Annotated in this window: 44 protein-coding genes (2 of these 44 running past the window's edge); 10 read left to right on the top strand and 34 right to left on the bottom strand. The window is 68.6% G+C overall.

The annotated features are described in order from the left end of the window. From GVN21_RS04250 to GVN21_RS04240, 3 genes are all read left to right on the top strand, one after another. Nucleotide 1, top strand: partial view of a cytochrome b N-terminal domain-containing protein gene (locus tag GVN21_RS04250; RefSeq protein ID WP_166573475.1) — a 1-nt sliver only. Its footprint begins 1,319 nt before the window's first position; only 1 of the gene's 1,320 nt is visible here; its start codon lies beyond the left edge, outside the window; its stop codon straddles the left edge of the window (only 1 of its three bases is visible, at nucleotide 1). Nucleotides 2-7: 6 nt separating this feature from the next. After that, nucleotides 8-853 carry a cytochrome c1 gene (locus tag GVN21_RS04245; protein WP_166573474.1) on the top strand — a complete coding sequence of 282 codons (846 nt, stop codon included), beginning with the start codon at nucleotides 8-10 and terminating at the stop codon, nucleotides 851-853. 143 nt (nucleotides 854-996) lie between these two features. Next, nucleotides 997-2,652 (top strand): ShlB/FhaC/HecB family hemolysin secretion/activation protein, encoded by a 1,656-nt coding sequence (locus GVN21_RS04240; RefSeq protein WP_166573473.1) that lies wholly within the window; start codon nucleotides 997-999, stop codon nucleotides 2,650-2,652. On the opposite strand, the gene GVN21_RS04235 is transcribed toward GVN21_RS04240, so the two are convergent. From GVN21_RS04235 to GVN21_RS04210, 6 genes are all read right to left on the bottom strand, one after another. Then, nucleotides 2,620-4,902, bottom strand: a complete 2,283-nt coding sequence (locus GVN21_RS04235; RefSeq protein ID WP_166573472.1) for a glycosyl transferase family protein — start codon at nucleotides 4,900-4,902, stop codon at nucleotides 2,620-2,622. The two genes, GVN21_RS04240 and GVN21_RS04235, sit on opposite strands and share 33 nt — an antisense overlap. 29 nt (nucleotides 4,903-4,931) lie before the next feature. After that, on the bottom strand, nucleotides 4,932-6,062 hold the full coding sequence (wecB, locus tag GVN21_RS04230) for a UDP-N-acetylglucosamine 2-epimerase (non-hydrolyzing) (RefSeq protein ID WP_166573471.1): 1,131 nt from the start codon (nucleotides 6,060-6,062) through the stop codon (nucleotides 4,932-4,934). Nucleotides 6,063-6,454: 392 nt separating this feature from the next. Next, the gene (locus GVN21_RS04225; protein WP_166573470.1) at nucleotides 6,455-7,384 is read right to left on the bottom strand and encodes an isopenicillin N synthase family oxygenase; all 930 of its coding nucleotides are present in this window, start codon (nucleotides 7,382-7,384) and stop codon (nucleotides 6,455-6,457) included. Between the two features lie 9 nt (nucleotides 7,385-7,393). Continuing rightward, entirely contained in the window at nucleotides 7,394-8,248 is an 855-nt protein-coding gene (locus GVN21_RS04220) for a ribokinase (RefSeq protein ID WP_166573469.1), read from the bottom strand. Continuing rightward, on the bottom strand, nucleotides 8,245-9,171 hold the full coding sequence (locus tag GVN21_RS04215) for a nucleoside hydrolase (protein WP_166573468.1): 927 nt from the start codon (nucleotides 9,169-9,171) through the stop codon (nucleotides 8,245-8,247). Before GVN21_RS04215 ends, GVN21_RS04220 begins: the two co-directional genes overlap by 4 nt. Nucleotides 9,172-9,212: 41 nt before the next feature. Further along, nucleotides 9,213-9,698, bottom strand: a complete 486-nt coding sequence (locus tag GVN21_RS04210) for a hypothetical protein (protein ID WP_166573467.1) — start codon at nucleotides 9,696-9,698, stop codon at nucleotides 9,213-9,215. A 171-nt stretch (nucleotides 9,699-9,869) separates the two neighbouring features. Here GVN21_RS04210 and GVN21_RS04205 point away from each other — a divergent pair, with 171 nt between their 5' ends. Both GVN21_RS04205 and GVN21_RS04200 read left to right on the top strand, forming a co-directional pair. After that, nucleotides 9,870-12,296: a prolyl oligopeptidase family serine peptidase gene (locus GVN21_RS04205; protein WP_166573466.1), complete on the top strand. Its 2,427-nt coding sequence runs from the start codon at nucleotides 9,870-9,872 to the stop codon at nucleotides 12,294-12,296. 151 nt (nucleotides 12,297-12,447) lie between these two features. Then, nucleotides 12,448-13,713, top strand: a complete 1,266-nt coding sequence (locus tag GVN21_RS04200; protein ID WP_166573465.1) for a dicarboxylate/amino acid:cation symporter — start codon at nucleotides 12,448-12,450, stop codon at nucleotides 13,711-13,713. Here the strand turns inward: GVN21_RS04200 and GVN21_RS04195 are convergent. The 5 genes from GVN21_RS04195 to GVN21_RS04175 all read right to left on the bottom strand — a co-directional run bounded on the left by GVN21_RS04195 (nucleotide 13,705) and on the right by GVN21_RS04175 (nucleotide 20,631). Continuing rightward, a complete protein-coding gene (locus GVN21_RS04195; RefSeq protein ID WP_166573464.1) occupies nucleotides 13,705-15,522 on the bottom strand; it encodes a DNA/RNA non-specific endonuclease in 1,818 nt (605 codons plus the stop codon). The two genes, GVN21_RS04200 and GVN21_RS04195, sit on opposite strands and share 9 nt — an antisense overlap. A gap of 135 nt (nucleotides 15,523-15,657) precedes the next feature. Then, on the bottom strand, nucleotides 15,658-16,452 hold the full coding sequence (locus GVN21_RS04190; protein WP_166573463.1) for a glutathione S-transferase family protein: 795 nt from the start codon (nucleotides 16,450-16,452) through the stop codon (nucleotides 15,658-15,660). A 52-nt stretch (nucleotides 16,453-16,504) separates the two neighbouring features. After that, nucleotides 16,505-17,785: an FAD-dependent oxidoreductase gene (locus GVN21_RS04185; RefSeq protein ID WP_166573462.1), complete on the bottom strand. Its 1,281-nt coding sequence runs from the start codon at nucleotides 17,783-17,785 to the stop codon at nucleotides 16,505-16,507. Nucleotides 17,786-18,041: 256 nt separating this feature from the next. Next, nucleotides 18,042-18,914 (bottom strand): alpha/beta fold hydrolase, encoded by an 873-nt coding sequence (locus tag GVN21_RS04180; protein WP_205689916.1) that lies wholly within the window; start codon nucleotides 18,912-18,914, stop codon nucleotides 18,042-18,044. 25 nt (nucleotides 18,915-18,939) lie between these two features. Beyond that, nucleotides 18,940-20,631, bottom strand: coding sequence for an alpha/beta fold hydrolase (locus GVN21_RS04175; RefSeq protein WP_166573460.1), 1,692 nt, complete (start codon nucleotides 20,629-20,631; stop codon nucleotides 18,940-18,942). A gap of 90 nt (nucleotides 20,632-20,721) precedes the next feature. Here GVN21_RS04175 and GVN21_RS04170 point away from each other — a divergent pair, with 90 nt between their 5' ends. Further along, nucleotides 20,722-21,303, top strand: a complete 582-nt coding sequence (locus GVN21_RS04170) for a TetR/AcrR family transcriptional regulator (protein ID WP_166573459.1) — start codon at nucleotides 20,722-20,724, stop codon at nucleotides 21,301-21,303. Between the two features lie 221 nt (nucleotides 21,304-21,524). On the opposite strand, the gene GVN21_RS04165 is transcribed toward GVN21_RS04170, so the two are convergent. Next, the gene (locus tag GVN21_RS04165) at nucleotides 21,525-22,019 is read right to left on the bottom strand and encodes a phasin family protein (protein WP_166573458.1); all 495 of its coding nucleotides are present in this window, start codon (nucleotides 22,017-22,019) and stop codon (nucleotides 21,525-21,527) included. Between the two features lie 183 nt (nucleotides 22,020-22,202). On the opposite strand from GVN21_RS04165, the gene GVN21_RS04160 reads away from it, so the two are divergent. The 3 genes from GVN21_RS04160 (at nucleotide 22,203) to GVN21_RS04150 (ending at nucleotide 23,880) form a co-directional block, all read left to right on the top strand. Then, the gene (locus GVN21_RS04160; RefSeq protein WP_166573457.1) at nucleotides 22,203-22,967 is read left to right on the top strand and encodes a helix-turn-helix transcriptional regulator; all 765 of its coding nucleotides are present in this window, start codon (nucleotides 22,203-22,205) and stop codon (nucleotides 22,965-22,967) included. Between the two features lie 71 nt (nucleotides 22,968-23,038). Next, nucleotides 23,039-23,392, top strand: coding sequence for a hypothetical protein (locus GVN21_RS04155; RefSeq protein WP_166573456.1), 354 nt, complete (start codon nucleotides 23,039-23,041; stop codon nucleotides 23,390-23,392). Nucleotides 23,393-23,448: 56 nt separating this feature from the next. Further along, nucleotides 23,449-23,880 carry a hypothetical protein gene (locus GVN21_RS04150; protein WP_166573455.1) on the top strand — a complete coding sequence of 144 codons (432 nt, stop codon included), beginning with the start codon at nucleotides 23,449-23,451 and terminating at the stop codon, nucleotides 23,878-23,880. Here GVN21_RS04150 and GVN21_RS04145 read toward each other — a convergent pair. From GVN21_RS04145 to GVN21_RS04095, 11 genes are all read right to left on the bottom strand, one after another. Continuing rightward, complete coding sequence (locus tag GVN21_RS04145; protein ID WP_166573454.1) at nucleotides 23,862-24,749, bottom strand: dienelactone hydrolase family protein; 888 nt, start codon at nucleotides 24,747-24,749, stop codon at nucleotides 23,862-23,864. The genes GVN21_RS04150 and GVN21_RS04145 overlap by 19 nt on opposite strands. Before the next feature lie 172 nt (nucleotides 24,750-24,921). Beyond that, a complete protein-coding gene (locus tag GVN21_RS04140; protein WP_166573453.1) occupies nucleotides 24,922-25,626 on the bottom strand; it encodes a ribonuclease activity regulator RraA in 705 nt (234 codons plus the stop codon). A gap of 14 nt (nucleotides 25,627-25,640) precedes the next feature. Beyond that, a complete protein-coding gene (locus GVN21_RS04135; RefSeq protein WP_166573452.1) occupies nucleotides 25,641-26,426 on the bottom strand; it encodes an SDR family oxidoreductase in 786 nt (261 codons plus the stop codon). 258 nt (nucleotides 26,427-26,684) lie between these two features. Continuing rightward, nucleotides 26,685-27,608, bottom strand: coding sequence for a dihydrodipicolinate synthase family protein (locus GVN21_RS04130; protein WP_166573451.1), 924 nt, complete (start codon nucleotides 27,606-27,608; stop codon nucleotides 26,685-26,687). Next, nucleotides 27,605-29,356, bottom strand: coding sequence for a gamma-glutamyltransferase (gene ggt / locus GVN21_RS04125; protein WP_346764220.1), 1,752 nt, complete (start codon nucleotides 29,354-29,356; stop codon nucleotides 27,605-27,607). Before ggt (GVN21_RS04125) ends, GVN21_RS04130 begins: the two co-directional genes overlap by 4 nt. A gap of 14 nt (nucleotides 29,357-29,370) precedes the next feature. Further along, nucleotides 29,371-31,107: a gamma-glutamyltransferase gene (gene ggt, locus GVN21_RS04120; RefSeq protein WP_346764219.1), complete on the bottom strand. Its 1,737-nt coding sequence runs from the start codon at nucleotides 31,105-31,107 to the stop codon at nucleotides 29,371-29,373. A 4-nt stretch (nucleotides 31,108-31,111) separates the two neighbouring features. Next, nucleotides 31,112-32,419 (bottom strand): dicarboxylate/amino acid:cation symporter, encoded by a 1,308-nt coding sequence (locus tag GVN21_RS04115; protein ID WP_166573450.1) that lies wholly within the window; start codon nucleotides 32,417-32,419, stop codon nucleotides 31,112-31,114. Between the two features lie 160 nt (nucleotides 32,420-32,579). After that, on the bottom strand, nucleotides 32,580-35,687 hold the full coding sequence (locus GVN21_RS04110; protein ID WP_166573449.1) for a TonB-dependent receptor: 3,108 nt from the start codon (nucleotides 35,685-35,687) through the stop codon (nucleotides 32,580-32,582). Between the two features lie 144 nt (nucleotides 35,688-35,831). Beyond that, nucleotides 35,832-36,824, bottom strand: coding sequence for an N-acetyl-D-Glu racemase DgcA (dgcA, locus tag GVN21_RS04105; RefSeq protein ID WP_166573448.1), 993 nt, complete (start codon nucleotides 36,822-36,824; stop codon nucleotides 35,832-35,834). Next, complete coding sequence (gene dgcN / locus GVN21_RS04100; RefSeq protein ID WP_166573447.1) at nucleotides 36,782-37,819, bottom strand: N-acetyltransferase DgcN; 1,038 nt, start codon at nucleotides 37,817-37,819, stop codon at nucleotides 36,782-36,784. Before dgcN ends, dgcA begins: the two co-directional genes overlap by 43 nt. 96 nt (nucleotides 37,820-37,915) lie before the next feature. Then, nucleotides 37,916-38,812 (bottom strand): LysR family transcriptional regulator, encoded by an 897-nt coding sequence (locus GVN21_RS04095; protein WP_166573446.1) that lies wholly within the window; start codon nucleotides 38,810-38,812, stop codon nucleotides 37,916-37,918. Nucleotides 38,813-38,955: 143 nt separating this feature from the next. On the opposite strand from GVN21_RS04095, the gene GVN21_RS04090 reads away from it, so the two are divergent. Further along, a complete protein-coding gene (locus GVN21_RS04090; protein WP_166573445.1) occupies nucleotides 38,956-39,933 on the top strand; it encodes an alpha/beta hydrolase in 978 nt (325 codons plus the stop codon). Here the strand turns inward: GVN21_RS04090 and GVN21_RS04085 are convergent. The 11 genes from GVN21_RS04085 to GVN21_RS21125 all read right to left on the bottom strand — a co-directional run. Continuing rightward, nucleotides 39,845-42,064: an EAL domain-containing protein gene (locus GVN21_RS04085; protein WP_166573444.1), complete on the bottom strand. Its 2,220-nt coding sequence runs from the start codon at nucleotides 42,062-42,064 to the stop codon at nucleotides 39,845-39,847. The genes GVN21_RS04090 and GVN21_RS04085 overlap by 89 nt on opposite strands. Nucleotides 42,065-42,268: 204 nt before the next feature. Next, the gene (locus GVN21_RS04080) at nucleotides 42,269-43,270 is read right to left on the bottom strand and encodes a nitronate monooxygenase family protein (RefSeq protein ID WP_166573443.1); all 1,002 of its coding nucleotides are present in this window, start codon (nucleotides 43,268-43,270) and stop codon (nucleotides 42,269-42,271) included. Between the two features lie 42 nt (nucleotides 43,271-43,312). Continuing rightward, entirely contained in the window at nucleotides 43,313-43,786 is a 474-nt protein-coding gene (locus GVN21_RS04075) for a hypothetical protein (protein ID WP_166573442.1), read from the bottom strand. Nucleotides 43,787-43,789: 3 nt separating this feature from the next. Continuing rightward, nucleotides 43,790-44,311, bottom strand: coding sequence for a response regulator (locus GVN21_RS04070; protein ID WP_240902742.1), 522 nt, complete (start codon nucleotides 44,309-44,311; stop codon nucleotides 43,790-43,792). Between the two features lie 198 nt (nucleotides 44,312-44,509). Further along, the gene (locus GVN21_RS04065) at nucleotides 44,510-45,472 is read right to left on the bottom strand and encodes an acetyl-CoA carboxylase carboxyltransferase subunit alpha (protein WP_166573440.1); all 963 of its coding nucleotides are present in this window, start codon (nucleotides 45,470-45,472) and stop codon (nucleotides 44,510-44,512) included. Nucleotides 45,473-45,565: 93 nt separating this feature from the next. Then, entirely contained in the window at nucleotides 45,566-46,519 is a 954-nt protein-coding gene (egtD, locus tag GVN21_RS20735) for an L-histidine N(alpha)-methyltransferase (RefSeq protein ID WP_166573439.1), read from the bottom strand. Beyond that, complete coding sequence (gene egtB / locus GVN21_RS20730; protein WP_166573438.1) at nucleotides 46,516-47,769, bottom strand: ergothioneine biosynthesis protein EgtB; 1,254 nt, start codon at nucleotides 47,767-47,769, stop codon at nucleotides 46,516-46,518. Before egtB ends, egtD begins: the two co-directional genes overlap by 4 nt. A gap of 96 nt (nucleotides 47,770-47,865) precedes the next feature. Next, a complete protein-coding gene (gene paoC, locus GVN21_RS04050) occupies nucleotides 47,866-50,058 on the bottom strand; it encodes an aldehyde oxidoreductase molybdenum-binding subunit PaoC (RefSeq protein WP_166573437.1) in 2,193 nt (730 codons plus the stop codon). Nucleotides 50,059-50,061: 3 nt separating this feature from the next. Then, the gene (locus GVN21_RS04045; RefSeq protein WP_166573436.1) at nucleotides 50,062-51,012 is read right to left on the bottom strand and encodes a xanthine dehydrogenase family protein subunit M; all 951 of its coding nucleotides are present in this window, start codon (nucleotides 51,010-51,012) and stop codon (nucleotides 50,062-50,064) included. Further along, entirely contained in the window at nucleotides 51,009-51,653 is a 645-nt protein-coding gene (paoA, locus tag GVN21_RS04040; protein ID WP_166573435.1) for an aldehyde dehydrogenase iron-sulfur subunit PaoA, read from the bottom strand. The genes GVN21_RS04045 and paoA overlap by 4 nt, the downstream gene beginning before the upstream one ends. A 209-nt stretch (nucleotides 51,654-51,862) precedes the next feature. Next, nucleotides 51,863-57,671: the 3' portion of a hypothetical protein gene (locus GVN21_RS21125; protein ID WP_166573434.1), read on the bottom strand. It continues 3,674 nt past the right edge of the window; only the last 5,809 of its 9,483 coding nucleotides appear in the window; the start codon falls outside the window, past its right edge; its stop codon occupies nucleotides 51,863-51,865.

The raw sequence follows: 57,671 nt of genomic DNA, 5'->3' as shown, positions 1-57,671 counted from the left end.
AGCCTCCATGCTGCGCAAACTCACCCTGATCGCGGCGGCGCTCACCACGCTGGTCGCGGCCCCGGCCCTGGCCGCGGGCGGCGCCAAGAAGCCGCCGGAGATCGCCTACAGCTTCGAAGGTCCCTTCGGGAAGTTCGACCAGGCCCAGCTGCAACGCGGCTACAAGGTCTATCGCGAGGTCTGCTCGGCCTGCCACTCCATGAAGCTGCTCAGCTTCCGGAACCTCGGCGACAAGGGCGGCCCCTTCTATGACAAGAAGTACAAGAACCCGAACGACAACCCCTATGTGAAGGCGCTGGCCGCCGACATCCAGGTGCCGGACATCGACACCGAGACCGGCGACGAGATCACCCGCGCCGCCGTCCCGGCCGACCGGTTCCCCAAGCCCTACAAGAACGACTACGCTGCGCGTGCCGGCAACGGCGGCGCCCTGCCCCCGGACCTGTCGGTGATCGCCAAGGGCCGCTCTGGCGGGCCGGAATACCTGGCTGCCTTCCTGATGGGCTACGAGGCCCCGCCCAAGGGCCTGACCGTGCCGACCGGCCAGTACTATAACTCCTACTTCCCGGGCGACCTTTCGGCCGGCTGGACCGGTGACAAGCACCATGTCCCGCCCGGCGGCTTCGTGGCCATGCCGCCGCAGCTGGGCCCCGGCAAGGTGACCTTCGACGACGGCACCCCGTCGACGGCGGCCAACCAGGCTCGGGATGTCGCCGCCTTCCTGATGTGGGCCGCCGAGCCCAAGCTGGAAGAGCGCAACGCGACCGGCTTCGCGGTGCTGATCTACCTGCTGCTGTTCTCCGGCCTGCTGTACGCCAGCTACCGCCGGGTGTGGCGCAACGAGAGCCACTAAAGCCCTCGTCCACAGACGATCGAGGCCCGGGAGCGATCCCGGGCCTTTTTCGTTCAGCGGCGGTTCAAGGCGCGACCCTCAGCCTCGCTTGACCACGGCCGGACCGGCGTGATGTGGTTAACGTGGGGATCTCAGGGGGCGGAATGTCCAATCACTGTCTTTCCGGCCTGGCCGCGGCCGCGCCATTGGCCTTCGCCGCCGGCCTGGCCGTGGCCCAGACGCCGCCTCCGCCGCAGGCCGAGGTGTTGCGCTTCGAGGCGCCGCAGCGGTCGATCCCGCTGACCCTGCCAACGGCTGCGGAATGCCGAAACCTGTTGCCAGTTGCTGACACCGCGCCCGCGAAAGTTCCGGTCGAGATCACCGGGGCCGGCCTTTTTACCCAGGAAGAATTGCGCACCGGATGGGTGCATCTGGGCGACCCCGGCGCCGACGCCCAGACGGCCGGCAAGGTCGCGGCCTGGATCGACTGTACCTACGCCTCGCGCGGCTATGTCGGAGCCCGCAGCGAGATCGCCCGCGAAGGCAACATCTGGCGCATCAAGGTGCGCGAAGGCCGTATCGCCGGGCTGGAAGTGCAGGGGGCGGATGCGTCCCAGGAGGCCTTCATCCGCCGGGCCTACGCCGACGTCCGTCCGGGTGAGCTGCTGCAGGCGCGGACCCTGCGGCGGGGCGCGGACGCCGCCTCCCGTTACGGCTTCTGGGGCGTTGCGCCGTCGGTGCGGGCGCAGGGCGAGGAGGTCGTGCTGGTGCTGGCCGTGTCACCCGGCCCGCCGGGGATCTTCCTCAGCGCCCAGAACGCCTCGGCCGAGACGGTGGGGACGTGGAGCGGCGGGGCCAGCCTGATCTTCGGCAACCTCACCCCCCTGCATGAGCGGACCATCATCGGGGTCTTCCACGACCTGACCGGCGAGGGCCAGCGCGGCGCCCAGGTCTCAAGCCAAGTGCTGATGACCCGCTCGGGGCTGGAGCTGAAGGGCGACCTGGCCTGGTTCGAGCAGCAGCCGGACGAACGTGCGCCGACCCCCGACACCTACGGAACCACGCAGTTGGTGCGGTTCGAACTGCGCCATCCTCTGGGCCTGGCCAGCGGCCCGCGATCGGCGGTGCTGGTTGCCGGGCGCCTGGGCTTCGAGGGGATCAATCAGGACACCGACCTGACCACCGGCCCGCCGACGGTGCGTGATCACCTGCGGGTGGTCTATGCGGGGGTCCAGGCCGACTATCGCGGGGACGGCGGCTCGGCCTACGGCTACCTCAGCCTGCGCAAGGGGCTGGAGGGGCTGGGCGCCTCGCAGCAGGGCGATACGCTGCTCAGCCGCGTCCAGGCCAAGCCGGCGGCCTTCGTGGTGCGTTTCGAGGGCCAGGGCAGCTTCGTCACCGGCGGCTTCCTGCTGGAGCCGCGCCTGCGGGCCCAGGCCTCCGACAGCCCGCTGCTGCAGTACGAAGAGTTCACCTACGGCGGCCTGATCGGCGGCCGGGCGCTGGACCCCGGCGCCCTCTATGGCGACAGCGGCGTCTCCGGCTCGCTCGACATCTACGGCCCGGCGGCGAAGCTGGGCAATCGCCTCTCCATCCGTCCGGCCGCCTTCGTCGAGGGCGCCTGGGCCTGGAACGAGGACACCATCGGCCCCCAGGAGATGAGCGGGACCTTCGCCGGCGGCGGGGTGCGGCTCAGCCTCGACGGCCGCTGGAACCTGGATGTGCTATACGCCGCCCCGCTCGGTGACACGGTGGGGGTGCCGGCCCAGTTCGTCGGGCCGAAGGTGTCAGTAGGCGTATCGGGCGGGTTCAGCTTCTGAGGCCCTGGCTGCCAGTTCGGCCAGCCGCGACGCCACCCCGTCCTCGGACAGCTGGACCGCCAGGGCCGCGTCCCTCTGCCCGGGCGTGATCCGGCCGGCCGCCACCAGTTGCTCGCCCAGCCGATCGCCGCCCTCGGCCAGCGCCGCCTGCAGCGTGTCATGGCTGATGGCCCCCGCCCGCACCAGCAGGTCGCCCAGCCGCACGTAGGGCGCGCGGATCGCCCGCCAGGCGGCCGCCTCGTCCGAGGCGCTGATCCGCCCCTGTTCGCGAGCCCTGGCGATCAGCGCCCGACCCTTGGCGAACGGCGCCTCACGCCAGGCGAAGCGGATGGCGAAGGCCACGTCGCTGAGCGGGGCATAGAGGTAGCGCACCGTCTTCACGCCGCGCGCGCCGAGGATCTTCTCCAGCTCCGCCCGGCGAGCGGCGACCAACGGCTCGGCCAGGGCCACGTCCACCGTGCCGTTCTGGCGGCGCAGGGGCACGGCGGCGAACCGGGCCGCCTGTTCGGGGGTCAGCAGCCAGAGGACGCTGTCCTCGATCTGGAAGGGATCGAAGATGGAGGCATAGACCTCGCCCCGCTCGGCGAAGGCCTCGGCCAGGTGCTCGTCCTCGACCATGCCGAGATCCAGCAGCAGCAGGCCGATGGGCCGGTAGGAGACCTTCTGGGCGGCCAGGGCCGTCTCCAGGTCCTCCTCCGACAGATGGTTCCAGAACCTCAGAACATCGCCGACCCTGCCGCCGCGCTGCAGCTCGGTCAGTGAGGGATAGCTGTGCTGGGTCTTGTCCCAGGCGATGGTGCGGCCGGTGATCAGGTGGCTGATGTACTGGCGCAGGGAGCGGAAGAAGGCCCCAAAGCCGATCAGGTTAGAGACCACGATCCGCACCGGCGTCAGCGGCACATGCTTGAGGCCATGGTTGATGCCGGTGAACCAGGCCCGGTGCAGGATACGGTTGACCAGGAACAGGAAGTTCAGACCCACCAGCCACCAGACCCAGGCCTGGTCGATCAGCGGCGGCAGGGTGGCCGCCTGGGGCCAGATGGCCACGATCCCCCAGTAGCCCAGCACCTGCAGCACGATCAGATAGGCCAACGCCCCGACCGGCGAGGTGAACAGCGCCTTGCGGTCGCGGAACAGGTAGTAGCGGTTGGCCAGGTCGCCGAACCAGCCCAGCTGTTTCCAGCCCAGGTAGGAGATGCCCAGCATCCAGCGGGTCTTCTGGCGCACCGAGGTCTGGAAGCGGTCGGGGAAGAACTCCTTGGTCGCCACCAGTTCGCGCCTCATGACGCTGACCTCGCCCTTGCCGAACCAGCGCTTGCGCTGGCGGGGCACCCGGGCGTGGTAGCGGATGAATTCGGAGGGATAGCCCAGCGCGCTCAGCCGATGGGCGACATCGTAGTCCTCGGTCAGGCTGTCGGTGTTGAACGGCTGGCCGTCCTTCTCTCGCACTAGCGCCAGCATGGCCGACCGGGCGAAGGCTGTGGCCACCCCGGCCGACGGCGTCATCCGGGAGATGTCAGAGCGGACCGGCAAGTCCTTGGTATGGAACTCGGCGAACTCGTCCATGTAGTGGCAGGCAACCAGCTTGTGCCACTGCCGGTCCATGCTGAGCACCGGCATCTGGATCATCCCGTTGTCCTCGATGAACCAGTTCACGGTCTTCAGGCCGTAGGGGTGCACCACGTCCTCGGCGTCGTGCATCATGAAGACGTCGAACCGATCCCCCGTCCGCTGCTCGTGCAGCAGGATGTTCTGGACCAGCCAGTTGAGGCAGTCGGCCTTGCTGGTCGGCCCGTCGTGCGGGACCTCGGCGCGGTAGGTGTTGGGAAAACGCTGGCGGACCTTCTCCACCTCGCGGGCGGTGTCCGGATCGTTGGCGTAGACCCCGACAAAGATCTTGTAGCGGGCGTAGTCGAAGGTCTTGTTGGTGTTGGCCACCATGTTGGCGATGACATCGCTCTCCTGCCAGGCCGGCACCATGATGGCGATCATCTTCTCGGGGTGGGCGTCCAGCCGCGCCTGTTTCGGCGGCCGGCCCCAGAAGTCGAACAGGCGGACCCATTGGCGCCACCAGTAGAGGATGTCGATGATCAGGTCGTCGATCGAGCTGATGGTGATCAGCACGGCGGTGACCACGATGGCCACCTTCAGGACGCCCCAGTAGGCGACCAGCGCGCCATGGACGCCGGCGCCGGTGGTCCCCACCGACGACAGCCATCCGGACGCCTCGGCGAGCCAGGCCGCCAGCATGATCCCCCTCCCCCAACCCTCGCAAAAGGTTAACCGGCATTCAGCCGCGAGATCGGGTCGTCGGCAAGCCTTTGCGCGTAGTGGCGGGTGAGAACCTCGACGATCCGCTCGGCGGCGTAGCCGTCGCCGAAGGGGCTGAGGGCGCGGGCCATCGTCTGGCGCTCGGCCTCGTCGGTGAGCAGCAGGCAGGCCAGGCCCGCCACGCCGGCGCGGCTGACGCCCGCGAGCCGGGCGACGCCGGCGGTGACCGCCTCCATCCGCTCGGTGGACTCCCGCAGCACCAGCACCGGCACGCCGAACACCGGCGCCTCCTCCTGCACCCCGCCGCTGTCGGACATGACCATCACGCAGCTTTTCAGGAGGCGCAGGAAGTCGGTGTATTCCAGCGGCCCGATCACCCGCATCCGCGCCTGGCCCTCCAGCAGGGCGAACACCCGCTGGCGCAGGGCCGGGTTGGCGTGGGCGACGAAGACGATCTCGACGTCCGGCACGTGGTCGCGGATGTCCAGCAGGGCGCCCAGCACGTTCTCCAGCGCCTCGCCCCAGTTCTCCCGCCGGTGCAGGGTGACCATGATCCGGCGCAGGCCCTCGGTGGCCGGTTCCGGCGCCAGGCCGGCGGCGGCCAGTCGCACCGAGTCGACCCCGGTGTTGCCGGTGACGAACACCCGGCTGTCGGCGACGCCCTGGCGGGTAAGGTTGCCGGCCGCCACTCCCGTTGGGGCAAAATGCAGCTCAGCCAGCTGGCCGACTACGCAGCGCCAGCCCTCCTCGGGGAAGGGACTGGCCAGGTCGAAGGTTCGCAGGCCCGCCTCGACATGAGCCACCGGCAGGCGGCGGGCGAAGGCGGCCATCGCGCCGGCGGCGGTGCTGGAGGTGTCGCCCTGCACCACCACCAGGTCCGGCTGGACCTTCTCATAGGCGCGGTCGAGCTGGTCCATGACATGGGCGAAGCGGGCGGCCAGGCTGGCGTCGTTGGCCGGGGCCGGCAGGGCCACGTCGGGCGCGATGCCCAGGGTATCCAGCGCCTGGCGGTTCAGAGCCGCCTGCTGTTCGGTTGATATCCACACCGGCGTGAAGCCGCCCTTCGCCGCCAACGCCGCCCTGACCGGCGCCAGCTTCACCACCTCAGGCCGGGTCCCGGCCACAATCGCCACCCTCACGTTCGTCGCCCCTTGCATGGGGGTAGGCCCATCGCCGTCCCCTGGGGCCAGAAGTGGATGAACGGGATTGAACCGGTTCTGAGATCGCCGTTGTCCGGCGTTCATATTACGAGAGGATTGGTAGGGATTGAGGGAGGGTCTGTTTGAAATTGCTCGATAGCGAGTGAGTTCGCCTCTGGGCTCCCTTCTCCCCTCGCGGGAGAAGGTGGCGCCGAAGGCGTCGGATGAGGGGGCGCGCCGGCTCTCGACACAGCCTGTCGTCAGCGCCTCATCGCGGCTTAAAGAGCTATCGACCCCTCATCCGTCGCTTCGCGACACCTTCTCCCGCAAGGGGAGAAGGGACACTCACGGCGGCTGACCGGATCCTGGCCAACTCCAGCATGTGCGATTGCCTACCCGGCCAGCCCGATCGCCTTCAGCCGTTCATGCAAAAACTCGCCGGCGGTGATCGGCGGATATTTGGCGCCGTCGCCCAGGCAGCTGGGCAACACGTCCAGGGGCGTGGCCAGGGTGGGGTGCATGAAGAAGGGCATGGAGTAGCGGCTCACGTTCTCGGCGCCATCCGGATTGACCACGCGGTGGGTGGTGGAGGGGATCAATCCGTTGGTCAGGCGCTGGAGCATGTCGCCGGAATCGACGATCAGGTTCTTCGATGCGGTCTCGACCGGCAGCCAGGTCCCGTCGCGGTCGAGGAGCTGCAGGCCGGCGCCCTTGGCGGCGACCAGGATGGTGATGAAGTTGATGTCCTCGTGCGCGGCCGAGCGGACCGCCCCGTCGGCGTCCCCGGCGACCGGCGGATAGTGCAGGACCCGCAACAGGGAGGTGCCGTACTTCACCTTGGCGTCGAACCAGGTCTCCGGCAGGCCGAGGTTGGGGGCGAGGGCGCGGAGCAGGATCTGGCCGGTCTCGTTCAGGGCGGCGAACAGGCGGGTGAAGACGTCTTCGAACTCGGCGACCTCGGCGGGCCAGACGTTTGCCGGGAAGGGCTCGTCAGCGGGGGCGTCCGGGCTGGGGTCGTGGCCGATCTGCCAGAATTCCTTGAGGTCCGGCTTGGCGTTGTCCTTGGCGTGCTCGACGCCGAAGGGGGTGTAGCCGCGCATGCCGGCGGCGTACTGTCGCTTGGTCGCCTCGGGCAGGGCGAACAGCCGGGCCGAGAGGTCGTAAGCCTGCTCCAGAAGGTCGGGCGAGACGTTGTGGTCGGCCAGGGTGAAGAAGCCGTACTCGCGCAGGCCCCGGTACAGGTCTTCGCAAAAGGCCGCCCGGCTGGCGGCGTCGCCGTGGGTGTAGGCCTTGAGGCTGAGTTCTGGGACGCGTTTGATCATCGTGCGATTTTACGCCTGCCCAAGGACGCCGTCGACCTCCGCCCGCCAGGGCAGGGCCGGCTGGGCGCCGGGCCTGGTGGTGGTCAATGCCCCAGCGGCGCAGGCGAAGGCCAGGGCGGCCTCTGGGGCCTGGCCTTCCAGCAGGGCCACGGTCAGGGCGGCGACGAAGCAGTCCCCTGCCCCCACCGTATCGACCACAGAAACCGGCGGCGGGGCGGCGGAGGCGATCTGGACGCCATCCTTATAGAGGCGCGCCCCGGCGGCCCCCAGGGTGACCGCGACCAGGCCGGGCGCGGCGTAGAGCGCCTCGCCATAGAAGGCGGCCTCGGTCTGGTTGACCACGATCAGGTCGGCCCGCTGCAGCAGGGCGGGCGGAACCTCGGCGGCGGGGGCCAGGTTGACCGCCACGAAGCCGGTGGCGCGCTCGGCGGCGGCGGCGACCGTGGGGATGGGCAGCTCCAGCTGGAGGACGACAGCGCCCTCCAGGGTGTTGGGAAGATCGCCCGGCTGGACCGCGGCGTTGGCGCCGGGGGCGACGATAATCTGGTTCTCGCCATCGGCCGAGACGGCGATCAGGGCAACGCCGCTGGCCAGGCCCTCGCGGGTGGCCACCTCCCAGAGATCGACGCCGTCGCGGCGCAGCAGCCCCAGCGCCTCATCGCCCATGCCGTCCTTGCCGACCGCGCCGATCAGCTGGACGACCGCGCCAAGTCGGCGGGCAGCCAGGGCCTGGTTGGCGCCCTTGCCGCCGGGGTGGCGGGCGAGGGTTGCGCCCGTGACCGTCTCGCCGGGGGCCGGCAGATGGGCGGCGGAGGCCACGAAGTCGAGGTTGATCGAGCCGACGACCGTGAGGGAGACGCTCATCGGGAAAGCGCCTCGGTGATCAGGTCGAACACGCCCTGGCCGTCGGCGCGCGTGACCCACTGGATCGGCGAGGGCTCACTCAGCCGGAATTCCACGGCGGTGTGCCCCAGGGTCAGGGGCGAGGCGGTCTCGACCATCAGGGCGCAGGGGACGGTGTCGAAGAGTTCGGGCTTCAGGAGCCAGGCGATCGGGCAAGGGTCGTGCAGCGGCGCGTCCAGGCCCCGGACGATCTTGTGCTCGATATGGCGGGAGAAGCGCAGCAGGGTGGCGCAGGCTTTCGCCGGCCCCGTGCCGATAGCCTCGATGGCGGCGATCCGCGCCTCGGTGGCGCGCACCTGGTGGGTGGCGTCCAGGCCGTGGACGATCACCTGCGCGCCGGAGCTGAACACCACATGGGCCGCGTGCGGATCGGCGAAGATGTTGTACTCGGCCGAGGCGGTGATGTTGCCGCCCTCGGTGCGGGCCCCGCCCATCACCACCACCCGGCGCAGGCGCGGGATGATGGCCGGCTCAAGGATCATGGCCATGGCCAGGTTGGTGAACGGGCCGGTGACGGCCAGGTCGACCGTGCCGGGGGGCCGGTCCATCAGGGTGCGGACCATAAAATCGACCGCGTGGGGACCCGGCTCGTCGGCGACCTTCGGCAAGGCGAGGTCGCCGAGGCCCGATTCGCCGTGGAAATGGCCGGCCTCGATGGGGACCCGCACCATCGGCCGGGCGCAGCCGGCGAAGACGGGCACGTCGGGCCGGCCGGCGATCTGGCGGATGACGCGCGCATTGCGCGCGGTCAGGGCGGCGCTGACATTGCCGGCCACGGTGGTGATGCCGAGGAGCTCGATCCGCGGGCTGGCGAAGGCGAGCAGTAGGGCCACGCCGTCATCCACGCCCGGATCGCAGTCGATGATCAGGGAGAGATTTGACACCGGCGCATTGTCGGCCAGCGCGGGCTGTCCCCGCAAGCGGGTTAGATGACGCCGGCTTCGCGCAGCTGGTCGATGAACCGGCGGGTGCTGGAATAGGCCCGCGAGGTCAGGCCCATGGTGTCCTGTTCGGCGAACACCCGGTTCGGCACCACCACACCGTCCTCGACCCGGTCGATTCGTCCGGCCTTGATCAGGCGCTGCACGTGGCGGCGCGCCGTCTCGTAGGAGAGGCCGAGGTCGCGGGCGATCACGTAGACGCTGACCGGCTGGCGCAGTTCGTCCGGCGGGATGTCGTCGACGCCCGCGTAGGCGCCCTCGGCCCCGTTCAGATGCCGCGTATTGGCGTCGGTGATGGCCAGCAGGATGAGGCCGTCCAGGATGTCGCCGTTGCCGAAGGTGCGGACCATAGACAAGGAGCTCAACAGCCAACGCGAACTGATACGGGTGACCAGCCGCTTGCGATCCTGCGGCGTGTCTTCGTTCACCACGGCCAGATAGCCGGCCGTCTTTACAGCTCTTTGCGACATGCTCGTCCCCCGACGGTTTGAGACGGGTCCCATGCAGGATACCCGAGGGTAAGATGCACCAGAATGAGGGCAGCTCAAGCTTGGTGTGACCCAAAACGATGAAGGTAGACACCGTGACGCATGCTGAAGACAATCGCGGCAGGACTTGAGTACAGGCCGTTTGGGGACCGCATGATCATCCGACTCGTTCTGAGCGCGCTGCTGGCGCTGAGCCTTGCCGCGCCGGTCTGGGCCCAGGAAGCCTATCGCCTGCCCCCCGCGCCGATCACCCAGATCATCGACGCCGAGCCGACCCCGGGCATCAGCCTGTCGCGCGACCGCAAGGTAATGGCGGTGATCGGCCGCGAGAACCTGCCCTCCATCGCGGCGGTGTCGGAGCCGATCCTGCGGCTGGCGGGGACGCGGCTGAACCCGCGCACCAACGGGCCGACCGAGGCGCGCACCGCCTATCTGCGCTCGCTGGAGTTCGTCACTGTGGGCGGCGGGGCCAGGGTGAAGGCAAAGCTGCCCGAGGGCATGCGCTTTTTCGGCCTCAGCTGGTCGCCGGACGGGCGCCGCGTCGCCCTGGTCGGCGAGGCGGCCGAGGGGCTGGAGCTGTGGGTGGTGGAGGTCGCGACCGGCCGGGCCAACCGGGCTTCGCCGGCCAGGCTGAACGGAACCTTCGGGACCCCCTACAGCTGGCTGCCCGACAGTTCGGGCTTCCTGGTGCGGCTGACCGTCGCCGACCGGGGCCCGCCGCCCGCCGCCCCGGCCGCGCCCTCCGGCCCGCTGGTCCAGGAAAGCCGCGGCCGCGCCGCCCCGGTGCGCACCGCCCAAGACCTGTTGGCCAGCCCGCATGACGAGGCCCTGTTCGACCACTATTTCACCAGCCGCCTGGCCCGGGTCGGCCTGGGCGGCGGGGCCATCACCTATATCGGCGAGCCAGGGATTATCAGCGGCGCCTCGGTCTCCCCCGACGGCCGCTACATCCTGACCACCCGGCTGAAGCGGCCCTACAGCTACATCGTCCCGGCCGGGCGGTTTCCCACCGAGATCGCGGTGATCGACTGGTCCGGCCGGAAGGTGAAGGCGGTGGTCGACCGGCCGCTGGCCGACAACCTGCCGCCGCCGTTCGACGCGGTGGTGACCGGCCCGCGGGCGGTCAGCTGGCGTGACGATGCCCCGGCTACCCTGGTCTGGGCCGAGGCCCAGGACGGGGGCGATCCGCGCACCAAGGTGGAGATCCATGACCGGGTGCTGATGCAGGCCGCCCCGTTCACCGCCCAGCCGACGGTGCTGGCCGACCTGAAGGAGCGGTATTCGGGCGTCGAGTGGGGGCGCGCGGATTTCGCCCTGGTCCGTTCGGCCTGGTTCGACACCCGGCACGAGACCTGGCTGGCGGTGAACCCGGCCAGGCCGGGGGCGACGCGGGTGCTGGTCAGCCGCAACTATCAGGGTCGCTATGACGATCCGGGCACGGTGTTGAGCCGCACCCTGCCCAACGGTCGCTCGGTGATCCGGTTCAGCGCCGATGGCCGCTCGATGCTGCTGGCCGGCCAGGGCGACACCGCCGAGGGCAGCTTCCCATTCCTGGCCGAGATGTCGATCACCGACGGCAAGTCCAGGCGGCTGTGGACCTCCGGCAAGGACGACTATGAAGCGGTGGTCGACGTGGCCGACGACCGGGCCCAGAGCCTGATCACCCGGCGCGAGAACCGGCAGACGCCGCCCAACTATGTCCTGCGCAGCCTGAAGGGGGGCAAGCCGGTCCTGCTGACCGACTTCCCCGATCCCGCGCCGCAGTTCGCGGGCGTGACCAAGCAGGAGGTGAAATACAAACGGGCCGACGGGGTGCAGCTGTCGGGCACCCTCTATCTGCCGGCCGGGTACGATGCCAAACGGGACGGGCCGTTGCCGATGCTGATGTGGGCCTATCCGGCCGAGTTCACCGACGCCGCCGTGGCCGGCCAGACGGTGGACCGCTCCAACCGCTTCGTCCGGCCGGGCGGGACCAGCCACCTGTTCCTTCTGACCCAGGGCTACGCCATCTTCGACAATCCCTCGATGCCGATCGTCGGCGTGAAGGGGGCGGAGCCGAACGACACCTACGTCGAGCAGCTTACCGCCAATGCCGAGGCGGCGGTGAAGGCGGTGGTGGACTTAGGCGTGGCCGATCGCGACCGGATCGCCATCGGGGGCCACAGCTACGGCGCCTTCATGACCGCCAACCTGCTGGCCCATACCGACCTGTTCCGGGCCGGTATCGCCCGGTCGGGCGCCTATAACCGCACCCTGACGCCGTTCGGCTTCCAGTCGGAGCAGCGGACCTATTGGGAGGCGACCGACACCTATACGAAGATGAGCCCCTTCACCTATGCGCCGCAGATCAAGGAGCCGATCCTGCTGATCCACGGCGGGGCGGACGACAATTCGGGCACCTTCCCGGTGCAGACCGAGCGGTTCTTCGCGGCGCTGAAGGGGGCGGGGGCGACGGCGCGCTATGTGGTGCTGCCCAACGAGGCGCACGGCTATCGCGCGCGGGAATCGACCCTGCACACGCTGTGGGAGATGACCGACTGGATGGACCGGTATGTGAAGGCGGCGGGGCCTCGGAAGTAGGGGGTTACCGCCACCGTCCGTCCCCTCCCCCGTCATCCTCGGCACAAGGCCGAGAATGACGGGTTTTGGGTATGGCTTGAGGGCTTGAGAACGCCCTTTACGCGCCAAGCCGAACAGGCAAGGTTCACCCCCTCCGCCGGTAGGAATTCCAATGCTTCGCTCCCTCGCTGTCCGCGTGCTGATCGCCCTGGTGCTGGGGCTGCTGGTCGGGGCGGGATTGCAGCTGTGGGCGCCGCCGGCGGTTCAGGATGGGGCGGCGATCGTCGAGGCGCTGGGGTCGCTGTGGCTCAACGCCCTGCGGATGACCATCGTGCCGCTGGTCTTCACCCTGCTCGTGCTGGGCATCGCCTCAGTGGCCGACGCAGCGGCGACCGGCAAGCTGGCGGCGAGGGCCATCTTCCTGTTCGCCATCTTCCTGACGGTGTTTTCCATCTACGCTGTCCTGGCCACCCAGGGCTGGCTGGCCATCTGGCCCATCGACGAGGTCGCCGGCGCGGCGTTGCGGGCCAGCGCCCAGGCGCCGGACGCGGCGGCCGCCCAGGCCTCGACCTTCGCCGATTTCCTCAAGGGCCTCGCCCCGGCGAACGCCCTGAAGGCGGCGGTGGAGGACGCCATCCTGCCGCTGGTGGTGTTCGGGGTGTTCTTCGGCTTCGCCGCCAGCCGCCTGCCCGAAGAGTTGAAACAGCCGTTGCTGACGGTGTTCCGGGCCATCGCCGAGACCATGCTGACCATCGTCCGCTGGGTGCTGTGGGTGGCGCCCGTCGGGGTGTTCGCCCTGTCGCTCAGCGTGGGCCTGCGGACGGGCATCGCCAGCGCCGCCACCCTGTTGCAGTACATCGTTATGGTCTCAACGATCATCGCCGGGATCACGGTGATCATGATGCTCGTTGTCGCCCTCACCCGCTCGGCGCGGTTTGGCGAGTTTCTGCGGGCCTCAGGGCCGGTGCTGGCGGTGGCCTTCTCCACCCAGTCGTCGCTCGCCAGCCTGCCGGCGATGCTGGAGCGGACGCGGGACAACCTGGGCGTTCCGGACCGGATCACCGGCCTGGTGCTTCCGCTTGCCGTGGCGGTGTTCCGCGCTACCAGCCCGGTCGGCAACCTGGCGGCCGCCCTGTTCGTGGCCAGCCTCTATGGGGTCGAGCCGGGCCTGCCGCAGATTGCCGGCGCCGTGTTGGTGGCCTTCGCCGTCTCTGTCGGCTCGGTCGGCCTGCCCGGCCAGATCAGCTTCTTCGCCAGCGTGGCGCCGATCTGTATCGCGCTGGGCGCACCGATCGACCTGCTGCCCATCCTGCTGGCGGTCGAGGTCGTGCCCGACATCTTCCGCACCCTGGGCAACGTCACCGCCGACATGGGGGTGACCACCATGCTGGCGAAGGGAGAGCGGCAGCCGCCGGCCGAGGCCGAGGAGTCAGCCTGACGTCTGATCCGGTATCGGTTCGTGGGGCACTTTTTCCCGGAGTTCGGTTTCCACGAAGTAGTCGAGATCGATCTGGCGCACGTCCTCCTGCCGCGAGAACACCATGCTGGCGATGCCTTGGAGCAGCTCTTCCAGGCTGGTCTGCCGCGCCAGCCGCTCGGCGACCTCGTGGCCCAAGGCCTCCATCACATCGATGGTGATCGGCAGGACGTGCTCGCCGCCGACATCCTTGTAGCCGGTCATCAGTTCGCGATCGAACAGCGCCTCGTCCCAGTGTGACAGGGCCGTGCCCGGACCGCCGTCGCGCTCGACCTCCATCAGCCCCAGAGCGGCAATGCGACCGATGGCGCCCTCCAGGAACCTGCCGGTTCCGGGGTTGAACAGCTGGTCCCAGCTGTCCCAGCCAAAGCCCAGGGTGTGGCCGATCTCGTGAATGATGGTGCCGGCGATCTCGTCGGCCGAGTATCTGAGCAGGAAGGCGGTATTGAACTCGACCTTGCCGTAGCGCACGCCGTCCTTCTCATAGGGCTTGTAGGCGCGAGCGATGGTGTTGCCGATGCTGGTGAACAGGCCCAGGCGGATGACGATCGAATAGCGCGGCAGGACGAAGCGGTTCCAGAAGTTGCAGGCGGCGCGGGCGCCGTTCTTCAGCCTGTCGCCGATGTCCTCTTCGATCTTGTAGGTGATGATGTTCGAGCTCGCCTGGTCGGCCGGCGCGGCGGGGGCAGGCTGGTCCTGGCCGGCGACCTCCTTGGCGCGCATCAGCCAGGTCAGGGTGTGCTGCAGGGCCGCCGCGCGGGCCTTCTCCTCGGGACGGGTCTGGCGCGCTTCATCGCGAATCTGCTGGCTGCTGCGGTCGGCTTCCGCCTTCAGGTCGGCGATCAGGCCGTCGATGGTGCTGGCCGTCGGCTGGGCGGCCGGCGTTTCCGGGACCAGCTGCAGGCTCCACGCCGCCCGACGGGTTTCGATCGCTTGTCGAAGCCGGCTCTCGGAGGCCTGATGAATCACACCCTCCGCCTCATCCTGCTTCTGGCCAAGGGTGTAGGTCCGGGCCCAGCCGTGGAAGAAATTGAGGCCGGTCCGCGCCTCGATCTCCTCCAAGGTGGAGGGATAGGCGTCAGGGTCGGTGTCGCGCGGCGCGGTCTGCGGGATGATGAAGCAGTCGATATGGACGCTGCCCGGCGTATCGTAGGGGTAGTTCTTCGGCTCAACCACGATGGCGAAATAGGCCTCGGGCACCGGCACGCGCTTGCCGCCATCGCGGGAGATGTACTCGGGGTCTTCGCCGAAGACCGGGCCGACGGTGACCCAGACAAAGCCCTTGTTCTGACCCTGCAGAGGCTGGGTCTGGACCTCGCGGATGGCGTCTTCGAGTTTCAGCCAGACGCCGCTGTTGAGCGAGCCATACTGCGGGCTCATGTTCGACATCAGGAAGGTCTCGGCCTGCGCCAAACGTCCGAACTGGCGGTTGATGACCTCGTTAGGCGTCATGTGGCCGACGTTGAGGGGGATGCCGCCGATCTTGCCGAAGGTGCGGTTGCTGAGCCGCAGGGCGGGGTCGAGGCGGGCGTCGGCATAGTAGTGGAGCGGCCGGTTGAAATCGACCGCGTCGGTGGCATGGGCCACCGAATAGGCCGACCAGGCCGGCTGAAGAGTGGTGGGCGAAAAGCCGACGACGTAGCCCTGGTTGACCAGGATCTGCACGGGCCGGTCGGCCTTGAGGTTCTGGGGCGGCCCGCGCCACAGGTGGATGTCGAGGTGGTGGGCCATCGCCGCGCTGAGCGGATGGATGGTGGTGAAGTCGGTCATGGAGCCCCCTTGGAACCAGCGTCGATCGTGACTTTGACCGGTCGCAGGCGTCGGTGATGTGACAAGCATCACGCGCGCGCTCGCACACAGCGAACGGCGTTATAGCACAATTCTCGCGCGTCGGAGGTGTGGGGGTCAGGCTCTTGGCGCGGCGTTGAAGCGGATGTTGTTCCGCTCCAGCCCGGCCTGGACGACGGACAGGCCGCCGGCGCGGATCATCCATTCCAGGCGGTGGTCGCGGTACTGGCGCTTGAACAGGCCCGCCTCGACCACCTGGGCGACGCCGGCCATGGCGGCGGCCATCTCTCGGGCCTGGTTGAGGGATGTGGCCACCGACGGGCGGGCGGCGACGCGGGCGAACCAGGCCGACAGCTTGCCGGTGGGCGGGAAGCCGAAGCCGATGGCGCCGGCCACGAAGGGCGCCACGCAGAGGTCGCCCCAGCCGAAGGCCTCGCCGTTGAACCAGTCGCGGTCGCCGAGCTGGGCCTCCAGCCAGGCGTGGAGTTGGGCCAGCTCCTCGCCGGCCTTGGCCTGCATCGCGGTGGCCTGGTCGCCGGTGGCGCGCTTGAAGTTGGCGATTTCCGACAGGCCCCAGGTGATGGCCTCGTAGTGGGTGTCGACCAGATCCTCGATCATCCGGACGCGGGCGCGGTCGGCGGCGCTGGCGGGCAGCAGGGGCGGGCTGGGGAAGCGGTCCTCGATGAACTCCAGGATGATGGTGGAGTCGAAGATGGCCTGACCCTCGACATAGAGCACCGGCACCTCGCCGCGCGGGTTGGCGCGGGCGAATTCGTCGGTGACCTGGCCCGAGCCGATGGCGCCGGGGATCTTGGCCTCGAAGGGCACGCCCTTTTCGGCCAGAGCGATCTTCACCTTCTGGGCATAGGGCGAGAGGGGGTGTTCGAGCAGTTCGACGGTGGGGTGGGTCATGACGGCGTTTCCCTGATTTTGCATCAGGCTGGGCCGGGTTCCCCCACGTGCGTCAATGCAGCTTGAGGCGGCCGGAGACCCGTTCCTGGAGCAGGCGCGCCAGCGCCAGGACGATGGTCTTGCCGGTTCCCAGGATGGCGCGGTGATGGGCCAGGTGGAGGGACATGTAGATCCACTTGGCGATCAGTCCCTCGATGAAGAAGTTGGGACCGCCAAGACCGCCCATCAGGGAGCCGACGCCGCGGCTTTCGCCGAGCGACACCAGCGAGCCGAAGTCGCGGTACTGGAAGGCCGGCTCGTGGCGGCGCTCAGCCAGGCGGGCGGTGAGCACGGATGCCAGGTAGTCTGCCTGCTGGTGGGCGGCCTGGGCGCGGGCGGGGATGGTGCGGCCCTCGGTCCAGGGGGCGGCGGCGCAGTCGCCCATGGCCCAGACGCCGGGGGCGGAGGTTTCCAGGCGGTCGTTGACCACGAACTGGTTGAGGCGGTTGGTTTCCAGGCCGAAGGCTGGGTTGGTGTCGGCGGCCTTGACCCCGGCGGCCCAGACGATGAGGGCGGCGGGGATGTCGCCCTTGCTGGTGACCAGGCGGCCCTCCTCCACGGCCTGGACGCGGGCGCCGGTGAGCACGGTCACCCCTTTGCGTTCGAGGGCGGTCTGGGCCTGGGCGGAGATCTTCTCCGGCAGGGCGCCGAGGATGCGTTCAGCGGCCTCCAGAATGGTGATGTCGAGGCGGAACCGCTGGTCCTTGGCCAGGCCGTCGAGGAATTCGGCGTGGGCTTCGATCAGCTCGGCTGACAGTTCCACGCCGGTGGCGCCGCCGCCGACGATCGCGATGGCCAGCGCCCGCTCGGGGGCGAAGCTGGCGCGGGTGAAGGCGGTCAGCAGGCGGTGGTGGAAGCGCTCGGCGTCGGCGGTGTTTTCCAGCAGGTGTGCGGTTTCGGCGCCGGGGGTGCCGAACAGGTTGGCGCCGCCGCCGATGGCCAGGACCAGGTGGGTGAAGGCGATGGTGCGCTCGGGCGCGAGTTCGCGGCCCTGCTCGTCGGCCATGGGGGCGAGGGTCAGGGTGCGGGCGGCGGGGTCGAGGGCGGCCAGTTCGCCGAGAGTGAAGCTGAAGTGGTTGCGGCGGGCGAGGATGGGGTAGCTGAGGCCCTCCTGGTGGGTATCGAGGGTGCCCGCGGCGACCTCGTGCAGGGTCGGCTTCCAGATGTGGAAGACCGTGCGGTCGATGAGCAGGATGCGTTCGGCGCCCTTGCGGCGGCCGAGCTTGCGGCCCAGTTGCGCGGCCAGTTCCAGTCCGCCGGCGCCGCCGCCCACAATGACGATGTCGTAGTGCATGCGGCTATCCCCTTCCGCTGACAGGGGGGTGGTACGCCTTTGCGTGTGGTTGAGGAAGCGGGGTTTGGCGGCTTTCGCTCTCCGCCCCCGGGAGGGGGCGGAGGACGGTTCGGAGCGTGAGCGACGGACCAGGAGGCGGGCAACGCCGGCGGTTGGGGTTAGCCTTGAACCGGCGGTGGGACCCCCTCGGTTTGGCTCGCTTGCAGCGCTCGCCAAAGCCACTCCCCCATCTGCGATGGGGGAGAGCGGAACGACGTCAGGCCGCCTTCTGACGGACCTTCTTCAGCCGACCCTCATCGAGGAACTCCCGGATCAGGGGGGCGCTTTGGCTGGCCTGGGCGACCAGGAACAGGTGGCCACCGTTCTTGATCACTTCCAGGCGCGAGTTGGGGATCAGCTTGGCCAGGAAGTGGCCGTTGGCGAGGGGGACGATGCGGTCGGCGTCGCCCATCATGATCAGGGTCGGGGCTTTGACGAAGGGCAGGAAGGGGACGCTGGTCCAGCCGCTCATGGCCATCAGCTGGTAGAGGTAGCCGGTGCGGGTGGGCGGCTCGATGCGGCCGATGTGGCCGTCGGAGCCGGTGGTCTCGCCGCCGTAGAGGGTCTCGAAGTTCTTGCGCATGAACTCGGGGTCCACATAGCGCTTGGGGTCGGCCATCTTGCTCAGGGCCTTCAGGTCGCCGGGGACCATGATGACGCCGGCCGAGGTGGCGGCCAGGACCAGGCGGCCGGTGCGCTTGGGATGCTGGAAGGCGAACTGCTGGGCCAGGCCCCCGCCCCAGGAAACGCCCATGACGTCGACCTTGTCATAGCCGAGCTGGTCGAGCAGCCGGGCCGCGGTCCAGGCCATGGACCAGGGGCGGTAGGGGGTGACGGGCTTGGGCGAGCCGCCGACGCCCGGCATGTCGAAGGTGATCAGGTCGCGGTCGGGAAACCAGTCGGCCAGGGGGCTCATCAGCTCGATGTTGGCCCCGATGCCGTTGAAGAACAGCAGCGGCCGGGCCGGCGCCTGGCCGACAGGCGGCCGCGCCTTCCACACGGCGACCCGCAGCATGCGTCCGCCCGCCCGCAGGATGGAGAACTCGGGCTTGGTGTCGCCCTGGCTGGCGGGCTTGGCGGTTCGGGTCACTGGGGTATCCTTTTTGTGCAGTGCACTATTCAAACGCATAGAGGCCCGGAGCGGCCTCCATGGCTTTGTGTTTTTTCGAGCCGAGGCTCTTGGGAGCAGGTTTCATGCCGCCCGCCCGCTCGCCCATCCATTCGGCCCAGAAGGGCCACCAGGACCCGGCCTTTTCCTCCGCCTGGCCGTTCATCCAGGCGTCGATGGACGGACCTGGGCGCTCGGCGCTGTGGAAATATTTGGCCTTGGGGTTGCCGGGTGGGTTGAGCAGGGCCTGGATGTGGCCGGCCTGGCTGAGAACGAAGTCCACCTTCGGCGAGCCGATCAGCTGGGTCAGGCGGTAGCAGGCCTTCCAGGGGGTGATGTGGTCGGTGACGCCCGCCACGACAAAGACGTCGTTCTTGACCGCCGAGAGATCGACCCTATGCCCGGCCATGTCGACCTGGCCGTGGTTGCGGAACGGCTGGTCCTCATAGACGCCCAGGTAGTCGGAATGCAGGGCGGCGGTCAGGTTGGTGCTGTCGTTATTCCAGAACAGAACGTCGAACGGCGGCGGGTCGTCCCCGTGCAGGTAGTTGTTGATCACATAGTTCCAGACCAGGTCGTTCGGCCGCAGCCAGGCGAAGGTGCGCGAGAGGTTCGAACCCTCCAGAATGCCCTTCTTGGCCGAGCGCTGGCGGGCCATCTCGATGCCGTGCTTGGAGACCAGCGCCCCGGCCTCGCTGTCGGAGGCGTCGGGGTCGAGGACGCAGACCATCAGGGAGACGGCGCCGATGCGATCGTCTCCCTGGGCCTGCAGCTTCGACAGCAGGGTAGCGGTGGTGATGCCGCCCGAGCAGGCGCCGGTGAGGTTGACCTTCTTGCTTCCGGTGACCTTGGCGATGATGTCGGTGGCCTCGATCAGGCTGTCGACATAGTCGCCCAGGCCCCATTCGGCGTGGTCCTTGGTCGGGTTGCGCCAGCTGACCAGGAAGACCTGGAAGCCGCTGGCGACCAGGAAGCGGACCATGGATTTGTCCGGCGACAGATCGTTGACGTAGGCCTTGTTGATCTGCGGCGGAATGATCAGCAGCGGGATCTCCCGCACCTCCGGCGTGGTCGGCTGGTACTGGATCAGCTCCATCATCTCGGTGCGGTGGATCACCGCGCCGGGGCTGGTGGCCAGGTTCTCGCCGACCTTGAAGGGGCGCTTGTCGACCTGGCTGACAATGCCGTCGTTCTTGGTCAGGTCGTCGTAAGCGTTCTTCAGGCCCTTGAGCAGGGAGCCGCCGCCGGTGTCATAGGCCCGCTTGATGGCCGAGGGGTTGCCGATCAGGGTGTTGGACGGCGACAGGCTGTCGAGGATCATGCCGGTGACGAAGTTGGCGCGGGCGCGCTCCAGCTCGTCGAACTCGACATCGTCGATCCAGCCGGCGACGCCCTTCTGGACCGCCAGATAGTACTGCATCCCGGCCTTGTAGAGCGGGTTGTAGCGCCAGGCCGGGTCGGCGAACCGCTTGTCCTTGGGCTCGGCCGCCAGCTCCGACTTGCCGGTCAGGATCTTGACCACCTCGCCGTTGAAGGCGGCCACGTGCTTCAGCGTTTTGACCGGTCGGCCGGCCGTCTCGCGCAGCAAGGCGCCGACGGCGCCGATCAGGTCTTCTCGGGCCACGCCCACGATGGGGTTGAGGCCGCCGGCGCTGTCGGTCGCGCCGCCGGTGTCCAGGCGGATGCCGGGTTTGGTCATGCTTGTTCCTCCCCGCGCGCCAGATCGTTCTCGCCCGGCTGCGCTCTCGGGGACTATGCTGGACCGCTGTTCAATGGGGCGCAAGGACTGGTGAAGACGCGAGATCGCATTCTCGAAGCCTCCCGGGAGCTGTTCAACGCCGAGGGCGTCGGACCGCTGTCGGCGGTCGATATCGCCTCCTCGCTGGGGATGAGCGCCGGGCATCTCTACTACCACTTCAAGGGCAAACCCCAGATCCTGGCCGAGCTGATGGCGGCCCACGCGGTCGAGATGGAGATGGTGTTGGAGGCGGCGCGGGAGGCCTGCGGCAAGCAGCCCCAAATCGAGACCCTGTGGACCCACATCCATATCCTGGTCGAGGAGGCCTTCGACGCCCGCTTCTTCTGGCGTGAACCGGCCCTGGCCATGGGCAACGAGGCCGTGGCGGCCAGCGCGCGGCGGATCATGGCGGGACTGGTCGGGGGTCTGGGGGATTGCCTGAAGGCTCTCAACAAGGCCGGGGCGATCAAGGCCTCGGCGGAGGTGCGCGACGGCTTGGCCGGGCAGATGGCGACGGGGGTGGCGTTCCACGCCGTGACCCTGTCGCTCAGGGGGGACGCTGGGCCGCCGCGAGAGCTCGTGGCTCGGGCGGCGGCCCAGGTCATGCTTCCGACGGCTTCGTTGGCAACCTGATCCCCGGGGGGAGGGTGGGATTGGGCCATCGTTGGCGCGCGGTTGTCCTGGAGCCCCCCTCCCTGAGGGAGGGGTAGGGGGAGGGCTTAGGGTCGTTGGGAGGTTGGCCGGCGCCGTAAACCCTCTCCCTCCCACCGCTGCGTGGCGGGCCCCTCCCTCTCCCTCGCGGGAGAGGGGCTAGAACCCAGCCGTTCGCCAATGTGCAGGGTCGGAAGAGGTCCTCAGGCGGCGTCCTGAGCCGCCTTCGCCGGAGCCTTCTTGGCCGCCTTCTCGGCCTTCAGCGAGGCCACTTCCTCGGTGAGGGCTTCGACCTGGGTGGTCAGGGCCTGCACCGCCTCGCCGAGGGCGGCGAGGTTGTAGGGGGCCAGGGTCTCGGTCAGGGTCTTGCGGACCTTGCCGATACGCTCTTCGAGGGCGGCGCGGCGGGCCTTGGACTGCTTGGTCAGGTCGCCGACCAGGGTGGAGACCTTCTTGCCGGCCGGGGCGGCGGCGATACGGTCGCGGACGGTGTCCTCGATCTCTTCGCCCTTGGCGACCAGCTGGTCGAAGGCCTCGCCGGCGCCCTGCGCCAGCTTTTCGGCGGACTCGCGCGCTTCCGTGAAGGCGCGGCCATAGGCGCCCACGCCGGCCAGCCAGATCTTGCGGGCGATGTCGGTGTCGGCGCCGGTTTCCGGGGCGGTCTTGTCGGCGGTCTTGGTCTTCTTGGCGGCGGCCATGAGGGGCTCCTGTGTCTGGGTCGGCGCCAGGGGAGCGGCGCCGGTGATACTCAAATAGGGGGCGTCTCTAGAAAGGTCATTCTAGTCGCACCTCGTTCGGGTTATGGTTGCTACCGGGAGGCGGTGAGAGGGCCAGGCGGAACCGCTGGTCTATCTGCCGCCTGGTGGGTGACGGGTTCAGAGATGGCCGGGAAAGACGTGAAGAGGGAGCAGGGACTGGCGACGCTTACCGAGCGTGAGCGCCAAATCCTCCGTCTGGTCGGCGAGCATCTCAACAGCAAGGAAATCGGTCGCGAGCTGGGCATCGCCGACCACACCGTGGTCAACCACCTGCGCAAGGCGCGCGAGAAGGTGGGGGTGACCAGCCGCTATGAGGCCGCCCGCCTGCTGCGGCAGGCCGAGGGTGGCATGACACGCAACGTGTCAGGCATGACGCCGGTCATGGCGCCGCCGGCCGCCGATCGCCCATCGTCTGCTCCACAAGTCGGAGCAAGCGATGACACCCGCAAACGATCACAACGCCGCCTTCAGCCCGGGCCTCAGCCAGACCCTGTGGATGAAGAGCGAGGTGGACCGGTTCGAAGCCTCGTTCCGGAGCAGCCCGCAAACGAGAACGCCGCTGCCGGTGTGGACCTGGGAGCAGCTGGAGCGACAGCTCGTCAGCCTGGCCTCGAGCCCGGCCATGGCTTCCGCGACGCCGGAGCTGGTTTCGGCGGTTCGCAAGCAGTCCCGGTGGCTCCCGCCGGAGATGGTCTTGCGGGAGATCTTGTGCGCGGCCTTCGCGGTTATGGACGGCGACTTTTCGCCGCCGAGCCTGGAGGACGGCTCAACCGCCTAGCGCCGGTCCAGAGGCTCGGGGTGATCGGCGCCATCATGCTGTTCACCGCCCTGGCCTTCGGGACCACGCTGTCGGGGCTTCTGGCCCTGCAACAACTGATCCGCCCCTGACCTGCGGAGGTCCGGGCGGGAACCCGGACTTCAACAGGAACGCCCCGGTGGGGGGCTTAGGAGGCGATCTAATGCTGCATCAACGACGCGCCGCGATGGAAGCGGTGTCCAAGCAACTGTTCGAGGCTGAAGCGGCGCTCGACGTGGCCCTGGCCGCAGTGGCGGGGCTTGCGGTGACCATGCCGGCCGAGCGGCAGAAGGCCAACCTTTCTGTGCTCTACGCTCAGGAAGCCTTCGAGGGCGCCAGCGAGACCCTGGGTCACCTGACCCAGGCGCGCCGCACCATCATTGCAACTCACAAGGCGCTGTCGGTGGCGCAGGAACAGCTGGGCCTGAAGCGGTTCGCGACCGGCACGCAGAACGACAAGCCGGAGACCGATCCGAAGCCGACCGGAATCCATCTGCATGAGGTGAAAGCCGCCTGACAACACGTCTGGATGGCGCCAGATTGGGCCCTGCTTTCAAGCGGGGCCCTTTTGCTTTGACCATTCCTCTTTGGTTGATCGTCTCCTTCGGCATCGCGGTGCTGGTCAACGGGTTCGCCGTCTGGAAGGGCGGCCCGCCAGAGCGACTGACCGGCATCTTTCTGTTCGTCAGCGCCCAAATCACCTTCCTGGTCGCCGACCGCCGCTGGATGGATGTGCAGTTCGCGGTGATGTGCATCGACATCCTCGCCTTCGGCCTGTTTGTCGCCCTGGCGCTGTTCGCCGACCGGTGGTGGACCCTGTGGACTGCGGGGCTGCAAGGGCTTGGGGTGGTGATCCACCTGGCCTTCTGGGCGCAGCAGAAGGTGATCAGCCTGGTCTATGCGACGGCGCTGAACCTGATCGGCTACGCCATCTTCCTGACCCTGGTCATCGGGACGATCGCCCACATACGACGCAAAGCTGAGCGTCAGCGTGGCGCTAGCTGAACCTCGAAGAAGTCCGCCGCCCGCTTGCGCGCATCGGCCGTGGCGGCGGCGTTGGCGGGGACCGACTGTTTCTTCTTGCCGGGGTCGTCGAAGCTGTGGGCGGCGCCCTCGTAGGTGATCATTTCGACCTGGCCGCCAAGGCCCTGGCTGCGTTTGACGAAGGCGTCGCAGGACTTGGGCGAGACCTCCTCGTCGGCCGTGCCCATCAGCACCAGGACCGGGGCGTAGGACTTCCAGCCCTTGGCCTTGAATCGGTTCTTCAGGCCGCAGCCGGGGTAGAAGGAGATGCCGGCGCGGAAGCCGAGCTTCTTCATGTCGCCGGGCTTGTCGTCGGCCATGGCGGCCAGGGTGGCGCTGCCCCCGTTAGACCAGCCCATCAGGCCGATGCGGTCGCCGTCCACCCCCGGCAGGCTGCGCAGGAAACGCAGGCCGGCGTAGGCATCGAGCGGGCGGATGGTGACCTCGTCGATGCTGTCGGGACGATCGTTGTAGGTGCCGGCCGCGAAGCCGCCGGGATAGCCGCGCGGGCCGAACCCGTCGATGACCAGGGCGTAGTAGCCGCGGCTGGCCCAATAGCGCGCCCAATACTTGTGGCGCATGGTCAGGGTTTCGGCGTTGAAGGTCCCGTCGGCCAGCGAGGAATAGGCGCCGGCACGGCCGTGCATCAGCACCACGGCGGGCGCCTTGGGGGCCGGGTTCACCGGCTTGAACAGGTAGGCGACCAGCTCGGTCTTGGCGTCGTCCATGCTGCGGAAGGTGACGCGGTCGGGCGCGGCGACGGCGGCCTCTTGGGCCACGGCGGGGGCGCCGGCGCCGACAGGGGCGCTCAGGGCCAGCAGGGCGGCCAGGGCCGGAACGATGATGCGCATGCTGCTCTCCTTCACTTCAACTCATAGGATGGAACGGGGACGGCGAAACCCGCGCCGGAGACCTGCCGTGGCTCGAGGGGTTTGAGCCGTAGCGGGCAGCCTCCGGGCCCACAGACCGGGCCCGCCGTCCCCTGCCCGCGCCGCCGGGCCCACCAGCGGCACGGGGAACTTTTCACCCCGCGGCCTTCCAGGCCTCGTAGCGAGCCTTGGTCTCGGCGTTGGGCGGGTAGAGGCCGGGCAGGATCACGCCGCGCTCGACCTCGCTGACCACCCAGCCTTCGAACCGCTCCTGTTCGACCCCGAGTTCGGCGACTTCGTCGACCAGGGCAGCGGGGATGACCACGGCGCCGTCCTCGTCGGCGCTGATCACGTCGCCCGGGAAGATGGCCACGCCGCCGACCGAGACCGGCTCCTGCCAGCCCACGAAGGTGAGGCCCGCCACCGAGGGCGGGGCCGAGACCCCGGCGCACCAGACGGCCAGGCCCGTGCCGCGCACGCCGACGGCGTCTCGGATCACCCCGTCGGTGACCAGGGCGGCGACACCCCGCTTGACCATCCGGGCGCAGAGAATGTCGCCGAACACGCCGGCGTCGGTGACGCCCTGGGCGTCGATCACGGCGATCTGACCCGCCTCCATGGCCTCGACGGCGGCGCGGGTGGAGGTGGGGGAGGCCCAGGATTCGGGCGTCGCCAGGTCTTCGCGGGCAGGGACGAAGCGCATGGTGAAGGCGGGTCCGACCACGCGGGCCTGGCCCGAGGACCAGGGGGCAGCGCCCCGCAGCCAGACGTTCCGCAGGCCCTTCTTCAAGAGGATGGTGGTCAGGGTGGCCGTGGACACGCCGTCCAGCTTGGCCTTGGTCTCGGGGGAGAGAGACATGGGGAGATCGCTTCCTAGAGGCTTGGGATCTGGCCGCCGTCGACCCGGACGATGGAGCCTGTGACGTAGGCGGCGGGAACGGAACAGAGGAAGGCGGCGACGGCGCCGTACTCGGCCGGATCGCCGAACCGGTCCATGGGGATGGCGGCCAGGCTGGCGGCCTCGACGGCGGCGAGGTCCTTGCCCTCGCGCTCGGCCCGCTTCTCGTCGAGGAAGCGGGTGCGGTCGGTTGAGATGCGGCCCGGAACGATCACGTTGCAGGTGACGCCGTCCCTGGCGACCTCGCGGGCCAGGGTCTTGGACCAACCGACCAGCGACAGCCGCAGAGCGTTGGACAGGGCCAGGCCGGGGATCGGAGCGACCACGCCGGAGGAAGTGGAGGTGAGGATGCGGCCGAACTTCCGCTGGCGCATGCCCGGCAGGACCCGGTCGGTGATGGCGATCACCGAGGCGACCATCGACTGGAACTGGGCGATCCACAGGTCCGGATCCTGGCCCGCGGCGAGGGTCGGGGGCGGGCCGCCGGTATTGTTGATCAGAATGTCGACGGGGCCGAGATCCTGCTCGATGTCGGAGACGTTGGCGTCGATCACTGAGCGGTCGGACAGGTCCCAGGCGATCGGCAGGGCGCGGACACCCAAGGCCCGGCACTCGGCGGCGAGGTCGCTGAGCAGGTCTGCGCGGCGGGCGGCCAGGGCGACGTTGGCGCCCTCCCTGGCCAGGGCCAGCGCCATGGCGCGCCCGAGGCCACTGCTGGCCCCCAGCACGAGGGCGGTCTTTCCGGCGATGCCGAGGTCCATGTCAGAGAGTTCCTAGATTGAGGTGAGTTCGCCTCGGGGCTCCCCTTCTCCCCTTGCGGGAGAAGGTGTCGGCGAAGCCGACGGATGAGGGGTCGCACCGGCCTCGACGCGGCCCGGCCCCACCGCCGCACGCAGCTTGAGGAGTCATCGACCCCTCATCCGGCGCTTCGCGCCACCTTCTCCCGCAAGGGGAGAAGGGAGCCCAGAGGCTGCGATCGACCGCTGTCCAAACCCGGAGGATTGCTGGATCGGCCAAGGTCACAGCGCCGCCCTCGCATCGCGCCGCGCGAGACGGGCCAGCAGGTAGTCGACCTCGGCCTTCGCCGCTGCCGACAGCACCGGCGCGGGCTTGCGCATCGCGTCGCTGGCGATCACCCCGCGCCGTTGGAGGATGTATTTGCGGACCGCCAGGCCGACGCGCTGCTGGTGCTCGTACCGGAGCAGGGGCACGTGAGCGTCGAACAGGTCGTGGGCGGCGTCGCGCCGGCCGGCCTTGGTCAGCCGGACGAGGTCGACCAGCATCTCCGGGAAGGCGTAGCCGGTCATGGCGCCGTCGGCGCCGCGCTCCACTTCGAAGTCGAGGAACAGGCCGCCGTTGCCGCAGAGGATGGAGATGGGGCGCATGGAGCCCTCGGCCTGGAAGCGGCGCAGGGCGGTGATCTTCTCGAGGCCCGGCCAGTCCTCGTGCTTGAGCATCACACAGCCGGGGTTGTCCTGAACGATGCGGCGGATGACGCCGGGCGCGATCTGGACGGTCAGGGTCAGGGGGTAGTCCTGCAGGACCCAGGGGGCGTCGCCGACCGCCTCGGCCGCCTGGGCGAAGTAGGTTGCGATCTGGTCGTCGGTGCGCAGGGACGGCTGAGGCCCGATCATCACCCCGACGGCGCCAGCGTCCATCGAGGCCTTGGCGAGGGACGACATGGCCGCAAAGCCGGGGGCCGAGACCCCAACGATGATCGGCAGTTTGGTGCGCTTGATGACACGGGCGGCGAAGGCCAGGGCCTCGGCGGCGTCAAGCTTGGGCGCCTCCCCCAGAATCCCGAGGATGGTCAGGCCGTCGACGCCTGTCTGTTCGTACCAGTCGACCATGCGGTCGACCGAGGCCTCGTCGATGGCGCCGTCCGGCGTGAACGGCGTCACGGCGATGGCGTAGACGCCGGCGGCGGTGTGATCGAGTGTCATGGCTTTACCAGCACCCGGGCCTGGCCCTCGCGCCGGCCGTCCGCCCCACCATCTATCGAGCCGTCGGCGCGGAGGATGACGCCGTGCAGGCCGCTCTCCTCGCCGGCGCCGCGCTTGACCTCGACGCCGCGGGCCTTGAGGCCTTCGAGCACGCCGGGGGCGAACTTGTGGGCCTCGCCGTTGAAGTCGGTTCCCCGGGCGACGAGGTTGGGGAGATCAATGGCCTGCTGCAGGGGCAGTCCCCAGTCGAGGACGCCGACCAGGGTCTTGGCGACATAGGCCGGGATGTTGTTACCGCCCGGCGAGCCGATGGCGCCGACGAACCGGCCCTGTTTGTCGAGGATGATCACCGGGGTCATCGAGGAGCGCGGCCGCTTGCCACCAGCCACGGCGTTGGCGGTGGGGGCGCCGTCCTTCTCGGTCGGGCGGAAGGAAAAATCGGTCATCTGGTTGTTGAGGAAGAAGCCCTCCACCATGCGGCCCGAGCCGAAGAAGCTCTCCACCGTGGTGGTCATCGAGACCACGTTCCCCTCCCCGTCCACGACCACGAAGTGGGTGGTGCCGGGGACCTCGGCGGTGGCGTCGATGCCGACCAACTTGGCGCCGGGGGGCAGGCCGGCGTCGTGAGCGCCAGAGCGGGCGGTCTGGCCTATGGCCTTCGCGCGGGTGTCGAGATAACCGGCGTTGAGCAGGCCTTCGACGGGCACGGACACGAAGCGGGGATCGCCCACGTAGCGGTCGCGGTCGGCGTACATCACGCGGCTGGCCTCGGCGAACAGGTACCAGGCCTGGGGGTCGGTCGGACCGCGTGAGGCAATGTCGGTGCGCTCCAGCAGGCCCATCAGTTCGAGCAGGCCCACCCCGCTGGCCGGCGGCGAGGGCGCACAGAGGACGTAGGCGCGATAGGGGCGGCAGAGGGGCGGGATCTCCTGCGGTTTGTAGCCGGCGAGGTCGGCGGCGGTCATCGCCCCGCCGTAGGGGCCGGCGCGGGTGCGATCGACAATCTTCTGGGCGATGGGGCCGTTGTGGAGGACGCCCGCGCCCTTGGCGGCCATGCGGCGCATGACGCCGGCATAGGCGGGGTTCTTCAGGAGGTCGCCGGTGCGCAGCGGCGTGCCGTCCGGATGGGAGAAGTACTTCGCGCCGTCCGGCGATTTGTCCTGCGAGATGAACCGCTTGATCTGGTCTTCCAGCCGGGGCGTGACGACGAATCCGTCCTCGGCCACCTTGGCGGTGTCCTCGAACAGGCTGTTCCAGGGCAGCTTGCCATAGCGGCCATGCACTGCCTCCAGCACGGCCATGGCGCCGGGAACGCCGGTGGCGCGGCCGCTGCGGATGGCGTCGGGGCGTTTCAGGGGCGTGCCGTCCTCGTCGAGGAACATGGTCGGGCTGGCGGCGGCGGGGGCCGTCTCGCGGCCGTTCCAGGCGGTGACCTTTCCGGTCTTCGCCTCGTAGTGCATCACGAAACCGCCGCCGCCGATGCCGCTGGACTGCGGCTCGACCAAGCCCAGCATGACCTGCACGGCGACCGCCGCGTCGGCGGCGCTGCCGCCCCGGCGCAGGACGGAAAGGCCCGCCTCCACCGCCATCAGATTGGCGGCGGCCACGAAGCCGGGAACCTTGGCGCCGGCCTGGGGAGCGGGGGCGCGGACGGGCGCGGTGACGGTCTGGGCGAGGGCCGTGGCGTTGAGCAGGGCCAGCGCGGCCAGGCCGGCGCCCAGCAGCTTCAAGGAACGGGAGAGGATCACGGATCTGTCCTTGTCTACGGCGCCACGGCCAGGGCGCCTGGGCGCCTGGGATCCGCCGCCCCGAGGAACAGGCCCTGGTCGATCATGATCGACTGGGCGCTGCCCATGGTCTGGCTGGTCTTCACCGGATGGCCCATGGCCTTCAGCCCGGCGACGGTGTCCTGGTTGAAGCCGGGTTCGATCTCCAGGGTGTCGGTGGCGGCCTGGAAGATGCGGGGCTGATGGGTGGCGGCGGCCACGTTCATGTCGAAGTCGACCACGTTGACGATCACCTGCAGCACCGTGTCGATGATGGTGCTGCCGCCGGGGGTGCCGGTGATCAGCCAGGGCTTGCCGTCCTTGAACACCATGGTCGGCATCATGGTCGACAGCATCCGCTTGCCGGGCGCCATGGCGTTGAGCGGCATCGCCTCGCCCTTCTCGCCGGCTTCGACCGCCTGTTCGTGGCTGTAGTTGTTCATCTGGTTGTTGAGCAGGAAGCCGGTGCCGGCCGGCATCACGCCCGAGCCGAAGTCGGCGCCCAGGGTGTAGGTGGTGGAGACCGCGTTGCCGTCGGCGTCGGCCACCGAATAGTGGGTGGTGCTGGGGCTCTCGTACTTCCACGGGTTGCCGCCACGCAGGTCCTTGGCCGGCTTGGCCTTCTTCGGATCGATCTTGGCCGCCTGTTCGTCGGCATAGGCCTTGGAGGTGAAGCCTTTCAGCGGGGCCTTCACGAAGTCGGTGTCGCCTAGGAACTCGTAGCGGTCGGCGTAGGCCAGCTTCATCGCCTCGGCCTGCAGATGCAGGGACTGGGCGCCCCAGCCCATGGCCTTCAGATCATAGCGCTCCAGGATGTTGAGCATCTGCAGGAGGGTTGCGCCGCCGGCGCTGGCTGGCGGGGTGGTGTAGACGGTGTGGCCGCGATAGGTCCCGACCAGGGCCTCGCGGACCTGCGGGCGGTAGGCGGCCAGGTCCTCGGCGGTGATCAGGCCGCCGTTGGCCTTCATGTCGGCGACGAACCGCTTGGCGATCTCGCCGCGATAGAAGGCGTCCGGACCCTTGTCGGCGATCTGCCGCAGGGACCAGGCCAGGTCAGGCTGTTTCAGGGTCTCGCCGGCGCGGTAGAGACTGCCGTCCGGCTTGTAGAATGTCTTCTTGGCGTCCGCGCTCTCGCTCAGCCGCTCCTTGCCCCAGGAGAAGACGAAGGCCTCGTCGGGGGTCAGAACCACCCCCTCCTCCGCCAGCTTGATCGCCGGGGCGATCACCGTCTTCCAGGGCAGCTTGCCATAGCGGGCGTGGGCCAGGTGCAGGCCGGCCACGGTGCCGGGGACGGCGGCGGCTTTGTAACCCTTGGAGGCGACGGGGGTCTCCTCGCCGTCGCGGTTGACGAAGTCGGTCAGCTTGGCGCCCCGCGGGGCCACCGAGCGGTAGTCGATGACCACCATCTTCTGCTCGGCCGCCACCCAGATCATCGTGAAGCCATCGCCGCCGATGTTGCCGGCCCGGGGGAGGGTGACGGCCAGGGCGAAGGCGACGGCAACATGGGCGTCCACCGCGTTGCCGCCCTTGCGCAGGATCTGGGCGCCGATCTCGCTGGCCAGGGCGCTCTGGCTGACCACCATGCCCTTCTCGCCCACCACCGGATGATGGATCGAGGGGTATTCCAGCAACTGGCGCCGCTGCGGCTGGGTCATGCCCGCCGCCGGCGCGAGGGCCAGCGACAGGGCGGCCAGGGCGGCTGCGACAAGGCGGAAGGGCTTGGCGGCTTTCACGGGATCACACGTCCTTGGCTGACTTGTATTCGTCCACGTCGATCTCCCCTTCCCAGCGCGCGACAGCAGTGGCGATGGCGAGATCACAGGTGACGTTGGGGACAGTCCGCATCATGTCGAGGATGCGGTCGAAGGGCAGGATGAAACCGACGATCAGGGCCGTCTGGGCGTCGACGATGCCGATCGAGGCCAGCACAGCCGGCAGGACGAAGAAACTGCCCGAGGGGACCGGCGCTGCGCCCATGGCCACGATGGCGATCGTCAGGGCGACCAGCACATACTGCACGATGCTGAGCTCGACGCCGAAGGCCTGGCAGGCGAACAGGGTCAGCATGCCGATGTACATGGCCGTGCCGTCCATGCCGATGGTGGCGCCGAGCGGCAGGACGGTGGAGCTGATCGTCGGCTTGATGCCGAGGTTTTCTTCCGCCACCCGGATGGCCACCGGAAGGGTGGCGGAGCTGGAGGATGTGGAGAAGCCGACCATGATGGCGTCGGCCACCCCGCGGTAGAAGGGGATCAACGGCAGCCAAGCCCCGAACCGTATCACCGCGCCGTGGGTGATGAAGGTCTGGATCAACGACCCGATCAGCACGCAGGCCGCCAGCTTGGCGATGTTGGTGAAGATTTCGGCCCCGCCGTTGCCCATCAGCACGCAGATCAGGGCGAAGACGCCGAACGGGGCGACCTCCATCACCATCTCGACGACCTTCAGCATGACCTCGGAGCCCGACTGGAGCCCCCTGGCCACCGGCTCGCCGCTCTTGCCGGCAAGGATCACCGCCACCCCGATGATCAGGGCGAAGAAGATGATCGACAGGGTCTCGCCCTCGGCCAGCGACTTGATCGGGTTGGTCGGGACGATGGAGATGAACATCTCCGCCGTACTCTTGGGCGGCGTCACCACCCCCGGCGTCACCCCCTGGAAGGTGGCGCCCAGGCCCGGTGCGATGATCGTCGCGATGGTCAGGCCGATGCTGACGGCTATGATTGTCGTCAGCAGATACATGCCGATGGTTTTGAAGCCGATGGACCCCAGTCGGCGGGCGTCGCCCAGCTGGGCCACGCCGGAGGCGATGATGAAGAACACCAGCGGGGCGACGATCATCCGGATCAGGCGGATGAAGACATCCCCGATCCATTTGATGCTGTTTGCGCCCTCTCCCCAGAAGTAGCCGATCACCCCGCCCAGGATCAGGGCGACGAGGATCCGCTGCCACAACGGGATGGCGAACCAGAAGCGCAGCGGACCGCCCTTCTTGGGTTGGGGTTGGGGCGCCGTTTCGGCGATGGGTGGGGCGGCGTCTGTCATGAAGCGATGGCTTTCGAAGGAGTCGTCGAAGCGGCCATCGTCTCTCGCCGGGCGGCGATTGGCGAGGGGGGTTGGTTACCCCCTCCCTCCAGGCCAGGCGATGGCGCTCCTCGGCCGTGGGGCCGGATCATTCGACGGCTTCCTTTCGTCTATTCCTTGATCAGAACCGCTTGCGGATGCTGGCGTAGACCACCCGGCCCCGCGGCGAGTGGAGCTCGCCCAGGAAGCCCAGGTCGCTGTCGGCCAGCGGCGGCTGTTCGTCGAAGATGTTGCGGGCGCCGACACGGATCCGCGTTCCGTCCGACCAATCGTTGGAATCGATGGTGTACTGGACGTAGAGGTTGTGGGTCTGGACGTCGTCCACCACCCAGCGGGTGCCGTCCGGCAGGGTGGCGGAGGTGTCCTCCACATCGCCGACATAGGCGGTGTAGTAGCCCACGCCCCAGCCGCCCTTGCGCCAGGTCACCGTCCCGGTCCAGCGCCACTCGGGCCGGCCGTTCTGGCGGATCAGGCTCTCGGCGCCCGCAATGACGATGCTGGGATCGATGACCCCGGCCGCCTGGGCGTCGAGCAGCAGCTGCTGTTCCGGACCGGGCGTCTGGTAGAAGGTCAGCAGCTTGGCGGCGTTGACCTTGACGTCGAAGTCGCCCCAGGGGGTGTCGTCGATGCTGTAGAACAGCCCGAAGTCGACGCCCTCCGCCTCGCGCGGACCCAGGTTCCGGTAGTTGTCGATCACGTTGATGATCGAACCGGGAGCGGCAGACGGCGGACCGAAACCGGCGGCGGCGAAGTCGGCCAGCTGCGTCGGGGTGGCCGGCGCGCGAACGACATTCACATTGCTATCCGGCAGCGGATTGGTCGGGTCGACCTGCGCCAGGGTGCGCAGGTAGTAGTCCAGCGTCAGGGCGTTGCCGTCCCCGAACAGGCCGATGATGTTGTTCTGCTCGACCTTCCAGTAGTCGATGGTCGCGGTGAACCGGCCGAAGCGACGCGGCAGGAAGGTGGTTTCGAAGGTGATGCCGTAGGTGAGGTTCTCGGAATCCTCCGGCTTCAGCTGTTCGTTGCCGGAGCGGTTGGAAATCACCGAAACCGAGGCCGAGCAGCTGTCGAAGTCGGCGGTCGTACCGGCCCGCACGGCGATCTCGCAACGGATCCAGTCGGTGCGGCTGTTGCTGCGCTGAATGCCGCGCTCGTACTGCTGGGGAAGGTTGGGCGCCCGGAAGCCCTCCGACCAGGCGCCGCGCAGTTGCAGGAACTCGAACGGCCGGTAGCTGACCGCCACCTTCGGCTTCAGCACGTCGCCGAACAGGGTGTAGTTCTCGTATCGGGCCGCCAGCTGCACATCCAGCGAGTAGAGGCCCATCGGGAACTTGCCGCGCTCGACCAGCGGGATCGCGAACTCGATGAAGGCGCCCTGGACGTTGCGGGCCCCCGAGGTGTCCGGGGTCGGGCTGACGCCCATCACGTCGCTGCCGGTCGTGGTCCCGGCCAGGTCGGTGTAGGTGATCGTGCCGTCCAGGCGCTTGTCGCGGTCGTCCCCGTAAGTTTCGCGGCGCAGCTCGACGCCGGCGGCCATGCCGATGTCGCCGCCCCACCAGGTGAACAGGTCGGGCTTCGACACCTTGAAGTCCCACAGGGCCATGGAGGTGTGGCTCTTGCGGGTCACCGGCACAATGAAGCTGCTGATGATGCTCCGGGCGTTGGGCGAGCTGTCGCCTTCGTCAGGGTTCGCCGGGTCACCACCGTTGAACGGATTGTAGGCAGTGTCGGCGGTCGTGCCTCCCAAGGCCGCCTGGAACAGGGTCAGGCTGGGCGCCCGCTGGACGTCCTCGGTTTCGGCGCGGCTGTAGACGAAGGCGCTGTCCCAGTCCCAGCCCCAATGCTCGCCGCGAACGCCGACCAGGTAGCGGGTGACCGATTGGTCGACCGTGTAGGTCTGGGCGCCGGCATCGACCAGGCGGTAATCGATCAGCTCGATCGGCACGCCGGTGGTGGCCACGCCGGTCAGGCCCGGCAGGCGGTTCGGGCTGCCGACCGGGCCAAGGGGATTCCAATAGCCATTGATCGGAACGATCACCCGCTGGTTCGTGAGGGTGGTTTCCTGCTCGCGCGAGCCGGTCGACGTCGACTTGAAGTATCCAAGTTCGGAGTAGAGCTCGATGCCGTTCTCGAACTCATGGTTGGCGAAGCCGAACAGGTTGATGCGCTCGAGTTCGCCCCACAGGGTGCGCTCATCGTTGGAATTGTAGCGCAGGTTGTTGTCGGTGCTGGCGGTCGAGAGGCTGGAGTTGTCGTAGCAGACGTTGCCCGACAGCGGCACGATACAGCCCTCGTTGGTCGACGGCTGGACATGGAAGATGCCGCTGGTGGTGAAGCTGGTCCCGTTATAGCTCGCCGTCGTGGTGGAGACGGCGTAGCTGGCGGTCAGCCGCTGGAACTCGCCCCAGGGGGTGTCGAGCGAGTTGTTCTGCCAGTCGGTGTCGCCGGCCCAAGGCCCTTTCTTGAACAGCCCGCGCATGTCGCTGTTGCGCGAGAACCGCCGCTCGTAGGCCCAAAGCGGGTCGCGCTGGGTGTAGGCGCCGAACAGCGAGATGTTGCTGCGGCCGCCGTTGAAGTCCTTGCCCAGTTCGAACGACAGTTCGAACTGCTCCTGGCCGCTGTCCGCGGTGAAGCCCAGCTCGCTGTCGATGGTGAAGCCGTCGAAGCTGGACTTCAGGACGGTGTTGATCACCCCGGCCACGGCGTCGGTGCCGTAGATGGCCGAGGCGCCGTCGCGCAGCACCTCGATGCGGCGCACGCCGCTGACCGGAATGGTGTTGGTGTTGACGGTCGCGACCGGCACCAGGTTCTCGACCTGGATGGCTGGGTGCAGCACCAGGCGGCGACCGTTCAGCAGCACCAGGGTGTTGCCGGTGCCAAGGCTGCGCAGGTTGATCGAGGCCGTGTCGCCGCGGGCGTCATTGATGCCGCCGGTCGTGCGCGATTCGGTGAAACTGACGTCCCCGGCCTGCGGAATGGAGCGGAACAGCTCGTCGCCGCTGCCGGGCGCGGCGGCGTCGATGTCGTCATTGTTCAGCACGGTGACCGGCAGGGCCTCGGTGGCCTTGTTGCCCTTGATCTGGCTGCCGACGACCGTGATCTCCTCGACGTCGGTTTCCTCGCCGGTGGCGACCGGTGCGTCCTGCGCGAAGGTTGCGCCGGCGATCAGGCTGGCGGCGGAGGCCAGCAGGACGGTTTTCAGAGTCTCGTTGAATTGACGACGGGCCATGCCCACTACCCCCATGTAAATCCTGCGCCGGGCCGATCTTCGGTCTTGTGTCCGGACTGTGACACCATCGCCTCGCAGGCGCCGCGAGCCAATAACCTCAGCCTTTCGCATCGTTCCGAAAGTCATAGCCTTTGGGTATACAGCTCACGGCTGATCGCCCCAGAAGCCCAGCTTGGGCGCGCGCATCACGCCACCTTCCAGCCGCACCCCGGCGGGCCAGTCGCCGGCCAGCCACCAGGGGCCGTCCAGGTCGACCACATCGCTGGCCCCGGCGATATGCAGGGCGGGGGTGATGGCCAGTGACGAGGCGACCATGCAGCCGGTCATCACCTGGAAGCCCATGGCCCGGGCGGCGCGGAGGGTGGCGACGGCCTCGGTCAGGCCGCCGGTCTTGTCGAGCTTGATATTGACCGCCTGGTAGCGACCGCGCAGGCCGGCCAGGTCCTCGGCAGTGTGCAGGCTCTCGTCAGCGCAGACCGGGGCGGGCGGATCGAAGCCTTCAAGGTCGTGGTCGGAATCGGTCGGCAGCGGCTGTTCGATCAGGGCGATGGGCAGGCGGGCCAGCAAGGGTCGCAGATCGTCGAGGATGGCGCGGGTCCAGCCCTCATTGGGATCGACGATGAAACGGGAACGGGGCGCGGCGGCGGCCACCGCTTCCAGCCGCTCGGCCGGACTGTCGGCGTCGAGCTTGATCTTGATCAGCGGCGCCCCGGCGCTGGCGCGGGCGGCGGCGGCCATCGCGTCGGGCTCGTCCAGGCTCAGGGTGATGGCGCAGACGACCTCGGCCGGGCGGGCCAGGCCAGTCATCGCGGCAACCGAGCGGCCGCCCTCACGGGCCCTGAGGTCCCATAGAGCGCAGTCGAGGGCGTTGCGCGCCGCCCCGGCCGGCAGGAGGGCCAGCACAGCGTCATCGGGCGCGCCGGCCTCGAAGGCGGCGAGCGGTTCGGCCAGCAGGGCCAGCACCCCCTCGGCGCTCTCGCCGTAGCGGGGATAGGGCGTGCCCTCCCCCCGGCCGCAGGCCTCGCCCCGGCGCAGGGTGACGATCACCGTCTCGGCGGCGGTCTTCACCCCGCGCGAGATGCGGAAGGGCGCCTTCAGCGGCCAGCGCTGGCGGCGGACGTTTGCGTGGCGAAGCATGAGACCAGCCGATCGACGATGAGGTGGGTTCCGTGGGCGACCGGGTCCTGGCAGGGCAGGCCCAACTGGTCCGAGACGCGGGCGCAGAGGTCGAGGGCCGCCTGGGCCCCCATGGCGGAGGTGTTGAGGGCGACCCCAACCGCGATGACATCGGGATTGGTCAACCGGGCAGCCTCCAGGTTCCGCTCCAGGCAGGTGGCCAGGTCCGGCACCGGATGGCCAGGTACGCCGCGCATATGCGGGCGGCCGGGCTCGTGGCAGAGGACCAGGGCGTCCGGCTGGGCGCCGTGGATCAGGCCCAGGGTGACCCCGGCGTAGGAGGGATGGAACAGCGAGCCCTGGCCCTCGATGACGTCCCAGCCACCGTCATCGCGGGCAGGGCTGACCCGCTCCACGGCGCCGGAGATGAAGTCGGCGATCACCGCATCGACCGGGACACCGTCGCCGGTGATCAGGATGCCGGTCTGGCCGGTGGCGCGGAAGTCGGCGGCCAGGCCCCGAGACCGCATCTCTCGCTCGATGGCGAGGGAGCTGTACATCTTGCCGACAGAACAGTCGGTGCCGACGGTCAGCAACCGAAGGCCGGGGCGAGGAACGCCCTTGCCGACGATCAGGTCTGCCGGCGGCTCCCGCACGTCGGTGAGCGTACGGCCAAGGCGCTGGGCGGCTTCGCGGATGGCCGGAACCTCGCCCAGCCGCTGGTGCAGGCCGCTGGCGACATCGAGCCCGGCTTCGAGCGCGGCCAGGACCACAGGGATGGCGGCGGGGCTCAGCACGCCGCCGGCGTTGGCCTCGCCGATGATCAGCGTTTTGGCGCCCTGGGCGGCGGCCCGCTCGATGGTCAGGTCGGGCAGGTTCAGGCTGACCGTGGCGCCCGGCAGGCGGATCTGGCCAAGGCAGCGGTCGGGCCGCCATTCGGCGACGCCGCGCGCGGTCTTCACCGCCAGCGGGTCGGTCGCCGCGCCGAGGTAGAGGAGATAGGGGGAGGCAATCATGGCGCCCTTCCGCGCGGCCGTTGAACTGGCGCGGACTATTCGCGGGGTAGGCTTCAGGCGGCAAGTTCGGTTACGAGCATGCCCTATAGCTTTTGGCTAACTCCCCCGAACTTCCTCCAACACCTCCCGCATCACCTTCACGAAGCTTTCGGACAGGTGCGACAGCGGCCGGTCTTCCAGGTGCATGCAGTAGACGCCGAAGGCCAGGGCCGGCTCCAGCGGGCGGAAGTCGATAAGCTCGGACGCCTCGGCCCGGGCGGTGAACTCGTCGACCACCGCCACCCCGACCCCGTGCCGCACCAGGGAGGCGGCCATGTAGAAGGTCGAGACGGTTATGGGCTCGTTGATCACGAGACCCCGGCCCTCGACCTCGGCGGAGAAGATGTCGCTGACCGGGCCGGTCGCGCCCGAGCCGATATAGTTGCGGCTCTCCAGGTCCTTGAGGTCCAGCCGCTCGCCCGGCGCCTCGCCGAACTCGCCGCGCCGGAACATCATCATCAGCTCGCCTTGGCCGATCTGGAAGTTGTTCACCCGCGGGTGCTGGATGGAGTCGTAGGCGAGCGCCATGTCGACCTCGTGCTCATAGAGCGAGCGCAGGACCTCGTCGTAGTGCAGAGTCCGGAAGTCGAAGGTCACCGTCGGGTGTTTGGCGCGGAAGCGGGCCACCGCCGAGGGCGCAATGCTGAGCCCCAGGGCCGGCAGGACCGCGGCGCGGATGTGGCCGCCCTCCCCCAGCTTCAGATTGCGGGCCGCCTGTTTGAGGGAATCGAGGCGTTCGAACACCTCCTTGACCTCCCGGAACAGGGCGTGGGCCTCGTCGGTCGGCGCCAACCTGCCCTTCACCCGCCGGAACAGGCGGAAGCCCAACTGGTCCTCGGCATGCTTGAGCACCTTGCTGACCGAGGGCTGGGAGACGTTCAGCGTCCGCGCCGCGGTGCTGATCGAACCGTGGGCGTAGACCGCGTGGAAAACCTCGATGTGACGAAGGCGCATACGGCCTGTTTAGCCGAGGTTCAGGGCGCATATGCAACATTACGAAAAAGATCGGTGACCCTAAGCTTCTCCTGGAGAACTCTTGGGCCGCAAGCACGTTGGAAATCCCGCTGGGACAGGCGGGCAAATACAGGAGACGGATCGTGGCGCGCAAACGCCCCAAAGGTGTGCTGGAACTCGGCTGGGCCGCTTGGGAAAGCGAGCGGCAGGGCCGGATCGAACATGTGCCGCTGGCCGAGCTCTATGAAGAGAGCCAGGTCAAGCGCATCAGCATGCCTTGCGGCGGCAGTCACGGCTGGACCCTGAGCGCCCTGACTACCCCGCGCGTCAAGCCTGCGCCGGTGAAGATCGTGGTGGTGACCGGCGCGCCAAGCTGGGCCGAATACTGGGCGCCGGTGCTGGCCGCCCTGCCGGGCGACCGCGAGATGATTGTTGTCGACCGGCCCGGCTATGCCGGCAGCGGCGAGGCCGAGTACGTCGGCGACATTCGCATCCAGGCCGAAGCCCTCATGCCTCTGCTGAGCGTTGCGCCTGGCCAGAAGCTGCTGCTGGTTGGCCAATCCTACGGCGCGGCGATCGCCAGCCTGATGGCCGCGCGTCGGCCCAGAAATCTGGCGGGGTTGGTGCTGCTGTCCGGCTATCTGGGCGATCCGGGTCCGACCGCTCGGTTCCTGGTGCGGTTCGGCCAGTTCCTGCTGCGCCATGTGCCGGTGCCGCGCGACCTGCGCAACGCCGTGCTGGAGGTGGCCGGTCAGCCCGGCCAGCTGATCCACATGCGTCAGGCGCTGGAGCGCATCATCACCCCCATCCATCTGGTGCATGGCGACCAGGACGACTTCGCCCCCATCGAGACCGCCGAGCGGCTGGTCAAGGAGGTGCGGACGCTGCGGCCGATGCGCTTCCGCCGGGTGCCGGGCGCGAACCATTTTCTCAACGATGGACCAGCTGAAGACCTGATCGCTGAGCTGGAGGCATGCCTGCCGGTGCGCGCGCCTCTGCACGTCAGCCTGGCCGAGACGATCGACTATGCTATCACCCGCGCGCACCGCGGGTTGCGCCGCCGGCTGACCGCCGCGCGGGACGCGCTGTTCCCGAACCAGACCGTGGCGCGGCAGGGCTAGGCTCCGCCAACGTCTCCGCGACTGGCCGATTGACGCCCAGCAGCGCAGCTATCTCGGACGCCGGCGCCGGGCGGCTGATCACATAGCCCTGGATTTCCTGGCACCCCTGCTGGCGCAGTTCGTCCAATTGCTCGGTGGTCTCCACCCCTTCGGCGGTGGTCACAATCCCGAGGCTGGCGCCGAGGCCGGTCACCGCCCGAATGATGGCCAGGGCGTCATCATCATGCAGGATGTCGCGGACGAAGGTCTGGTCGATCTTGATCTTGTCGAACGGGAAACTGCGCAGGTAGCTCAGCGACGAATAGCCGGTGCCGAAGTCGTCCATCGAGATGCGGACGCCGAGATCCTTAAGGTCGTGCAGCACGGCCAGGTTGGCGGCGCTGTCCTGCAGCAGCACCGACTCGGTGATCTCCAGCTCCAGGCGGCGGGGATCGAGGCCCGAGGCGGCCAGGGCCGAGATCACCGACTGAACCAGATGCTTGCCGCGGAACTGGGTGGGCGAGAGGTTGACCGCCAGCCGCACGTCCATCGGCCAGTTGGCCGCTTCGGCGCAGGCCTGGCGCAGCACCCAGTCGCCAAGCGGCACGATCAGGCCGATCTCCTCGGCCAGGGGGATGAACTCGGCCGGCGAGATCATGCCGCGCTCGGGATGGCGCCAGCGGATCAGAGCCTCGCAGCCGCTGACCCGGTCGCGGGCCAGGCAGAAGAGCGGCTGGTAGTAGAGCTCGAACTCCCCGGCGCCCAACGCCCGGCGGAGATCCAGCTCCAGCAGGCGGCGGGCCTGCAGCTTCTCGTCCATCGAGCGTTCGAAGAAATGGAAGGCGCCGCGGCCCTCGGCCTTGGCGCGGTACAGGGCCATGTCGGCCTTCTTGAGCAGTTCGTCCGGCTCGGTCCCGTCGTCGGGGGACAGGGCGACGCCGACGCTCGCCCCGGCCACCACCTGCTGTCCCTGGATGTCGAACGGCTGAGCCATGGCCTCGACGATGCGGGCCGCCAGCCGGGTGGCGTCGGCGCCGCCCCCGGTCAGGCCGCACTGGACCACCGCGAACTCGTCCCCGCCGAGCCTGGCCACCGTGTCACCTTCTCGCGCGCAGCCCCGCAGCCGCTCCGCCGCCGCCCGCAACAGCGCGTCGCCTGCTGGGTGCCCAAGCGTATCGTTGACCACCTTGAACCGGTCCAGATCGACGCAGTGCACCGCCACCGGCGAGCCCTGCCGCGCCGAACGCGCCAGGGCCTCGCGCAGGGCCGACTGGAACAGCACCCGGTTGGGCAGGTCGGTAAGGGGATCGTAGTGCGCCAGACGGGCGATCTGGGCCTCGGCCCGCTTGCGCTCCGAGATATCCTCGGAAACGCCGATCAGGTATTCAGGCCGTCCGTCGGGGCCGAGAATGGCGCGCTTCTTTGTGCGCAGGGTGACATGGCCGCCGTCGGGCCGGGGAATGATGTCCTCCTCAACCACCCGCACCTCGCCGGACGCCAGCACCTCCTGGTCACGCTCGCGGTAGATGGCGGCCAGGTCCGGTTCGTAGAAGGCCGCGTCGGTGCGGCCGACCATTTCTTCGCTGGAATAGCCCAGTTGCTGTTCGCAGGCGGCGTTGACCAGCACATAGGACAGGTCGCTGGCCCGCTTGACAAAGACCACGGCCGGCATGGCCTCGACCACCTCGGTCATGAACTTGCGGGCGCGCTGGGCCTCGGCGCTGGCCTCGGCCAGGGCGCGGGCGACCCGGCGGTTGGCGTCACTGGACGCCTGCAGCAGGGCCAGGACGGTGCCGACGCCCAGGTATCGCCCGTCCTGGGTGACGATGAAGCCGCTGAGCAGCTCCGAGGGCTGGGCCGAGAGGCTGTCGGCGGTAAAGTCGGCCAGCGGCACATGGACGTCGACCAGCAGAGGCTCGGTGTTCATCAGCGCCGAGATTGGCCGACGGGCATAGAGGGCGCGGCCGAACTCGGCGGCCATCTTAAGGAAGAAGCTGTTGCGATCGAGCAGCCCCACGGGCCGGCCGCCTTCGTCGACGACCGGCACGATCAGGGTGTCGGGCTCGGCGCTGAAGCGATCGTATAGCAGGCCGCCGGGATCGTCCGGCCGCGCCGGAATGACGGATGTCACGGCCTCACGCAGGGTCAGCATCGACAAGCTCCACACATGCGGTGGATTTGCCGGACGCTTACTAACGCTGACCTAAGACGGCGGTTTCCGGTTGCCTATTCGCGAAAACTTCACAGGACCGTCACAGTTGTTTCTAGTCTATTGCCTGGCAGAATCCAGAAACGGCATTTGACGTATACTGATCAAATTCCCGACAGTGGCGCCCTCGCAGATTCTATTGGCGGCCTATTCGGCCGCCACGCGCGCGCCCGGGGCAATCATGCTTTCCAGGCGGGCGCGGATCAGGTCCTCGGCCTCGGCGACGATACGGTCGACCAGCTCCTTCACGCTCGGCACGTCGTGGATCAGCCCCTGGATCATGCCGGCCGACCAGATGCCGCCGTCGGTGTCGCCGTTGGCCAGGGCGTCACGGCCGCGGGTGCCGGCCACCAGGTGCTGCACATCCTCGAACTTGGCGCCGCCGGCCCGCTCGATCTGGACCACTTCCTGGCTGACCTGATTGCGCATGACGCGGGCGGTGTTGTGCAGGGTGCGGAAGATCAGGTCGGTCTGGCGCTCGTCGTTGGCCACCATCTGCTGCTTGAAGGCCTCCGGGATCGGGGCCTCCTTGGTGACGCAGAAGCGGGTGCCCATGTTGATGCCGTCGGCGCCCAGCGCCAGGGCGGCGACCAGGCCGCGCGCGTCGCCGAAGCCGCCCGAGGCCAGCATCGGAATCTTGATCTTGTCGGCGGCCGCCGGAATCAGGATCAGGCCGGGGATGTCATCCTCGCCCGGGTGACCGGCGCACTCGAAACCGTCGATGCTGATGGCGTCCACGCCCATCCGCTCCGCCGACAGGGCGTGGCGGACGGCGGTGCATTTGTGGATGACCTTCACCCCATGCGCCTTGAAGTGGTCGACGTGCTCCTGCGGCTTGTAGCCGGCGGTCTCGACCATGGTGATGCCGCTCTCGATGATGGCGGCGCGGTATTCGGCGTAGGGCGGCGGCTTGATGGCTGGCAGGATGGTCAGGTTCACCCCGAACGGCTTGTCGGTCAGATCCTTGGTGCGCTGGATTTCCTTGGCCAGGTCTTCCGGCGTCGGCTGGGTCAGGGCGGTGATGAAGCCCAGCGCCCCGGCGTTGGCCACGGCGGCGACCAGCTCGGCCTTGCCGACCCATTGCATGCCGCCCTGGGCGATCGGATGCTCGACGCCGAACAGCTCGGTGAAGCGGGTGCGAATGGCCATGGTGCGTCTCCCAAAATTTGTTGGGAAAAGCTTAGCAGGAGGTCACCCGGCGTCAGGCAAGACCGTTTTGGCGGCCTCGCGCCTCAGCAGCGCGTCGAGCCCCGCGAGCACCGGAGCGGCGGCTTTCAGGTCCTGGCCCGGCTGGCTGAGCGGACGCAGGGCGGCGATGTGGACCTGGATCGGCGGGGCGTCCAGCCGACCGGCGCGCCGCTGCATGTCGGCCAGTTCGCACAGGCCGTGGACCGCCTTGTAGAGCGCCGGCAGTTCGGCAGGGCAGACGTCCAGGATGTCCCCTGCGGCCGCATAGACGGCGTCCAGCCAAGCCACAGTCGAAGGTGGCTGGCCCGCGGCGCTTTCGAGGGCTGCGAGGGCTTCCATGAGGATGGCCCGGCCTTCATCCCGGACCTCGGCGGTTTCCCGCTCGGCCCCACGCAGGGCCGCCAGCGCGGTCATCCCCCCACTGGTATCAACCAGTTTGGACAGGTTGGAGCGGCGGCGAAATACGGTGACGGCCATGGTTCAACCCCCTTGCTCGGCCGCGTTCCGGGCGGCGGCTTCCGCCTCGGCGGACATCGCCCTCAACCGGTCGGACCGACGTTCGATCTGTCCTGGCGGCAGGGTCGGCTCGTTGAACCGCCGGTCCGGCCCCAGGTAGTCGCCCGCCTGAATAAAGGGACGCGGATCCCTGGCCAGCCAGAGGATGCGCTCGAGCAGTACCGAAGGCGTTAACGGTCGCGTGACGATGAAGTTGGCGCCGCAATCGCGGGCCTTGTCGACCATCGAACGGCGAATGTGGCCGGAGATCATCAGCACCGGCGCGAACGCGTTGGGGTCCATGCCCGAGTGCCGAAGCCAGCGGACCAGGTCGTAGCCGTCCTCCTCCGGCATGTCGCAGTCGACGATGAGGAGATCGACCACATTGGCCGCGAGGAATGCCCTGGCCTGATCCGCGCTCGAGCACAGACGCCGGCTCTGCATGCCGAAGCCCAGAAGGGTCTGGGTTGTCAGTCGCAGGGAATAGCTGTTGTCGTCCACGACCATCACGGTCGCCCTCGACAGGTTGAAGATGGTCCCCATGTGGAGACCGGTGTCACCAGCGCCGTTGGCGGCGGCCGACGGCCCTCCGGTAGTACTCATAAACGCGACCCCACCCCCCGATGTAGGATTGCGACGCGGTCGTAACTGTAAGGTTAATTGGACGAATGCGTTCAACGAATTCGTTCAAAGACCAGGTAGACCTCAGACTGGGGAGGTGCGCCCGATTGCGTAGTAGCGCTCTGCCCGCTGAGCCAACAGCTGCTCGGGGCTGAGGTTCAGCAACAGCTTCAGCTCGTCCTCGATCACGTCGCCGACAAGGCGGATCGCCGCTTCGGGATCGGAGTGGGCGCCGCCCGGAGGCTCGTCGATGATTCGATCGACGACGCCAGTCTTGATCAGGTCCTGGGCGGTGATGTGCATCTGGGTGGCCGCGTCGCGGGCCCGGGCGCCGTCGCGCCACAGGATGGAGGCGGCGCCCTCGGGGCTGATCACCGAATAGATTCCGTGCTCCATGATCAGCACGCGGTTGGCGGCGGCGATGCCGATGGCCCCCCCGCTCATCCCCTCGCCGGTCACCGTGGCGATCATCGGGGTCTTCAGGGTCAGGCAGCGCTCGGTGCCGCGGGCGATGGCTTCAGCCTGGCCCCGTTCCTCGGCCCCCAGGCCCGGATAGGCGCCGGCGGTGTCGACGAAGCTGAGCACCGGCAGGTTGAACTGCTCGGCCATGTCCATCAGCCGCACGGCCTTACGGTAGCCCTCGGGCCGGGCCATGCCGAAGTTGTGCTTCAGCCGGGTGGTGGTGTCGTGGCCCTTCTCCTGGCCGATCAGCAGGACAGGCACGCCGCGGAACCGGCCGAGGCCGCCCAGGATCGCCTGGTCATCGGCGAACTTGCGGTCGCCGCGCAGCTCGACGAACTCGTCGATCAGACCCGCGAGAAAATCGACGAAGTGCGGCCGCTCGGGATGGCGCGCCACCTGGGTCTTCTGCCAGGGGTCGAGCTTGCCGTAGGCCTCGCGACGCAGGTCGTCCAGCCGGCGACGCAGGGCGTCGATCTCGCCATCGAACGCGCCGGCCCCGGCGGATTCGGAGAGCTTGGACAGCTCCTCGATCTTGCCTTCCAGTTCGGCGATCGGCCGTTCGAACTCGAGATAGTGATGGACCATAGTTCGCCTAACGCAGCCCGCCCCGAAAGGTGGCGAACCTAGTCACAGTCCGCCGCCAATGGAACCCTATGCCGCGATTCTGGCGTCCACGGCTCAGTCCGCCGTCAGCAGGCTGAGCGAGAAGGCCCCGTCCGCCGGTGTCCACATCTGGGCGATCCGCCAGCCGCCGGCGGCCGCCAGGGTTTCCAGGCGTGGCCGGTCGAACTTGTAGCTGCTCTCGGTATGGATGCTTTCGCCGGGCTCGAAGACGAAGCGGCGGCCGGCCAGCTGGACCGTCTGGTCGCGGGTGGAAACCAGACGCATCTCGATCCGCGCCTGGTGGGCGTTCCACACCGCCCGGTGCTCGAAGCTGTCGAGGTCGAAGTCGGCGCCCAGCTCGCGGTTGGCCCGGACCAGCAGGTTCTTGTTGAAGCGCGCGGTTACGCCGGCGGCGTCGTCATAGGCTGCCTCGAGCGTGGCGCGATCCTTGATCAGGTCGGCGCCGAGCAGCAATTGCGCCCCCTCGCCCAGGTGCCGACGCATGGCGCCGAGCAGCCGCCCGGCCTCCTCCGGCGGGAAGTTGCCGACCGTCGAGCCGGGGAAGAAGCCCAGGCGCGGCCGGCGCCCGGCCATCACCTCGCCCTCCAGATGGGTGAAGTCACCGGCCACGCCGCGCACTGCCAGGTCCGGATAGGCACGCTTGACCTCCGCTGCTGTGGCCCGCGCCGCGCCGGGGTCGATCTCGACGCAGAGGTAGCCGGCCGGCTCCTGCAGCTGGCTCAAAAGGGCGATGGCCTTGGCCGCTGAGCCAGAGCCATATTCCACCACCGTGCGGCCAGGGCCGATGGCGGCGGCGATCTCGGCCCCCTTGGCGTCGAGCAGGGCCCGCTCGGTGCGGGTCGGATAGTATTCCGGCAACCGGGTGATGTCGTCGAACAGCGCCGAGCCGGCGGCGTCGTAGAACCATTTGGGCGGGGTGGCCTTCGGGCTCCGCGACAGGCCGGCGACCATGTCCTCGGCGAACAGGGCCTGTTCTAGGTCCGGATACAGGGGGGTGATCTGGTTCATGCGCAATCCCTGGCTAGGCGCAGCCCGGAGAACATCCAGCGCTGGTGGGGTTCGAAGAAGTTGCGGTAGCTGGCCCGCAGATGGGCGCCGGGCGTGACGCAGCAGCCGCCGCGCATCACCTGGCGTCCCGACATGAACTTGCCGTTGTACTCGCCCACCGCCCCGGCCGCCGGAGCGAAACCGCGATAGGGCGAGTAGGCGCTGGCCGTCCATTCCCAGACGTCGCCGAACAGCTGGTCGCCGGCTGAGGGGGCGGTGCGCAGGATGTCGCGTTCGAGGACGTTGCCGGCCACCGGCCGCGTGGCGGCGATGGACTCCCACTCGCCCTCGCTGGGGAGCCGCGCCCCGGCCCACCGAGCGTAGGCGTCGGCTTCGTAGTAGCTGACGTGGCAGACCGGTGCGTCGGGATCGACGACTTCACGGCCGGCGAGAGTGCGGCGTGTCCAGACGCCGTCCGCCTCTTCCCAATAGGCGGGCGCGCGCCAGCCCTCGGCGCGGGCCCGATCCCAGCCGTCGGACAGCCAGTGGGCCGGTTGATCGTAGCCGCCATCGGCCATGAAGGCCTGCCACTCACCGCAGGTCACCAGACGGTCGGCCAGGGCGAAGGGCTCCAGCCAGACCCGCTGGCGCGGCCGTTCGCAGTCGAAGGCGAACCCGCCCTGCCCCGCGCCAATCTCGACCAGGCCGCCATCGCTGGAAATCCAGCCGGTCGGCCCGGCCGCCGGCCCCTCGGCCGAGGCCAGGTCGGTACGATAGGCCGGCGCGCCCGGATGCAGGGCGAACAGGGACAGAATGTCCATCAGCAGCAGTTCCTGGTGCTGCTCCTCATGGTTCAGACCAAGCTCGATCAATGGCGCCAGGTCGTTGATCAGCGCCGAGCCGCCCTGGGCGAACATCCGCTCCAGCGCCTCATCGACCCGCGCCCGCCAGTCGAGGATCTCAACCGCCGAGGGCCGCGTGGTCAGACCTCGTTCAGGCCGCGCCTGGCGCTCGCCGACCGCCTCGTAGTAACTGTTGAACAGGTACCGCGCGCCCTCGGGCGCCGGCGGCGAATAGCCGGCCGGGCCGAGGATGAATTCGTCGAAGAACCAGGTGGTGTGGGCCAGATGCCATTTGGTCGGGCTGGCGTCGGGCATGGCCTGGGGCTGCATGTCCTCCGGGCTCAGGGGCGCCGCCAGGGCGCGCGTCCGTTCGCGGACCCTGGCCAGGCTCCGAGCTAGGGTTTCGCGGTCGTCGGTATCAAAAGCCATCCCGCCTCTCCCAACGCACAGGTCGGCGAGTCGCTCCGCCCCAGGCCCGTAGGAGAACATATAGAGACCAAACGGCGTTCCGCCAGGGGTCAAGGATCAGGCGACCGCCGGCATGTCCTTCAGAAGCTTGTCGAGGGTGATCGGATAGTCGCGAATCCGCACGCCGGTGGCGTTGTAGACGGCATTGGCCACCGCCGCCCCGACACCGCAGATGCCGAGCTCGCCCACGCCCTTCGCCTTCATCGGCGACGAGGTCGGATCGACCTCGTCGAGGAAGACCACCTCCTGATGCGGAATGTCGGCATGGACCGGCACTTCGTAGCCCGCCAGGTCGTGGTTGGCGAAGAAGCCGCGGCGCTTGTCGACAACCAGGTCCTCCATCAGCGCCGCCCCCGTGCCCATGACCATGGCGCCGATCACCTGGCTGCGGGCGGACTTGGGATTGAGGATGCGACCGGCGGCGCAGACCGCCAGCATGCGGCGCACGCGAACCTCAGCCGTCCAGGCGTCGACGGCGACCTCGACGAAATGGCCGCCGAAGGTCGACTGCTGGTATTTCTTGGCCAGGTCGCCGAATTCGATGAAGTCCTCGACGACGAGGTCGCCGTCCTTAGCGGCGTCGCGCAGGGCATGGCTGGCGTTGCCGACCTTGACCCGACCATCGGCAAATTCGGCGGCTTCCGGATCCAGGCCCAGCTTCTGGGCCACGACGCCGCGCAGCTTCATCCCGGCGGCATAGACACCCGCCGTCGAGCTGTTGGCGCCCCACTGGCCGCCCGACCCGGCCGAGACCGGAAACTGGGAGTCGCCCAGCCGCACGATCACCGACTTCATCGGCACGCCCATCACCTCCGCCGCCGTCTGGGCGATGATGGTGTAGCTGCCGGTGCCGATGTCGGTCATGTCGGTCTCGACGACCAGCATCCCGTCCGGTTGCAGCCGCATGCGGGCGCCCGACTTCATGGTCAGGTTGTTGCGGAAGGCCGCCGCCACGCCCATGCCGACCAGCCAGCGGCCCTCGCGCCGGGCGCCGGGCTTGCCGCGCTTGCTCCAGCCGAACCGGTCCGCCCCCTGGCGCAGGCATTCGACCAGCTGGCGTTGGGAGAAGGGCCGTTCCGGCTTGTGCGGGTCGACCTGGGTGTCGTTGCGGATGCGGAACTCGACAGGATCGAGGCCCAGCTTTTCGGCCATCTCATCGATCGCCACCTCCAGGGCCATCAGCCCCGGCGCCTCGCCCGGCGCCCGCATGGCGTTGCCTTCCGGCAGGTCCAGCACGGCCAGGCGCGTGGCGGTCATCCGGTTCTCGCCGGCGTAAAGCAGCTTGGTCTGTTCGGCCGCCGTCTCCGGCCCGCCGCCGGGCAGGTCGCCGGACCAGGTCTCGTGGCCGATGGCGGTGATCCTGCCGTCCTTGCCGGCGCCGATGCGGATGCGCTGGATGGTGGCCGGCCGGTGGGTGGTGTTGTTGAACATCATCGGCCGACTGAGGGCCACCTTGACCGCCCGGCCCGCCGCCTTGGCGCCCAGCGCCGCCATCAGGGCGTCCGCCCGCACGAACAGCTTGCCGCCGAACCCGCCGCCGATGAAGGGCGAGACGATCCGCACCTTCACCTTCGGAATGCCAAGCGTGGCGGCGACATCGCCGCGGCCCCAGTCGATCATCTGGTTGGAGGTCCACAGGGTCAGGGCGTCATCCTGCCAGACAGCGACGCTGGCATGCGGCTCCATCATCGCATGGGCCTGATCGGGCGTCGTGTATTCGGCGTCCACCTTGACCTCGGCGGCGGCAAAGGCCTTCTCGAAGTCGCCGGCGCGGGCGTCGGGCGGGTCCTTCACCGGCTCGGCCGAGCCCTTGGCGGCCTTCAGGTCGAAGGCGCCCTTGGCTTCGGCATAGTCGACGCGGATCAGGCCGGCGGCGGCGCGCGCCTGTTCGAAAGTCTCCGCCACCACCACAGCGACGGCCTGGTGGTAGTGCTCCACCTCCGGCCCGGCCAGCAGCCTGGCGGTGTTCATCTTGCCCTTGCCAAGCTTGCCGGCGTTCTGGTGGGTGACCACGGCCAACACGCCGGGGGCGGCGCGCGCCTTGGACGTATCGATGGCCTTGATCCGGCCCTTGGCGATGGTCGTGCCCAGCACGTAGCCGTAGGCGGCGTCCGGCGCCATGTCGTGCCGCTCGTAGGCATAGCGGGCCTGGCCGCTGGTCTTGAGCGGGCCATCGATGCGGTCCAACGGCTTGCCGACGTGGGTCAGCTTGTCGATGGGATTGTCGCCTGCGGGGGTCTCGAACTTCATGGCTCAGGCCCTCGTTTCCGCCAGCACCCCGGCCAGGGTGCGTTCCGCCAGGGTGACCTTGAAGGCGTTTTCTTCCGTCGGCCTAGCGCCTTCGAAGGCGGCCTGCGCCGCTGCCTTGGCCCCGCGCGGCAGGGCCGCGTCGGCCGCCTCGACCCGCCAGGGCTTGTGCGCCACGCCGCCAAACGCGACCCGCCCCTGCCCATCCTCCTGGACGATCGCCGCCACCGAGACCAGGGCGAAGGCGTAGGAGGCCCGGTCTCGGACCTTGCGATAGACCTGGGTCCCGCCGACCGGCTTGGGCAGGGTCACGGCGGTGATCAGCTCGCCGGCCTCCAGGCTGGTCTCGATATGCGGGGTGTTGCCGGGCAGGCGGTGGAAGTCGGCGATGGGGATGGCGCGCGTCTGGCCATCCGCGCGAACCGTCTCGACCGTGGCGTCGAGCACCCGCATGGCCACCGCCATGTCGCTGGGGTGGGTGGCGATGCAGGCTTCGCTGGACCCGACCACGGCCAGCTGGCGGCTGACCCCGCCGATGGCCGAGCAGCCGCTGCCGGGCTTGCGCTTATTGCAGGGCTGGGCGGTATCGTAGAAGTAGGGGCAGCGGGTGCGCTGCAACAGGTTGCCCGCAGTGGTCGCCTTGTTGCGCAGCTGGCCCGAGGCCCCGGCCAGCAGGGCCCGCGACAGCACCGCGTAGTCCTTTCGCACCGTCTTGTCGGCCGCCAGGTCGGTGTTGCGAACGAGGGCGCCGATGCGCAAGCCGCCGTCTGACGTGCGCTCGATCTTGTCCAGCGCCAGCCCGTTGACGTCGATCAGATGCTCCGGCGTCTCGATTTCCAGCTTCATCAGGTCGAGCAGATTGGTGCCGCCGGCGATGAACCTGGCGTTCGGCCGCTTGGCCAGGGCGGCGGCCGCGGCGGACGGCGAGGTCGCCTTCTCGTAGGAAAACGCCCTCATGCGCGACCTCCCGAGACGTCGGTGATCGCATCGACAATGTTGGAGTAGGCCCCGCAGCGGCAAATGTTGCCGCTCATCCGCTCGCGCAGCTCCTCGGCCGTAACCTTGGGCCTGGCGTTGAGGTCGTCGCTGACGTGGCTGGGGATTCCCGCCTTGATCTCCTCCAGCACCGACACGGCCGAGCAGATCTGGCCCGGGGTGCAATAGCCGCACTGGTAGCCGTCATGCTTGACGAACGCCGCCTGCATGGGGTGCAGGTCGCCAGGCTTGCCCAGCCCCTCGATGGTGGTGATCTCTTCGCCCTGGTGCATCACAGCCAGGGTTAGGCAGCTGTTGATGCGCCGTCCCTCGACGATCACCGTACAGGTGCCGCACTGGCCGTGATCGCAGCCCTTCTTGGCGCCGGTCAGCTGCAGATGTTCGCGCAGGGCGTCCAGCAGGGTGGTGCGGTTGTCGAGCGTGAGGGTCCGGTCCTGGCCGTTGACCTTCAGCGACACCTCCGCGCCCGGCGGACCTGGCGTCGAACCGGCGGGCGCCAGAGCGTCGGCGGCCTGCGCCGCTGTGCCGCCCGCCGCCACCGAGGCGGCGCTGGCGATGAGGAGATCGCGGCGTGACATATCGGCCTCGACAAGACGGTCCATGCATAGGCTCCGGAGATGGCGGCTTCGGCCTCCGCCGAACACCCAACGCCGGGCGAGCCTAAAGGGTTCGGCGGACGCGAAAATCCGCCGGCCTCCGAATGCCGTTTTGAGCCAGGCTTAACAATCATCAGACGCGGTGGTCGGACAACGGCCACAGCCTGAGGCAACCAACAGCCTGCCCGGCGAAGCATCGCCGGGCAGGCTGGGGTCTAGAGCAGGAAGTCGCCGGCGTTCAGGGCCACCGAGCCGTTCACCAGCACCTCGAAGTCCGCCACGCCATCGCCGTTCACGTCGCCGAACACGTGGGTGTCGACGCCATCGAAGCTGTAGCGGAGCTGCCCGGCGACGTTCGTGAACGCCCCGTTTCCGATGAAGCTGAACGCCTGGTCCCCGCCCGCGCCGGTATTGGCGTCGATCAGGCGCAGGTCGATGAAGTCGGCGCTGTCGAAGTCGGTGATGACATCGCGCAGCCCGGCGCCCACGCCGGAGTCGCCCAGGGCGTTGAGGGTGAAGTAGTCCGCCCCCGCCCCGCCGGTCTGGGTGTCTGCCCCGGCCCCGCCGTAGAGGTAGTCCGTGGCCGCCTCGCCCAGCAGGAAGTCGTCGCCGGCCTCGCCGTAGAGTTTGTCGACCCCATCACCGCCGTAGAGGGTGTCGACGCCCATCCCGGCGCGGATGTCGTCCCCGCCGCCCATGCCGTAGAAGGTGTCGGACCCCGTGCCGCCGGTCAGGATGTTCGCCAGGGCGTTGCCCGTGCCGGTGAACACCCCCGATCCGGTGTAGGCCAAGCCCTCGAGGTGGTCGCCGAGGGTGTAGCTGGACATGGCCGTACGCACCCGGTCGGACGTCCCGCTGGTCAGGGTTTCGATGATCACGTCGGCCAGGTCATCGACGATGTAGGTGTCGTTTCCGACCCCGCCGTCCATGATGTCGACGCCGGCGCCGCCATCCAGGGTGTCGGCCCCGATGCCGCCGATCAGATTGTCGATGCCGCCGCCGCCATTCAGGATGTCGTCGCCGATCCCGCCGTCGAGGGTGTCTGCCCCGTCACCGCCGGTCAGGGTGTTGAGCAGGTCGTTGCCCGTACCGTTGAAGGCGCCCGATCCGATGAAGGCCAGGCGCTCGACATTGGCGCCCAGTGTGAAGGTGCTGAGCGTGGTCCGGATGGTGTCCGTGCCGGCGTTCAGCCCCTCGTTCACCACATCGCCGATGTCGTCCACCACATAGATGTCGTCCTGGGCCCCGCCGCTCATGATGTCGGCGCCGAGCCCACCGTCGAGGATGTCGTTGCCGGCATCACCGATCAGGGTGTCGATGCCCTCGCCGCCGTTGAGCGTGTCGGCGCCGACCAGGCCGTTCAGGGTGTCGTCACCCGCGCCGCCGGTCAGGATGTTGCCCAGGGCGTTGCCGTTGCCGGTGAAGGCTCCGGAGCCGATGAAGGTCAGGTTCTCCACCACCGCGGCCAGGGTGTAGCTGGCCAGGCTCGTGCGGACCGTGTCGATCCCGGAGCTGTCGGCGATGGTGTCGCCGGCGTCATCGATCACATAGGTGTCGTTGCCGACCCCGCCGTTCAGGGTATCGGCGCCCTGGCCGCCATCGAGCGTGTCGTTTCCGTCCAGACCGGACAGGGTGTCGTTGCCGGCGCCCCCGACCAGGACGTTGGCGAGGGTGTTGCCGGTCCCCGTGAAGGCGCCGGACCCGATGAAGGTCAGGTTTTCGAGGGCTGCCGACAGGGTGAAGCTGCCGATGGTGGCGAACACCTGGTCGAGGCCGACGCCGGTGTCCGAGATCACATCGCCGACGTTGTCCACATAGTAGGTGTCGTTGCCAAGCCCGCCCTGCAGCGAGTCCGCGCCGCCGCCGCCGTCGAGGATGTTGTCCAGCGCGTTGCCGAGGATGGTGTTGGCCTGGGCGTTGCCCGTGCCGACCGCGGCGGTCCCGAGCAGGACCAGGCGCTCGATCTCGGCTGAGAGGGTGTAGTCGACGTAGGCGTTGACGGTATCGAGCGCCCCTTGCCCGGCCAGTTCCGTCACCGTGTCGCCGACGTTATCGACGATGTAGGTGTCGTTGCCGAGGCCACCGGACATCTGGTCAGCGCCGAGGCCGCCATTGATGGTGTTGATGCCGCTGTTGCCGATAATGACGTTGTTCAGGGCGTTGCCGGTCAGGAACACATTGCCCCCGCCCGTCCCTGTCAGGTTCTCGACGAAGTCACCCAGAGTCCAATCGACGCTGGTCTCGATCGTGTCTGTCCCAACGCCGTCGACCTCGAAGACCGTATCGCCGAGCTGGCCCACCACATAGGTGTCGTCGCCGAGGCCACCGGCCATGGCGTCGAAGCCGATCCCGCCGTCGAGGCGATCATTGCCATCGCCGCCCAGCAGGGTGTTGTTCAGCCCGTTGCCGTTCCCGACGAAGTTGCCGAAGCCGTTGAACGCCAGGATTTCGATGCCCGAACCGAGGGTGTAGCTGGCCAGGCTGGTGATGACCGTGTCGGCGCCGCCGGTGTCCTCGACCACATCGCCGACATTGTCGACGTGATAGGTGTCGTCGCCCAGCCCGCCCCGCATCAGGTCCGCCCCGCCGCGGCCGTCGAGGATGTTGTTGGCGGCGTTGCCGGTCAGGGTGTTGTTCAGGGCGTTGCCGCCCGCGAACGCCGCCGTGCCGGTGAGGGTCAGTCGTTCGACGTTGTCGCCCAGGTCATGGCTGACAGAACTGATCACCAGGTCGTCGCCCTGGCTGGCCAGTTCGGTGACAGCATCCCCGGCGTTGTCGACATGGTAGGTATCGTTGCCCAGGCCCCCGGCCATCTGGTCGGCCCCAAGGCCGCCGTTGATGATGTCATTGCCGTTGGCGCCGAAGACCTGGTTGTCGAGGACGTTGCCGTTCAGGATCAGGTTGGAGGAGCCGACCGCCCTGAGGATCTCGACCTCGGCGGACAGGGTGAAGTCGACGCTGGTCTCGATCGTGTCGGTCCCCGCGCCGGACACCTCGACGATCGAGTCGCCGGTCTGGGCCACGACATAGGTATCGTCGCCCAGCCCCCCGGCCATGATGTCGTTGCCGGCCTGGCCGTCGAGGCGGTCATTGCCGTCACCGCCCAGCAGGGTGTTGGCCGCGCCATTGCCCGTGCCGGTGAAGTTGCCGAAGCCGTTGAACGCCAGGATCTCGAACGCGGCGAACCCCATGACGTAGGTGTTGAGGCTGGTGATCACCGTATCGACGCCGCCGGTGTCGTCGAGCACGTCGCTCAGGCTGTCGACATGATAGGTGTCGTCGCCCAGCCCGCCGCGCATCACGTCGGCGCCCTCGAAGCCGTTGAGGATGTTGGCGCCGTCCGTGCCGATCAGGGTGTTGTTGAGGGCGTTGCCGCCCGCATACTCCGCCCGGCCGGTCAGCGTCAGGCGTTCCAGGTTGGCGCCGAGCGTGTAGCTGATCGTGCTGATGACCAGGTCATCGCCTTCGTTGGCGGCCTCGATCACCTGATCATCGATATCGTCGACATGGTAGGTGTCGTTCTGCGCGCCGGCCTCCATGACGTCGGCCCCGCCGCCGCCATTCAGGGTGTCGTTGCCGAGACCGCCGACCAGACGGTCCGAATTGGCCGTCCCGGTCAGGGTGTCGCCGCCCAGCAGACCGTGGAAATCGACCGCCAACGGGTCGCCGGTGGGCGAGAAGACGTCCGCGCCGCCCGTGGCGGTGACCGCCGTGACCGTCACATGGCCGATGCTGGAGCCGAAGTCGCCCTGGACCGTGTAGTCGAAGGACCCGCCGCCCGGGCCAGCGACAATGACCAGTTGGCCATCGACCAGCTGAACCGTCAGGCCGACGGCGTTCGACACGCCGGTGACTTCACCGTTGCTGCTGTCCTCCGGGGCGAAGGTGTCGTTGAGAACCAGCAGCGAGGCATTGATGGATGAGGCCTGGCCGACCGTGGTCTGCAGCAGATCATCGTTGGCCTCAGGCGAAAGCCCGCTCACCTCCCCGAAGCTGAAGACGCCATCCGAGAACTCGAAGAACTCGACACCGACCACTGTGTCGATGCCGTCAGGCGAACCGTCACGCAGGTCCGTGACCTCAAGCTCGCCGCTCTTGGTATAGAAGAAATCGTAGTCCGCGCGGGCGCCGCTGAACACCACGGTGTCGGTATCATCGCCGCCGCTGATGTAGTCCGAACCACCGCCGCCCACGATCCGGTCGTCGCCCGCGCCGCCGTAGATGGTGTCGCTTCCGCTGAGCAGCGGGTCGTTTTCGGCCGCGGCGTTGTCTGCCTCGAAGGCGATCTCGCCGCTGTAGCCGATGCCGGTGATGCCGAAGATACCGTCGCCGACCAGCAGGTCGGCGCCATCACCGCCATCCAGGGTGTCATCTCCGGAAGCGCCGGCCAGGGTGTTGGCCGCCTCGTCGCCGGTCAGGGTGTCGTTGCCGTTGCGACCGGACAGGTTCTCGAAACCACTGGCGGTGACAGAGCCCGCGCCGACCGACTGGGCCGAGCCCTGCAGGGCCAGCGAGAAGGTCACGTCGGTCGGGGTCTCGGTCAGAAGCGAGAATAGCAGGGTGTCGGTGTCGAGGCCGCCGTCCACCGTGTGGTTGCCCGAGCCGACCTCGATCAGGTCGTCGCCTTCGCCGGCCACGATCGTGTCATTGCCGTCCTGGCCCCACAGCCAGTTGGCCTGGGCATCGCCCGTCAGGCTGTCGTTCAGATTGGTGCCTGAGGCATGCTCGATGCTGATCAGGGTGTCCATGCCGTGGCCGGTGTCCTGGGCGACGCCCTGGAGCCCGAGGTCGACGGTCACGCCGACCTGCACGTCGGTCGGCTGCAGCGAGAACGCCACCCGGTCGAAGCCCTCGCCCCCGTCGATGGTGTCGTCGCCCTCGCCGCCGTGGACATAGTCGTTGCCGAAACCGCCATCGACCAGGTCATTGCCGTCGCCGCCGCGGACGAAGTCATCGTCTCCCCCGCCGTTGACGATGTCGTCTCCGCCTTGGCCGAGCACGGTGTCGCTGCCGTCGTCTCCGTCCAGGCTGTCGGCGTTGACGCCGCCGCGGAGGGTATCGTTGTACTCGGAGCCGACCACGCGCTCGATCGAGCTGAGGGTGTCGCTGGCCGGCCCCTGGGCCGTGCCGGTCCCATTGCCCAGCAGGACGGTGACGCCGCTGTCGGAACCCGCGTAGGTGGCGGTATCGAAGCCGTCGCCGCCTTCGAGGATGTTGGTCCCGGAGCCGCCGTCCAGCAGGTCATCGCCGCCGCCGCCGACCAGCCGGTCGTCGCCCTCGCCGCCGACGAGATGATCGTTGCCGATGTAGGCCGGGTTGCTGAAGAAGGTCGCCAGGTTCTCGATCACGGTGATCGGACCCGAGCCGCCCTGGTTCGACACCATCCGGATATCGCCGTCGCCCAGCAGCAGGTCGTTGCCGCCGCCGCCGACCAGGCTGTCCTCGCCCTGCGCCCCGGCCAGGGTGTTGGCCACCCCGTCGCCGGTCAGGGCGTCGTTCCCGACCGTGCCGGTCAGGTTCTCGATCCCGCTGAGGGTCATCATGCCGGAGCCGGTGTCCTGCGCCGCGCCCTGCAGCTGCAGGGAGAGGACCACGTTGAGCGGCGGGTTGATGTTGTCGGCCAGGCGGACGGTGTCGATGCCGTCGCCGCCGGTCAGGATGTTCGTCCCGATGCCGGCTTCCAGAAGGTCGTCGCCGCCCCGGCCATCCAGGGTGTCGTTGCCGCCCGTCCCCCAGAGCCAGTTGGCGCCGTCGTTCCCATAGAAGGTGTCGGAGAAGGTGGTGCCGGACACGTGCTCGATGGAGATGAAAGTATCCATCCCATGCCCGGTATCCTGGGCCGTGGTGATCGCGAGGTCGACCGTCGCGCCGATCTGGATGTCGGTGGGCAGGGACAGGAACATGCTGGCGCGGTCGAAGCCCTCGCCGCCGTCCATCACGTCGTTGCCTTCGCCCCCCGAGAAGAAGTCATTGTCGAGGCCGCCGTAGGCGATGTCGTTGCCGTCGCGGCCGCGAAGGAAGTCC

The sequence above is a fragment of the Caulobacter sp. SLTY genome (assembly GCF_009905535.1).
In the GTDB taxonomy this organism is placed as follows: domain Bacteria; phylum Pseudomonadota; class Alphaproteobacteria; order Caulobacterales; family Caulobacteraceae; genus Caulobacter.
Note: the sequence above shows the minus strand (reverse complement) of the source record. Positions and strands in the feature narration are given on the sequence as shown.

Bases quoted from the DNA above. Each gene is read 5' to 3' on its own strand.
- GVN21_RS04245 (WP_166573474.1), top strand. From the start codon at position 8: ATGCTGCGCAAACTCACCCTGATCGCGGCGGCGCTCACCACGCTGGTC.
- GVN21_RS04240 (WP_166573473.1), top strand. From the start codon at position 997: ATGTCCAATCACTGTCTTTCCGGCCTGGCCGCGGCCGCGCCATTGGCC.
- GVN21_RS04235 (WP_166573472.1), bottom strand. From the start codon at position 4,902: ATGCTGGCGGCCTGGCTCGCCGAGGCGTCCGGATGGCTGTCGTCGGTG.
- GVN21_RS04225 (WP_166573470.1), bottom strand. From the start codon at position 7,384: ATGATCAAACGCGTCCCAGAACTCAGCCTCAAGGCCTACACCCACGGC.
- GVN21_RS04220 (WP_166573469.1), bottom strand. From the start codon at position 8,248: ATGAGCGTCTCCCTCACGGTCGTCGGCTCGATCAACCTCGACTTCGTG.
- GVN21_RS04210 (WP_166573467.1), bottom strand. From the start codon at position 9,698: ATGTCGCAAAGAGCTGTAAAGACGGCCGGCTATCTGGCCGTGGTGAAC.
- GVN21_RS04205 (WP_166573466.1), top strand. From the start codon at position 9,870: ATGATCATCCGACTCGTTCTGAGCGCGCTGCTGGCGCTGAGCCTTGCC.
- GVN21_RS04200 (WP_166573465.1), top strand. From the start codon at position 12,448: ATGCTTCGCTCCCTCGCTGTCCGCGTGCTGATCGCCCTGGTGCTGGGG.
- GVN21_RS04195 (WP_166573464.1), bottom strand. From the start codon at position 15,522: ATGACCGACTTCACCACCATCCATCCGCTCAGCGCGGCGATGGCCCAC.
- GVN21_RS04190 (WP_166573463.1), bottom strand. From the start codon at position 16,452: ATGACCCACCCCACCGTCGAACTGCTCGAACACCCCCTCTCGCCCTAT.
- GVN21_RS04185 (WP_166573462.1), bottom strand. From the start codon at position 17,785: ATGCACTACGACATCGTCATTGTGGGCGGCGGCGCCGGCGGACTGGAA.
- GVN21_RS04175 (WP_166573460.1), bottom strand. From the start codon at position 20,631: ATGACCAAACCCGGCATCCGCCTGGACACCGGCGGCGCGACCGACAGC.
- GVN21_RS04165 (WP_166573458.1), bottom strand. From the start codon at position 22,019: ATGGCCGCCGCCAAGAAGACCAAGACCGCCGACAAGACCGCCCCGGAA.
- GVN21_RS04160 (WP_166573457.1), top strand. From the start codon at position 22,203: ATGGCCGGGAAAGACGTGAAGAGGGAGCAGGGACTGGCGACGCTTACC.
- GVN21_RS04155 (WP_166573456.1), top strand. From the start codon at position 23,039: ATGCTGCATCAACGACGCGCCGCGATGGAAGCGGTGTCCAAGCAACTG.
- GVN21_RS04145 (WP_166573454.1), bottom strand. From the start codon at position 24,749: ATGCGCATCATCGTTCCGGCCCTGGCCGCCCTGCTGGCCCTGAGCGCC.
- GVN21_RS04140 (WP_166573453.1), bottom strand. From the start codon at position 25,626: ATGTCTCTCTCCCCCGAGACCAAGGCCAAGCTGGACGGCGTGTCCACG.
- GVN21_RS04135 (WP_166573452.1), bottom strand. From the start codon at position 26,426: ATGGACCTCGGCATCGCCGGAAAGACCGCCCTCGTGCTGGGGGCCAGC.
- GVN21_RS04130 (WP_166573451.1), bottom strand. From the start codon at position 27,608: ATGACACTCGATCACACCGCCGCCGGCGTCTACGCCATCGCCGTGACG.
- GVN21_RS04115 (WP_166573450.1), bottom strand. From the start codon at position 32,419: ATGACAGACGCCGCCCCACCCATCGCCGAAACGGCGCCCCAACCCCAA.
- GVN21_RS04110 (WP_166573449.1), bottom strand. From the start codon at position 35,687: ATGGCCCGTCGTCAATTCAACGAGACTCTGAAAACCGTCCTGCTGGCC.
- dgcA (WP_166573448.1), bottom strand. From the start codon at position 36,824: ATGCTTCGCCACGCAAACGTCCGCCGCCAGCGCTGGCCGCTGAAGGCG.
- dgcN (WP_166573447.1), bottom strand. From the start codon at position 37,819: ATGATTGCCTCCCCCTATCTCCTCTACCTCGGCGCGGCGACCGACCCG.
- GVN21_RS04095 (WP_166573446.1), bottom strand. From the start codon at position 38,812: ATGCGCCTTCGTCACATCGAGGTTTTCCACGCGGTCTACGCCCACGGT.
- GVN21_RS04085 (WP_166573444.1), bottom strand. From the start codon at position 42,064: ATGCTGACCCTGCGTGAGGCCGTGACATCCGTCATTCCGGCGCGGCCG.
- GVN21_RS04080 (WP_166573443.1), bottom strand. From the start codon at position 43,270: ATGGCCATTCGCACCCGCTTCACCGAGCTGTTCGGCGTCGAGCATCCG.
- GVN21_RS04075 (WP_166573442.1), bottom strand. From the start codon at position 43,786: ATGGCCGTCACCGTATTTCGCCGCCGCTCCAACCTGTCCAAACTGGTT.
- GVN21_RS04070 (WP_240902742.1), bottom strand. From the start codon at position 44,311: ATGGTCGTGGACGACAACAGCTATTCCCTGCGACTGACAACCCAGACC.
- GVN21_RS04065 (WP_166573440.1), bottom strand. From the start codon at position 45,472: ATGGTCCATCACTATCTCGAGTTCGAACGGCCGATCGCCGAACTGGAA.
- egtD (WP_166573439.1), bottom strand. From the start codon at position 46,519: ATGAACCAGATCACCCCCCTGTATCCGGACCTAGAACAGGCCCTGTTC.
- egtB (WP_166573438.1), bottom strand. From the start codon at position 47,769: ATGGCTTTTGATACCGACGACCGCGAAACCCTAGCTCGGAGCCTGGCC.
- paoC (WP_166573437.1), bottom strand. From the start codon at position 50,058: ATGAAGTTCGAGACCCCCGCAGGCGACAATCCCATCGACAAGCTGACC.
- GVN21_RS04045 (WP_166573436.1), bottom strand. From the start codon at position 51,012: ATGAGGGCGTTTTCCTACGAGAAGGCGACCTCGCCGTCCGCCGCGGCC.
- paoA (WP_166573435.1), bottom strand. From the start codon at position 51,653: ATGGACCGTCTTGTCGAGGCCGATATGTCACGCCGCGATCTCCTCATC.